The 56506-nt window shown below is 70.4% G+C and carries 48 protein-coding genes, 1 tRNA gene and 1 pseudogene (1 of these 50 cut by a window edge); 20 read left to right on the plus strand and 30 right to left on the minus strand.

The features are described 5' to 3' along the window. Positions 1-144: 144 nt before the first annotated feature. The 6 genes and pseudogenes from prcA to arc all read right to left on the minus strand — a co-directional run bounded on the left by prcA (position 145) and on the right by arc (position 5955). Entirely contained in the window at positions 145-957 is an 813-nt protein-coding gene (prcA, locus tag ACFVX4_RS11245) for a proteasome subunit alpha (protein ID WP_072484405.1), read from the minus strand. A gap of 58 nt (positions 958-1015) precedes the next feature. Beyond that, entirely contained in the window at positions 1016-1861 is an 846-nt protein-coding gene (gene prcB / locus ACFVX4_RS11250; RefSeq protein WP_266421634.1) for a proteasome subunit beta, read from the minus strand. Then, positions 1813-2000, minus strand: a pseudogene (locus tag ACFVX4_RS11255) (endonuclease domain-containing protein); the annotation flags it as partial. The gene prcB and the pseudogene ACFVX4_RS11255, both read right to left, overlap by 49 nt. A 103-nt stretch (positions 2001-2103) precedes the next feature. Next, complete coding sequence (locus ACFVX4_RS11260; RefSeq protein ID WP_266421631.1) at positions 2104-2322, minus strand: ubiquitin-like protein Pup; 219 nt, start codon at positions 2320-2322, stop codon at positions 2104-2106. A 120-nt stretch (positions 2323-2442) separates the two neighbouring features. Next, the gene (gene dop / locus ACFVX4_RS11265; RefSeq protein ID WP_389974517.1) at positions 2443-3954 is read right to left on the minus strand and encodes a depupylase/deamidase Dop; all 1512 of its coding nucleotides are present in this window, start codon (positions 3952-3954) and stop codon (positions 2443-2445) included. 234 nt (positions 3955-4188) lie between these two features. Beyond that, positions 4189-5955: a proteasome ATPase gene (gene arc, locus ACFVX4_RS11270; RefSeq protein WP_114243629.1), complete on the minus strand. Its 1767-nt coding sequence runs from the start codon at positions 5953-5955 to the stop codon at positions 4189-4191. 241 nt (positions 5956-6196) lie between these two features. Here arc and ACFVX4_RS11275 point away from each other — a divergent pair, with 241 nt between their 5' ends. After that, a complete protein-coding gene (locus ACFVX4_RS11275; protein WP_266421625.1) occupies positions 6197-6508 on the plus strand; it encodes a ferredoxin in 312 nt (103 codons plus the stop codon). A gap of 39 nt (positions 6509-6547) precedes the next feature. On the opposite strand, the gene ACFVX4_RS11280 is transcribed toward ACFVX4_RS11275, so the two are convergent. The 3 genes from ACFVX4_RS11280 to ACFVX4_RS11290 all read right to left on the minus strand — a co-directional run bounded on the left by ACFVX4_RS11280 (position 6548) and on the right by ACFVX4_RS11290 (position 9412). Continuing rightward, positions 6548-7126 carry a hypothetical protein gene (locus ACFVX4_RS11280; protein ID WP_389974520.1) on the minus strand — a complete coding sequence of 193 codons (579 nt, stop codon included), beginning with the start codon at positions 7124-7126 and terminating at the stop codon, positions 6548-6550. Positions 7127-7194: 68 nt separating this feature from the next. Then, complete coding sequence (locus tag ACFVX4_RS11285) at positions 7195-8100, minus strand: tRNA (adenine-N1)-methyltransferase (RefSeq protein ID WP_124718703.1); 906 nt, start codon at positions 8098-8100, stop codon at positions 7195-7197. A 61-nt stretch (positions 8101-8161) separates the two neighbouring features. Further along, a complete protein-coding gene (locus tag ACFVX4_RS11290) occupies positions 8162-9412 on the minus strand; it encodes a site-2 protease family protein (protein WP_389974523.1) in 1251 nt (416 codons plus the stop codon). A 171-nt stretch (positions 9413-9583) separates the two neighbouring features. Between ACFVX4_RS11290 and ACFVX4_RS11295 the strand changes: the two genes are divergently transcribed. Together ACFVX4_RS11295 and ACFVX4_RS11300 are read left to right on the plus strand one after the other, a co-directional pair. Next, positions 9584-10429, plus strand: coding sequence for a RecB family exonuclease (locus ACFVX4_RS11295; protein ID WP_389974858.1), 846 nt, complete (start codon positions 9584-9586; stop codon positions 10427-10429). Between the two features lie 10 nt (positions 10430-10439). Continuing rightward, entirely contained in the window at positions 10440-11111 is a 672-nt protein-coding gene (locus ACFVX4_RS11300; RefSeq protein ID WP_148833656.1) for a response regulator transcription factor, read from the plus strand. A gap of 56 nt (positions 11112-11167) precedes the next feature. Here ACFVX4_RS11300 and ACFVX4_RS11305 read toward each other — a convergent pair whose 3' ends face one another. The 3 genes from ACFVX4_RS11305 to metH all read right to left on the minus strand — a co-directional run bounded on the left by ACFVX4_RS11305 (position 11168) and on the right by metH (position 17469). Then, on the minus strand, positions 11168-12769 hold the full coding sequence (locus ACFVX4_RS11305; RefSeq protein ID WP_389974526.1) for an ABC transporter substrate-binding protein: 1602 nt from the start codon (positions 12767-12769) through the stop codon (positions 11168-11170). Positions 12770-13134: 365 nt separating this feature from the next. After that, positions 13135-13836 (minus strand): HAD family hydrolase, encoded by a 702-nt coding sequence (locus tag ACFVX4_RS11310; protein WP_389974529.1) that lies wholly within the window; start codon positions 13834-13836, stop codon positions 13135-13137. 120 nt (positions 13837-13956) lie between these two features. Continuing rightward, positions 13957-17469 (minus strand): methionine synthase, encoded by a 3513-nt coding sequence (gene metH / locus ACFVX4_RS11315; RefSeq protein WP_389974532.1) that lies wholly within the window; start codon positions 17467-17469, stop codon positions 13957-13959. Between the two features lie 239 nt (positions 17470-17708). Between metH and ACFVX4_RS11320 the strand changes: the two genes are divergently transcribed. The 6 genes from ACFVX4_RS11320 to ACFVX4_RS11345 all read left to right on the plus strand — a co-directional run bounded on the left by ACFVX4_RS11320 (position 17709) and on the right by ACFVX4_RS11345 (position 24696). After that, complete coding sequence (locus ACFVX4_RS11320; protein WP_266421604.1) at positions 17709-18473, plus strand: IclR family transcriptional regulator; 765 nt, start codon at positions 17709-17711, stop codon at positions 18471-18473. Positions 18474-18708: 235 nt separating this feature from the next. Beyond that, complete coding sequence (locus ACFVX4_RS11325; protein WP_389974535.1) at positions 18709-19500, plus strand: MIP/aquaporin family protein; 792 nt, start codon at positions 18709-18711, stop codon at positions 19498-19500. A gap of 56 nt (positions 19501-19556) precedes the next feature. Then, positions 19557-21083, plus strand: coding sequence for a glycerol kinase GlpK (glpK, locus tag ACFVX4_RS11330; protein WP_266421599.1), 1527 nt, complete (start codon positions 19557-19559; stop codon positions 21081-21083). A 5-nt stretch (positions 21084-21088) separates the two neighbouring features. Next, complete coding sequence (locus ACFVX4_RS11335; protein WP_389974538.1) at positions 21089-22699, plus strand: FAD-dependent oxidoreductase; 1611 nt, start codon at positions 21089-21091, stop codon at positions 22697-22699. A 136-nt stretch (positions 22700-22835) separates the two neighbouring features. Beyond that, the gene (locus ACFVX4_RS11340; RefSeq protein WP_389974541.1) at positions 22836-23894 is read left to right on the plus strand and encodes an LLM class flavin-dependent oxidoreductase; all 1059 of its coding nucleotides are present in this window, start codon (positions 22836-22838) and stop codon (positions 23892-23894) included. Positions 23895-24024: 130 nt separating this feature from the next. Next, positions 24025-24696 carry a FadR/GntR family transcriptional regulator gene (locus ACFVX4_RS11345; RefSeq protein WP_037700470.1) on the plus strand — a complete coding sequence of 224 codons (672 nt, stop codon included), beginning with the start codon at positions 24025-24027 and terminating at the stop codon, positions 24694-24696. 96 nt (positions 24697-24792) lie between these two features. Here ACFVX4_RS11345 and ACFVX4_RS11350 read toward each other — a convergent pair whose 3' ends face one another. From ACFVX4_RS11350 to ACFVX4_RS11370, 5 genes are all read right to left on the minus strand, one after another. Next, positions 24793-25845 (minus strand): ABC transporter permease, encoded by a 1053-nt coding sequence (locus ACFVX4_RS11350; protein WP_389974544.1) that lies wholly within the window; start codon positions 25843-25845, stop codon positions 24793-24795. After that, complete coding sequence (locus ACFVX4_RS11355) at positions 25842-27362, minus strand: sugar ABC transporter ATP-binding protein (RefSeq protein ID WP_389974547.1); 1521 nt, start codon at positions 27360-27362, stop codon at positions 25842-25844. The genes ACFVX4_RS11350 and ACFVX4_RS11355 overlap by 4 nt, the downstream gene beginning before the upstream one ends. 2 nt (positions 27363-27364) lie before the next feature. Further along, entirely contained in the window at positions 27365-28405 is a 1041-nt protein-coding gene (locus ACFVX4_RS11360) for a sugar ABC transporter substrate-binding protein (protein WP_385326478.1), read from the minus strand. A 109-nt stretch (positions 28406-28514) separates the two neighbouring features. Continuing rightward, positions 28515-29294 (minus strand): SDR family NAD(P)-dependent oxidoreductase, encoded by a 780-nt coding sequence (locus ACFVX4_RS11365; protein WP_389974549.1) that lies wholly within the window; start codon positions 29292-29294, stop codon positions 28515-28517. Beyond that, positions 29291-30643: an L-fuconate dehydratase gene (locus ACFVX4_RS11370; protein WP_389974552.1), complete on the minus strand. Its 1353-nt coding sequence runs from the start codon at positions 30641-30643 to the stop codon at positions 29291-29293. Before ACFVX4_RS11370 ends, ACFVX4_RS11365 begins: the two co-directional genes overlap by 4 nt. 256 nt (positions 30644-30899) lie before the next feature. On the opposite strand from ACFVX4_RS11370, the gene ACFVX4_RS11375 reads away from it, so the two are divergent. Continuing rightward, positions 30900-31970: a PAC2 family protein gene (locus ACFVX4_RS11375; RefSeq protein ID WP_389974555.1), complete on the plus strand. Its 1071-nt coding sequence runs from the start codon at positions 30900-30902 to the stop codon at positions 31968-31970. Positions 31971-32033: 63 nt separating this feature from the next. Here the strand turns inward: ACFVX4_RS11375 and ACFVX4_RS11380 are convergent, their stop codons facing one another. From ACFVX4_RS11380 to ACFVX4_RS11400, 5 genes are all read right to left on the minus strand, one after another. After that, positions 32034-35078 carry an NPCBM/NEW2 domain-containing protein gene (locus ACFVX4_RS11380; RefSeq protein ID WP_389974558.1) on the minus strand — a complete coding sequence of 1015 codons (3045 nt, stop codon included), beginning with the start codon at positions 35076-35078 and terminating at the stop codon, positions 32034-32036. A 134-nt stretch (positions 35079-35212) separates the two neighbouring features. Then, positions 35213-36442: a cysteine--1-D-myo-inosityl 2-amino-2-deoxy-alpha-D-glucopyranoside ligase gene (mshC, locus tag ACFVX4_RS11385; RefSeq protein WP_389974561.1), complete on the minus strand. Its 1230-nt coding sequence runs from the start codon at positions 36440-36442 to the stop codon at positions 35213-35215. 174 nt (positions 36443-36616) lie between these two features. After that, the gene (locus ACFVX4_RS11390; RefSeq protein WP_389974564.1) at positions 36617-37471 is read right to left on the minus strand and encodes an SCO1664 family protein; all 855 of its coding nucleotides are present in this window, start codon (positions 37469-37471) and stop codon (positions 36617-36619) included. Beyond that, positions 37435-38025, minus strand: a complete 591-nt coding sequence (locus tag ACFVX4_RS11395) for a DUF3090 domain-containing protein (protein ID WP_072484378.1) — start codon at positions 38023-38025, stop codon at positions 37435-37437. Before ACFVX4_RS11395 ends, ACFVX4_RS11390 begins: the two co-directional genes overlap by 37 nt. 106 nt (positions 38026-38131) lie before the next feature. Next, entirely contained in the window at positions 38132-38848 is a 717-nt protein-coding gene (locus ACFVX4_RS11400; protein ID WP_389974567.1) for a histidine phosphatase family protein, read from the minus strand. A gap of 59 nt (positions 38849-38907) precedes the next feature. Between ACFVX4_RS11400 and corA the strand changes: the two genes are divergently transcribed. Continuing rightward, on the plus strand, positions 38908-39903 hold the full coding sequence (gene corA / locus ACFVX4_RS11405; protein WP_389974570.1) for a magnesium/cobalt transporter CorA: 996 nt from the start codon (positions 38908-38910) through the stop codon (positions 39901-39903). Between the two features lie 72 nt (positions 39904-39975). On the opposite strand, the gene ACFVX4_RS11410 is transcribed toward corA, so the two are convergent. Then, positions 39976-40764: a ferritin-like domain-containing protein gene (locus ACFVX4_RS11410; protein WP_389974572.1), complete on the minus strand. Its 789-nt coding sequence runs from the start codon at positions 40762-40764 to the stop codon at positions 39976-39978. 207 nt (positions 40765-40971) lie between these two features. Next, the gene (locus tag ACFVX4_RS11415) at positions 40972-42021 is read right to left on the minus strand and encodes an LLM class F420-dependent oxidoreductase (RefSeq protein WP_389974575.1); all 1050 of its coding nucleotides are present in this window, start codon (positions 42019-42021) and stop codon (positions 40972-40974) included. A gap of 140 nt (positions 42022-42161) precedes the next feature. Here ACFVX4_RS11415 and ACFVX4_RS11420 point away from each other — a divergent pair, with 140 nt between their 5' ends. Together ACFVX4_RS11420 and ACFVX4_RS11425 are read left to right on the plus strand one after the other, a co-directional pair. Beyond that, a complete protein-coding gene (locus tag ACFVX4_RS11420; protein ID WP_389974578.1) occupies positions 42162-43145 on the plus strand; it encodes an aldo/keto reductase in 984 nt (327 codons plus the stop codon). Continuing rightward, positions 43142-45457, plus strand: a complete 2316-nt coding sequence (locus ACFVX4_RS11425; RefSeq protein WP_389974580.1) for an ATP-dependent RecD-like DNA helicase — start codon at positions 43142-43144, stop codon at positions 45455-45457. The genes ACFVX4_RS11420 and ACFVX4_RS11425 overlap by 4 nt, the downstream gene beginning before the upstream one ends. 94 nt (positions 45458-45551) lie before the next feature. On the opposite strand, the gene ACFVX4_RS11430 is transcribed toward ACFVX4_RS11425, so the two are convergent. Next, positions 45552-46202, minus strand: a complete 651-nt coding sequence (locus tag ACFVX4_RS11430; RefSeq protein ID WP_266421553.1) for a hypothetical protein — start codon at positions 46200-46202, stop codon at positions 45552-45554. Positions 46203-46249: 47 nt separating this feature from the next. Between ACFVX4_RS11430 and ACFVX4_RS11435 the strand changes: the two genes are divergently transcribed. After that, positions 46250-46438 (plus strand): DUF5703 family protein, encoded by a 189-nt coding sequence (locus tag ACFVX4_RS11435; protein WP_030918345.1) that lies wholly within the window; start codon positions 46250-46252, stop codon positions 46436-46438. Between the two features lie 67 nt (positions 46439-46505). Here the strand turns inward: ACFVX4_RS11435 and ACFVX4_RS11440 are convergent, their stop codons facing one another. From ACFVX4_RS11440 to ACFVX4_RS11450, 3 genes are all read right to left on the minus strand, one after another. Further along, positions 46506-47237 (minus strand): chaplin, encoded by a 732-nt coding sequence (locus ACFVX4_RS11440; protein ID WP_389974583.1) that lies wholly within the window; start codon positions 47235-47237, stop codon positions 46506-46508. Positions 47238-47375: 138 nt separating this feature from the next. Continuing rightward, complete coding sequence (locus tag ACFVX4_RS11445) at positions 47376-47609, minus strand: chaplin (RefSeq protein WP_389974586.1); 234 nt, start codon at positions 47607-47609, stop codon at positions 47376-47378. Positions 47610-47773: 164 nt separating this feature from the next. Beyond that, positions 47774-49099: a M20/M25/M40 family metallo-hydrolase gene (locus ACFVX4_RS11450; protein WP_389974589.1), complete on the minus strand. Its 1326-nt coding sequence runs from the start codon at positions 49097-49099 to the stop codon at positions 47774-47776. 184 nt (positions 49100-49283) lie between these two features. On the opposite strand from ACFVX4_RS11450, the gene ACFVX4_RS11455 reads away from it, so the two are divergent. From ACFVX4_RS11455 to ACFVX4_RS11475, 5 genes are all read left to right on the plus strand, one after another. Further along, positions 49284-49368, plus strand: a tRNA-Leu gene (locus ACFVX4_RS11455). A 157-nt stretch (positions 49369-49525) separates the two neighbouring features. Then, positions 49526-50725: a sugar-binding domain-containing protein gene (locus ACFVX4_RS11460; RefSeq protein WP_389974592.1), complete on the plus strand. Its 1200-nt coding sequence runs from the start codon at positions 49526-49528 to the stop codon at positions 50723-50725. Between the two features lie 88 nt (positions 50726-50813). Beyond that, positions 50814-51881: a hypothetical protein gene (locus ACFVX4_RS11465; RefSeq protein ID WP_389974595.1), complete on the plus strand. Its 1068-nt coding sequence runs from the start codon at positions 50814-50816 to the stop codon at positions 51879-51881. After that, entirely contained in the window at positions 51878-53155 is a 1278-nt protein-coding gene (locus ACFVX4_RS11470) for a hypothetical protein (protein WP_389974598.1), read from the plus strand. The genes ACFVX4_RS11465 and ACFVX4_RS11470 overlap by 4 nt, the downstream gene beginning before the upstream one ends. A 100-nt stretch (positions 53156-53255) precedes the next feature. Then, positions 53256-54191 (plus strand): pseudouridine synthase, encoded by a 936-nt coding sequence (locus tag ACFVX4_RS11475; RefSeq protein WP_389974601.1) that lies wholly within the window; start codon positions 53256-53258, stop codon positions 54189-54191. Positions 54192-54204: 13 nt separating this feature from the next. Here ACFVX4_RS11475 and ACFVX4_RS11480 read toward each other — a convergent pair whose 3' ends face one another. Both ACFVX4_RS11480 and ACFVX4_RS11485 read right to left on the minus strand, forming a co-directional pair. Further along, positions 54205-54834: an MBL fold metallo-hydrolase gene (locus ACFVX4_RS11480; RefSeq protein WP_389974604.1), complete on the minus strand. Its 630-nt coding sequence runs from the start codon at positions 54832-54834 to the stop codon at positions 54205-54207. Beyond that, positions 54834-55919 (minus strand): S-(hydroxymethyl)mycothiol dehydrogenase, encoded by a 1086-nt coding sequence (locus tag ACFVX4_RS11485; protein WP_389974607.1) that lies wholly within the window; start codon positions 55917-55919, stop codon positions 54834-54836. Before ACFVX4_RS11485 ends, ACFVX4_RS11480 begins: the two co-directional genes overlap by 1 nt. Before the next feature lie 281 nt (positions 55920-56200). On the opposite strand from ACFVX4_RS11485, the gene phsA reads away from it, so the two are divergent. Continuing rightward, positions 56201-56506, plus strand: partial view of an O-aminophenol oxidase PhsA gene (phsA, locus tag ACFVX4_RS11490; protein WP_389974861.1) — the 5' end (the start) only. The gene runs 1590 nt beyond the window's last position; the window shows 306 of its 1896 coding nt (coding positions 1-306); it begins with the start codon at positions 56201-56203; its stop codon lies beyond the right edge, outside the window.

Genomic DNA, 56506 nt, shown 5'->3' on the forward strand with positions numbered 1-56506 from the left:
GAGCCTGGCGGCCAAATCCGGGTAGCCTCCGTGGGCCCTGGGTGCCTTACGCCTCCTTGACGCACTCCCCTGAGTGACTGTGCCCAGTCCGCCTGGGAGGGGGGGAACGGTGCACGGTCATGCGGTGGACCGCCCCACGAAGGGCTACTCCACGTCCCCGCCGGAGTCGGTGGACTTGGGAGCGTCCGTCGCGGCGGCGGACTCGCCGCCCTCGCCCTCTTCGGTGTCGGAGGGGGCATCCGTCGGCGCGGAGCCGCCGTCCGCCTCCAGCAGCCGCGCCAGCTGCCTGCCGACGATCCGCTTGAACTTCCGCTGCTGCGGCCGCGTGCGGTCCAGGACCGCGACCTCCAGCCGCTCCGCGGGGATCTCCCGCTCGCTGCCGTTGGGATCGCGCGACAGCGCCTGCACCGCCAGCTTCAGCGCCTCGGCGAGCGTCATCCCGTCGCGGTGCCGCTGGTCCAGGAAGGTGCTGATCTGCTCGGCATTGCCGCCGACCGCGACCGAGCCGTGCTCGTCGACGATCGAGCCGTCGTGCGGCAGCCGGTAGATCTGGTCGCCCTCGGGCTCGGCGCCCACCTCCGCGACCACCAGCTCCACCTCGTACGGCTTCTCGGCCGCACTGGAGAAGATGGTGCCCAGCGTCTGCGCGTAGACGTTGGCCAGCCCACGGGCCGTCACATCGTCACGGTCGTAGGTGTATCCGCGCAGATCGGCATAGCGCACGCCGCCGATGCGGAGATTCTCGTATTCGTTGTACTTGCCGGCGGCGGCGAAACCGATCCGGTCGTAGATCTCGCTGAACTTGTGCAGCGCACGGGACGGGTTCTCGCCGACGAACACAATGCCGTCGGCATACTGCAGCACAACCAGGCTGCGACCACGGGCAATGCCCTTCCGGGCGTATTCCGCCCGGTCGGCCATGGCCTGCTGAGGTGAGACATAGAACGGCGTCGACACCGGTTATCCGTCCCTTTCTGTCAGTGACAAGAGCATCGAAGAAGCAGCGGAACGGAGGTCAGAGCAGCGCGGCGCGCGGGCCGTCGGGCTGCTCCAGCCGGTGTTCCAGGATGGAGCGGGCGATCTCGGAGGATTCCGCCTCGTCCAGCTTCCGGAAGCCCTCGTCGGTGATGACGGTGACGATCGGATAGATCCGCCGGGCCACATCCGGACCGCCGGTCGCCGAATCGTCGTCCGCGGCGTCGTACAGCGCCTGGACGACCAGGGTGAGAGCCTCCTGCTCCGTCAGGTCCTGGCGGTAGAGCTTCTTCATCGAGCTGCGGGCGAAGACCGACCCGGAGCCCGTGGCCGCGTAGCCGTGCTCCTCGGAACGGCCACCGGTGACGTCGTACGAGAAGATGCGGCCCTTCTCGCGGTCGACGTCGAAGCCGGCGAAGAGCGGCACGACGGCGAGGCCCTGCATGGCCATGGCCAGATTGCTGCGGATCATCGTGGAGAGCCGGTTGGCCTTGCCCTCCAGGGAGAGCTGCGCGCCCTCGACCTTCTCGAAGTGCTCCAGCTCCAGCTGGAAGAGCTTCACCATCTCCACGGCCAGTCCGGCCGTGCCGGCGATGCCCACCGCCGAGTACTCGTCGGCCGGGAAGACCTTCTCGATGTCGCGCTGAGCGATCACATTGCCCATGGTCGCGCGCCGGTCACCGGCCAGGACCACACCGCCGGGGAACGTCGCCGCGACGATGGTCGTCCCGTGCGGCGCCTCGATGGCCCCTTGCAGGGGCGGCAGGCTCCGGTTGCCCGGGAGCATCCCGGGTGACTGGTCGGACAGGAAATCCATGAACGAAGAGGATCCCGGCGTCAGGAAGGCAGCTGGTAGACGCCCGGTGCTACGAGTGTTGGCTTCCACGCGTTTCCCTCCAGGTAAGCGACGGCCCTGAGCAAGGCGTCAGGATCGTCTCCCAACTTGCCGATGGCCGAATTGCAGTTGATGCGGTTACGCCACGGACCCTACCCGTCCCGTGGCGGTGATCCACATGAACCGCGGGGCAGCTGCACGGCTCGCGGTGCCGCTTGCGCCCGCGCGGTACGGGCCGACCCGGCCCGTACCGCGCGCACCGCTCTCTACTCCCCCGCGTTCACATCCGTGAACTACTGTCCACCCTTTTGAACGAAGGAGCGCACGAAGTCCTCTGCGTTCTCCTCGAGCACGTCATCGATCTCGTCCAGAACCGAGTCGACGTCGTCGCTCAACTTCTCCTGGCGGTCCTTGAGGTCCTCGGAGGCCTGCGCGTCCTGCGCCTGCTCCTCGACCTCCTCGGTGGAACGCGTCGCCTTCTGCTGTCCGCCGCCGGTGTCCTTGGTCGCCATCTAGCTCACCCCGCTCGGTTCGAAGCACTTGATCAGACCCTACCCACGGGCTCCGACATCGGCCCGGTACTTCCCTCAACGTCCGGGGGACATCCCGATGATTCCCCGATCCCGGCCCTTTCAGCCGCCCGACAGGACCTGGACCAGCTCCTCCGCCGTACGGCAGCGGTCCAGGAGCTCCTTGACGTGGTTACGGGTGCCGCGCAGCGGTTCCAGGGTCGGTACCCGTTGCAGCGAGTCATGACCCGGCAGATCGAAGATGACCGAGTCCCAGGAGGCCGCCGCCACGTCGTCGGCGTACTGCTCCAGGCAGCGGCCGCGGAAATAGGCCCTGGTGTCCTCCGGAGGCTTCGTACGGGCCTGCTCGACCTCGCTCTCGTCCAGCAGCCGCTTCATCTTCCCGCGGGCCGCCAGACGGTTGTACAGGCCCTTCTCGGCCCGCACGTCGGCGTACTGGAGATCCACCAGATGCAGGCGTGCTGCGTCCCAGTCCAGGCTGTCGCGGCGGCGGTAGCCCTCCATGAGCTCCCGCTTGGCGATCCAGTCGAGCTCGCCGGACAGGCTCATCGGATCGTTCTCCAGCCGGTTGAGGGTGTCCTCCCAGCGGATCAGGACGTCCTTGGTCTGCTCGTCGGCGTCGGCCCCGTACCGCTCCTCGACGTACTTGCGGCCCAGCTCGAAGTACTCCATCTGCAGCTGTACCGCGGTGAGGGTGCGGCCGCCGCGCAGCGTGATGAGGTGCTTCAGCGTCGGGTCGTGGGAGACGTGGTGCAGGGTGCGCACCGGCTGGTCGACCGCGAGATCGACGTTGATGAAGCCGTCCTCGATCATGGAGAGGACCAGGGCGGTGGTGCCGAGCTTGAGATAGGTGGAGATCTCCGAGAGGTTCGCGTCCCCGATGATCACATGGAGCCGGCGGTACTTCTCGGCGTCGGAGTGGGGTTCGTCCCGGGTGTTGATGATGGGGCGCTTGAGCGTGGTCTCCAGCCCGACCTCGACCTCGAAGTAGTCGGCGCGCTGGCTGATCTGGAAGCCGTGCTCGTGGCCGTCCTGGCCGATTCCCACGCGTCCCGCGCCGGTGACCACCTGGCGGGAGACGAAGAACGGGGTCAGATGGCGCACGATGTCCGAGAAGGGGGTTTCCCGCTTCATCAGGTAGTTCTCGTGCGTGCCGTACGAGGCGCCCTTGTTGTCGGTGTTGTTCTTGTAGAGGTGGATCGGCTGGGCACCGGGAAGCTGGGCCGCGCGCTCGGCGGCTTCGGCCATGATGCGTTCGCCGGCCTTGTCCCAGAGGACCGCGTCCCGCGGATTGGTGACTTCCGGGGAGCTGTATTCCGGGTGCGCGTGGTCGACGTAGAGGCGGGCCCCATTGGTGAGGATGACATTGGCGAGGCCGATGTCCTCGTCGGTGAGCTGACTGGAGTCCGCAGTCTCGCGGGCGAGGTCGAAACCTCGCGCGTCCCGCAGCGGGTTCTCCTCCTCGAAGTCCCAGCGGGCGCGGCGCGCCCGGTGCATCGCCGCTGCGTAGGCGTTGACGATCTGGGACGAGGTGAGCATGGCATTGGCGTTGGGGTGGCCGGGGACGGAGATCCCGTACTCCGTCTCGATGCCCATTACTCGCCGTACGGTCATGCGGCCCTCCTTGCCCGGCGGCGCTCCCTTGAGGGGCGGCGCTCCAGTACCGCTGCTTGTCGGTGCGCGTGCACTGCCCGTCCACGCACTGCGCGACCGGGCGGTACGCAAGAGCCTAGAGCGCCTCTGTGCTGGTGGGGAGATCAATTGCGTCATTGCTGCGGTGTCGCGCGAGCCGTACCGAAAGCAACCGGCTGCGGATGCCCGGCCGGGCATCCGCAGCCTGTCCGCGTTCTACAGGTACTGCCCGGTGTTCGCCACCGTGTCGATGGAGCGACCGGTGTCCGCGCCCTGCTTTCCGGTGACGAGCGTGCGGATGAAGACGATCCGCTCGCCCTTCTTGCCGGAGATCCTGGCCCAGTCGTCCGGGTTGGTGGTGTTCGGCAGGTCCTCGTTCTCCTTGAACTCGTCCACGCATGCCTGGAGGAGATGGGAGACGCGAAGGCCCTTCTGGCCCTGGTCGAGGAAGGCCTTGATGGCCATCTTCTTGGCCCGGTCGACGATGTTCTGGATCATCGCGCCGGAGTTGAAGTCCTTGAAGTACAGGACTTCCTTGTCGCCGTTGGCGTACGTGACCTCGAGGAAGCGGTTCTCCTCGGACTCGGTGTACATCCGCTCGACGACGGACTGGATCATGGCGTGTGCGGCGGCTTCCTTGGAGCCGGTGTGCTCCGCGAGGTCGTCCGCGTGCAGGGGCAGCGAAGGCGTGAGGTACTTCGCGAAGATGTCCTTCGCGGCCTCCGCGTCCGGGCGCTCGATCTTGATCTTCACATCGAGGCGGCCGGGTCGCAGGATCGCGGGGTCGATCATGTCCTCGCGGTTGGAGGCGCCGATGACGATGACGTTCTCCAGGCCCTCGACGCCGTCGATCTCGGCGAGCAGCTGGGGGACGATGGTGTTCTCCACGTCCGAGCTGACGCCGGATCCCCGGGTCCGGAAGAGGGACTCCATCTCGTCGAAGAAGACGATGACGGGGGTGCCCTCGCTCGCCTTCTCACGGGCACGCTGGAAGACCAGGCGGATGTGCCGCTCGGTCTCGCCGACGTACTTGTTGAGAAGCTCCGGACCCTTGATGTTGAGGAAGTAGCTCTTGCCCGCCGGCTGGCCGGTGACCTCGGCGACCTTCTTGGCAAGGGAGTTGGCGACGGCCTTGGCGATGAGCGTCTTGCCGCAGCCGGGCGGACCGTAGAGCAGGATGCCCTTCGGCGGACGCAGTTCGTGTTCCTTGAAGAGGTCGGGGTGGAGGTAGGGGAGCTCGACCGCGTCCCGGATCAGTTCGATCTGGTCGCCCAGGCCGCCGATCTTGTCGTAGTCGATGTCCGGTACCTCTTCGAGGACGAGCTCTTCGACCTCGCTCTTGGGGACCACTTCGTAGACGTAGCCGGACCTGGGTTCGAGCAGGAGGGCGTCGCCGGGGCGGATGGTGATGTCCAGCAGCGGCTCGGCGAGCCTCACCACCCGTTCCTCGTCGGTGTGCCCGATGACCAGGGCCCGCTCGCCGTCCTCGAGGATTTCCTTGAGGGTGACGATGTCCCCGGCCCGCTCGAATTCCATGGCGTCGACCACATTGAGCGCTTCGTTGAGCATGACTTCCTGGCCGCGCCGGAGGTCGTCGAGCTCGACACTGGGGCTGACATTCACCCGGAGCTTTCGGCCCCCGGTGAAGATGTCGCAGGTGCCGTCCTCATTGCCCTGCAGAAACACACCGAAACCGGCCGGCGGCTGTGCGAGCCGGTCGACTTCTTCCTTGAGGGCCACGATCTGGTCGCGGGCCTCGCGCAATGTGTTGGCGAGCCGTTCATTCTGTGCGGACACGCCTGCCAGGTTGGTCTGCAACTCGACGATCCGCTCTTCGAGAATCCTCGTATGGCGCGGAGAGTCGGCGAGCTTACGTCGCAGGACGGCGATTTCCTGCTCGAGATAGGCGACCTGGCCGGCTGGGTCTTCGGACCCCCGCCCGGGCCGGATGCCGCGGTTGATGTCGTCGTCGTGGGCTGCCACGGTCCTCACCTCCTCCAAGGGGAGCTGGACGCTTCCTGACCCTACCTGGGTGGGTGATGATTGAAACCCCTAGATCACAAAGACTGCGGGGTGTGTCCGATCTTCACCCTTGCGTTCCCCCTCGTGTCAGGGGAATACCCACCCTTCAACATCGGAAAGCGGCCGGTTGTATCGTCGAACCGTTCAACACCCGTCAGGGCTGGCTTCTTTTGGTTCGGATACGCAGGGAACGGCAGGAGAAATGACCGTGCAGCAGGACGCTCCCAACGGCGGCGACGCGCAGGACCTGGAGGTCTGGATCGACCAGGACCTCTGCACGGGAGACGGCATCTGTGTCCAGTACGCGCCCGAGGTGTTCGAGCTGGACATCGACGGTCTGGCCTATGTGAAGAGCGCGGACGACGAGTTGCTGCAGGACGCGGGCGCGACGACGCCCGTTCCGCTGCCGCTCCTCCAGGACGTCGTCGATTCGGCCAAGGAGTGTCCGGGCGACTGCATCCACGTACGTCGCGTTTCGGACAGCGTCGAGGTGTACGGCCCCGAGGCCGCCTGATCGGGCCGCCTCGGGCCTCCGGTCACCCTCGGTGTCCGGTCAGACGCTGCTCGGAGCGGCCTGGGTGGCGCGGACGAACGCGCCGCCCTTCCACTGCCAGGTGACCCGCTCCTGCTGGTCGGGGCAGCAGCGCGCCACCGCGTCCGAGGAGTAGCCGAGCAGAGTGGCCGAAATGACTCCGTCACGCACCGCGAAATCGCCGACGCTCATCTCCTGGGCGGGGTCCACCAGGGTCGCCACGACCCGCGGTGCGGCCCCACTTCCGCGTGTGAGGACGTAGACGCCGCTGGGCGGGGTCCCTGAGCCGGCCGCGCAGCGGACCACCGCGACGGTCTCGGGGCGGCCGTCGCCGTCGAGGTCGCCGGTGGCCTGCTTGGCCACGGCGCTCTCCAGTCCGCCGCATTCCAGGGGGAAGTCCGCCCGTGCCGGATCGGGGGCGGTGACGTTCGCGGTGCCGTGCTGCGCCGTGGTGCGGTGAGGGGTGGAGGCAGAGGCCGCGGGGTCCGGCTGGAGCAGGCCTGCGGCCGCGACGACGGCGGCCATGGCTGCCGCGGTGGCGAGCCAGTGCAGCGGCTTGGTGTCGGTGTGCGCGAGGTCCGGGAGCTCGGAGGTCTGCACGCGGGATGTCTCCTGTGGTTCCTGTGGTTCGAGGATGCCGGGGTGGACGGCGCCGGTGCGTTGCGCGGTCAGCCGCGGGAGGAGCCGCTCTGGCTGCCGGGACCGTCGTAGTCCTCGCCGTAGGCACCCTTGGCGGGGCGGCGGCGGCGCAGCGGGGCCTCCACACCGTCGGCCAGGCGGCGGGCGGTGACGAGGAAGCCGGTGTGGCCGATCATGCGGTGGTCCGGGCGGACGGCCAGGCCCTCGACGTGCCAGTTGCGGATCATCGATTCCCAGGGCTGCGGTTCCGCGAAGCAGCCGATCTCGCGGATGGACTCGACGGTCCGCGCGAGCTGGGTGGTGGTGGCGACGTACGCGCAGAGGATGCCGCCGGGCACCAGCGCCTTGGAGACGGCTTCCAGGCACTCCCAGGGGGCGAGCATGTCGAGGACGACGCGGTCGACGTCGGTGTCCGAGAGGTTGTCCTGGAGGTCGCCGACGGTGAGCTGCCAGGCCGGGTGCGGTTCGCCGAAGTAGCGTTCCACGTTCTGCTGGGCGATCTCGGCGAAGTCCTCGCGGCGCTCGTAGGAGTGCAGCATGCCCTGGTCGCCGATGGCGCGCAGCAGGAAGGTGGAGAGCGAGCCGGAGCCGACGCCGGCCTCCACGACGCGGGCGCCGGGGAAGATGTCGGCGAAGGCCAGGATCTGCCCCGCGTCCTTGGGGTAGACCACGGCGGCGCCGCGGGGCATGGACAGGACGTAGTCGGGGAGCAGGGGGCGCAGCGCGAGATAGGCGACGTTTCCCGTGGTTCGGACAACACTGCCCTCGGGGGCACCGATCAGCTCGTCGTGCGGGAAAGAACCCTTGTGGGTGTGGAAGTTCTTTCCGGCTTCGAGCGTGAAGGTGTAGTGGCGTCCCTTGGGATCGGTGAGCTGGACCTGGTCCCCGACCTTGAAGGGCCCGCGTCGGCGGGCGGCACCGGTCGGTTCAGACATGTGACCAGCGTACCGGTGATTCCCGGGGCGCCTACCGCGAGCCCCGGGCGGACTCCGGCGGTCAGGCGGCCGGTCTGGCCAGGGCGGCGACGAACGCACGTTCGACGTCGGCGGTGGAGAGGACGCCGTAGATCTCACCGGTCTCCTCCAGCACGAGGTACTCGGTGGCCGGGCTGGCCTTGAGCCTGTCCAGGAGTGCCTCGCCGGACAGCTCGGCGGAGACCTTCATGCCTTCGGTGAGGTCCTGGGCGAGACCGCTGACGGCCACCCAGGGGCGGCGGTGTTCCGGCACACCGACGATGGCCGTCTCCCGGACGATGCCCTTGGGCTCGCCGTGTCCGTCGACGACGACGAGGGCGCGGGCGCCCGCCTCGTTGGCCCGGCGCAGGGCCTCGGAGAGCGGGGTGGCGGATTCCACCGGGACGGCGCGCCGGGTGAGGGTGCGGGCGCGCAGCTCGGGGAGGTGTTCGCGCAGGCGGGCCATGCGCAGGCTGTTGCCCGCTCCGGTCCAGATGATCGCGGCGAGGATGGCGGCGAGCAGGGCGTCGGTGATGGTGTCCATGCCGCTGAGGTCGCCGGGGTCGTTGCCGAAGGTCCCGGTGTGGGTGAGCAGCGGCAGGCCGATCAGGGTGATGACGGCGAGGGCGCGGCCGACCCAGGCGGCGGCGACGGTGCCGCTCATCGGCCGCCCGGTGATCTTCCAGACGACGGCGCGGAGCATCCGCCCGCCGTCCAGCGGGAGGCCGGGGAGGAGGTTGAAGGCGGCCACCAGCAGGTTGGAGATCATCAGTCCGGCGAGCAGGACACCGGGCACGGTGCCGGGGGCGACGAACTTCATCCCGCCGTAGAACACGCCCGCGAGCACCAGGGAGAGCAGCGGTCCGACGAAGGCGAGCAGGAATTCGCGGCCCGGGGTCTCGGACTCCTTCTCGATCTCGGAGACGCCGCCGAAGAACTGGAGCTGGATGCGGCGCACCGGCAGCTTGTAGCGCAGCGCCACGACGGTGTGGGCGAGTTCGTGGACGAGCACGGAGGCGTAGAAGGCGATCGCAAAGAAGAGCGCGACCAGATAACGCGCCGCACCGAGCTCGGGCAGCACCCGGTCGAGCTGACCGCCGAAGACCCAGGTGATCAGTGCGGCCACGAGGAACCAGCTGGGCGCGACGTACACGGGCACGCCGAAGGGGCGGCCCATGAGAATGCCGCCTCCGGGCTCTTCGGGGCGCTGCGGTTCACCCTTGTCGGGGCCGGCGCCAGGGGGCGTTCCCCCTGCACCGGGCTGCGGCCGCCCGCTGTCGCCGCTCTCGTCCACGGGGTCCCTTCGGTCGGTGCCCTACGGCACGATCATGCAGTGTTCGAGGCTGTGTGGTCGATGGTATGCCGCCCGCTGTCAGTGGCGGGCCGTAGGGTCTTCGACATGACCTCCCTGCCGCGGCCCGCTCAGCCGCCTTCGTCCCTGTCGCCGTCGCGGGCGAGCGATTTCATGCAGTGTCCGCTGCTGTACCGCTTCCGGGTCATCGACAAACTGCCGGAGAAGCCCAGCGAGGCGGCTACCCGGGGCACGCTGGTGCATGCGGTGCTGGAGCGGCTCTTCGACAATCCGGCGGTGGAGCGCACCGCCGGCCGGGCCACGGCGCTGGTCCCCGCCCAGTGGGACCGGCTGCTGGAGTCGAAGCCGGAGCTGTCGGAGCTGTTCGCCGAGGACGCCGGGGGCGAGCGGCTCTCGCGCTGGCTCTCGGAGGCGGAGGGCCTGGTGGAGCGGTGGTTCTCGCTGGAGGATCCGACGCGTCTGGAGCCTGCCGAGCGGGAGCTCTTCGTCGAGACGGAGCTGGAGTCGGGACTGCGGCTGCGCGGGGTGATCGACCGGATCGACGTGGCGCCGACGGGCGAGGTCCGGATCGTCGACTACAAGACGGGGAAGGCACCGCGCCCGGAGTACGCGGAGGGCGCGCTCTTCCAGATGAAGTTCTACGCCCTGGTGATCTGGCGGCTGAAGGGTGTGGTGCCGCGCCGGCTCCAGCTGGTCTACCTCGGCAGCGGGGACATCCTGACGTACGACCCGGTGGTGGCGGATCTGGAGCGGGTGGAGCGCAAGCTGCTGGCGCTGTGGGACGCGATCCGGCTGGCCACGGAGACGGGCGAGTGGCGGCCCCGGCCGACGAAGCTCTGCGGCTGGTGCGACCACCGGTCGGTCTGTCCCGAATTCGGCGGTACTCCCCCGGTCTATCCATTGACGGTCCGCCCGGCGGAGCCGGAGCAGGATGTGCAGGGCAGAATGGATCCGGTCCGCGCTGAGGCCGGCCGGCCTGTGGCCCTCGAAGGACCGTGAAGGAGACCCTGTGGCTATCCGCGTCCTACTGGTCGACGACCAGCCCCTGCTGCGCACCGGCTTCCGGATGATTCTGGAGGCGGAAGGTGATCTCGCGGTGGTGGGTGAGGCCGGTGACGGTCTCCAGGCTCTCGACCAGGTGCGGGCGCTGCAGCCCGATGTGGTGCTGATGGACATCCGCATGCCGCGGATGGACGGCGTCGAGGCGACGCGCCAGATCACCGGGCCGGGCCGCGACGGTCCGGCGAAGGTGCTGGTGCTGACGACGTTCGATCTCGACGAGTACGTGGTGGAGGCGCTGCGCGCCGGCGCCAGCGGCTTCCTGCTGAAGGACGCTCCGGCCAATGAGCTGGTGCAGGCCATCCGGGTGGTCGCGGCGGGCGAGGCGATGCTCGCACCGAGCATCACCCGCAGGCTCCTCGACAAGTACGCGGACCATCTGCCGTCCGGCGAGGATCCGGTGCCCGACACGCTGCACACGCTGACCGACCGCGAGGTCGAGGTGCTGAAGCTGGTGGCACGCGGTCTGTCCAATGCAGAGATCGCCGCGGATCTGTTCGTCAGCGAGACGACGGTCAAGACCCATGTCGGCCATGTGCTGACCAAGCTCGGACTGCGCGACCGGGTGCAGGCCGCCGTGTACGCGTACGAGAGCGGTCTGGTGCGCCCCGGCGCCCAGTGAGCGGGGCGGGGAGAGCGGCTCCTCCGGCCAGGTGCGGCCGGGGGCGCCGTCCGTGCTCAGACGCGGCCGTCGCCCAGCGCCCAGAGCTGGAGTTCCGCGGAGGAGCTGACCGCCCACTCGACACCGGTGAGGTCCTCGCGGGAGGCGACGTACTGCTTGCCCTGCCAGATCGGCAGTACCGGGACGTCGTTGGCGACGATGTCCTGGAGCTGCTGGAAGGTCTTGGTCGAGGCACTGCGGTCGGTCTCGCGGCGGGACTGCGGAATGAGCGTCTTCTGGGCCAGGGCCGACTTGTAGGGCGAGTTGAGGAAGTTGTTCCTGTCGAGGAACGGCGCCGTGAAGTTGTCGGGGTCCGGGAAGTCGGGGAACCAGCCCATGCCGTAGACGGCGTAGTCGCCGCGCAGCTGTGCCGGGCGGTACTTCGCCCAGGGGGCTCCCTGGACGGTGACGTCGAACAGTCCGGTGTCGTTGAACTGCTTCTTCAGTCTTCCGAACTCGGCGGCGTTGCCGGCACCGACACGGTCGGTCGGGTAGTGGAGCGTGAGCTTCACCGGGGTGTCGACGCCTGCGGCGTTCAGGATCGCCGCAGCCTTCGTGGGGCTGGGTTCGCTGTACTTGTTGTAGAACGAGTTGGCGTGCGCGGTGATGCCGGGCGGGATCAGCGAGTACAGCGGCTCGGCCGTGGTGCCGTACACCTTGCTCGCGATTTCACCGCGGTCGACGACCTGGGCCATGGCCTGGCGGACGGCCTTGTTCTTCACGGCCGGGTCGTTGGTGTTGAAGCCCAGGAAATGGATGGCGAGGCCGGGCATCTCGGTGAGCTTGATGCCGTCCCTGGGCTTTTCGAGCATCTGCTGGGACTGCTCGGGCGACATGGTGCGGGTCATCATGTCGATCTTCTGGTTGTCGAGGGCCTTGCCCATGGCCGCCGGGTCGGGAAAGACGTCCAGCTCGACCTTCTCGTTCCGTACCTTCAGGTCCCCCTTGTAGTGAGGGTTCCTGGTGAAGCGCACCTTGACGATCCGATTGTGCTCGACTTCCGGCTTCATGGTGTACGGGCCGGAGCCGTCCACCTGGAATCCGGTACGCGCGGACTTCGCCGCGTACCGGCTCCGCGGCACGATCCCGGCGACCGGGGTGGCGAGCTTGTACGGAAACGTGGCGTCCGGCGCGCGCAGGTGGAAGATGACCTCCCGCTCGCCCTGTGTCTCGACCGTGTCGATGTTGTCGAGCAGGGCGACGGGCCCGTTGGCGGCATCGATGCGGATGACGCGGTCGATGGAGTACTTCACGTCGTCGGCGGTCATGGCCTTGCCGTCGGCGAACTTCAGACCGCTGCGCAGCTTGCAGCGGTAGCTCTCGTTCTGCGTGTCCGTGAAGGTGCAGCTCTCCGCGGCTTCGGGCACCGGCTCGCCGCCGCCGCGCGGCACATGCACCAGGGTCTGCACGGTCTGCCGGAGCACGTTCCACACACCGGCTTCGTAGCCGATGGCGGGATCGAGCGGCGCGGGACTGTCCTTCGAGGCGACGAACTGGTCCGTGGTGCCGACAACGATGGCGGCCTTGCCATCGCTCCCGTCACCCGACGCGCCGCAGGCGGCGAGTGCGGGTGCGAGCAGGCCGACGACGGCCGGCAGCACCAGAGTCTTGCGGTTCATCTTGGACGCTCTCCCTCATCCGGGCATGGAGAAAGCGACATTAGTAGGCGTCGTCGGCAATGCCGGACCGGAGAAGTCCCCGCGCGTAATCAGATGGTGATGGGAATGAACGGCGAGCCGCTTTCACGCGTCGGAAGGGTTTCGTAGATATCAGAATGAACCGGGACATTTCAATTCCTCAAAACGGACACGTCGGGTGATCTCGAAAACCCTCCGAAGCGCATTCGGGTGAGAAAGCTCACGCCTCGGCCGTTCGAATCCCTTATCGTACGCCCGGCATTCCCACACTTAGGCGCGACAGAAAATGCACCATTCGCCGCCAAGGGCTTTTCCGTTCATTCACAGAAACACTCTCGGTACGCGGATCAACGCGTTCCCGTGACCAGTCCCCGGAGGAAGGCGAGATCGACTTCTTCGAGCGAACGCACGACCACCCGGCCGGACGCGGGGGCGATGGGAGCGACGGACGGTACGGCGACCACCCGGCAGCCCGCCGCCTCCGCGGCCGCGACACCGGTCGCGGTGTCCTCGATGACCGCACAGCGCTCGGGCTCCGCACCGAAGCCGGAAGCGGCAGTGAGATAGGGCTCCGGGTGCGGCTTCGTACGGGAGACCTCGTCGCCCGCGACGGTGAGCGCGAAGTGGTGACGGCCCACCGATTCCAGCACCCGGTCGATGATCCGCCGGTGCGAGGCGGAGACCAGGGCCGTCGGGATGTCGTGCTTGACCAGTTCGGCCAGCAGCCGGGCCGCGCCCGGCATCAGCGGCACCCCGCGGCCGATGCGCTTCTCGAAGCGGTCGTTGAGCAGCACGGTGAGTTCGTCGAGGGTGATGTCCGCGCCGGTGACGTCCATGAGGTAGCCGGCGCTGCGGGTCATCGGTCCGCCGACCACCACGTCCCGCCAGGCCTCGTCGAGCCGGTGACCGAGCTCGGCGAAGACCTCCACCTCCGCGTCCCACCAGAACCCCTCGGTGTCGACGAGGGTGCCGTCCATGTCGAGGAGGACGGCCTGGAGCGCGGCGCCTTCGGCCGTGCGGGTCAAGGACGCGGGGACCGTGCTGGTCATCCGGCACACCTTCCGTAAGGGACGAGAAGGCCGGCCGCCATTTCCCGTGGGAAGGGCGACCGGCCTGCACTGGGCCGACAAGTGTACGACTTGTCCTGCTACCGCGCGTTGAACATCGTCTTACCGCGCGTTGAAGTACTTCGCCTCCGGGTGATGGATGACGATCGCGTCGGTGGACTGCTCCGGATGCAGCTGGAATTCCTCCGAGAGATGCACCCCGATCCGCTCCGGCTGGAGCAGCTCGGCGATCTTCGCCCGGTCCTCCAGGTCGGGGCAGGCACCGTAGCCGAGGGAGAAGCGCGCCCCCCGGTACTTCAGCGCGAACATGTCCTCGACATCGGACGGGTCCTCGCCGCCGAAGCCCAGCTCCGAGCGGACCCGGGCGTGCCAGTACTCGGCCAGGGCCTCGGCCAGCTGTACGGACAGGCCGTGCAGCTCCAGGTAGTCGCGGTAGGAGTTGGCCTCGAAGAGCTTCGCGGTCTCGCCGCCGATCTTCGAGCCGACGGTGACGACCTGGAGACCGATCACATCCCTCTCGCCGGACTCCTCGGGACGGAAGAAGTCCGCGAGGCAGAGCCGCCGGCCGCGGCGCTGGCGCGGGAAGGTGAAGCGGGTCCGCTCGGAGCCGTCCTCGTGGAGCAGGATCAGGTCGTCGCCCTTGGACACGCAGGGGAAGTAGCCGTAGACGACGGCGGCTTCCAGGAGGTTCTCGGTGTGGAGCTTGTCGAGCCAGCCGCGCAGGTGCGGGCGGCCCTCGGTCTCCACCAGCTCCTCGTACGTCGGTCCGTCGCCGGCGCGGGCCTGCTTCAGTCCCCACTGGCCCTTGAAGAGGGCGCCCTCGTCGAGCCAGGACGCGTACTCCTTGAGCTGGATGCCCTTGACGACCCGGGTGCCCCAGAAGGGGGGCTCGGGGACCGGGTTGTCGATGGCGACGTCCGAGCGGACGCCCTCCTGCGGCTCGTCGACCTCCAGGACCGCGGTGTCGCGCTTGGGCACCCGGCGCTGCTTGAGCTCGGGCAGGACCGCACCCGGGACACCACGCTTGACCGCGATCAACGCGTCCATCAGGCGCAGCCCCTCGAACGCGTCGCGGGCGTAGCGGACCTCGCCCTCGTAGATCTCGTGGAGGTCCTGCTCGACGTAGGCCCGGGTGAGGGCCGCGCCGCCGAGGATGACGGGGAAGTCGGCGGCCAGCTTGCGCTGGTTCAGCTCCTCCAGGTTCTCCTTCATGATCACGGTGGACTTCACCAGGAGGCCGGACATGCCGATGACGTCGGCCCGGTGTTCCTCGGCGGCTTCCAGGATCGCGGAGACGGGCTGCTTGATGCCGAGGTTGACGACGTTGTAGCCGTTGTTGGACAGGATGATGTCGACGAGGTTCTTGCCGATGTCGTGGACGTCGCCGCGGACCGTGGCCAGGACGATGGTGCCCTTGCCCTCGGCGTCGGACTTCTCCATGTGCGGTTCGAGGTGTGCCACCGCGGTCTTCATGACCTCGGCGGACTGGAGGACGAAGGGCAGCTGCATCTGGCCGGAGCCGAAGAGCTCGCCGACGACCTTCATGCCCTCCAGGAGGGTGTCGTTGACGATGTCGAGGGCCGGGCGGGTCCGCAGCGCCTCGTCGAGGTCGTTCTCCAGGCCGTTCTTCTCACCGTCGATGATGCGGCGCTGGAGCCGCTCGTCGAGCGGCAGGGCCAGGAGCTCCTCGGCCTTGCCCGCCTTCATCGACTTCGTGCTGACGCCCTCGAACAGCTCCATGAGCCGCTGCAGCGGGTCGTACCCCTCGGCGCGCCGGTCGTGGATCAGGTCGAGGGCGACCTTGACCTGCTCCTCCTCCAGGCGGGCGATCGGCAGGATCTTGGAGGCGTGCACGATCGCGGAGTCGAGTCCGGCCTTGACGCACTCGTCGAGGAAGACGGAGTTCAGCACGACGCGGGCGGCCGGATTGAGGCCGAAGGAGATGTTGGACAGGCCCAGCGTGGTCTGCACGTCGGGGTGGCGCTTCTTCAGCTCACGGATCGCCTCGATGGTGGCGATGCCGTCGCCGCGGGACTCCTCCTGACCGGTGCAGATGGTGAAGGTGAGGGCGTCGATCAGGATGTCCGACTCCTGGATGCCCCAGTTGCCGGTCAGGTCCGCGATCAGCCGCTCGGCGACGGCGACCTTGTGCTCGACGGTGCGGGCCTGGCCCTCCTCGTCGATGGTCAGCGCGATCAGCGCGGCACCGTGCTCCACGGCCAGCGCGGTGACCTTGGCGAACCGGGACTCGGGACCGTCGCCGTCCTCGTAGTTGACCGAGTTCAGGACGGCACGCCCGCCCAGCTTCTCCAGGCCGGCCCGCAGCACGGGCAGCTCCGTCGAGTCCAGCACGATCGGGAGCGTGGACGCGGTGGCGAACCGGCCGGCCAGCTCCTCCATGTCCGCCACACCGTCACGGCCCACGTAGTCGACGCAGAGGTCGAGCATGTGCGCGCCCTCGCGGATCTGGTCACGTGCCATCTCCACGCAGTCGTCCCAGCGGGCTTCGAGCATGGCCTCGCGGAACTTCTTCGACCCGTTGGCGTTCGTACGCTCGCCGATCGCGAGGTACGAGGTGTCCTGGCGGAACGGGACGGTCTGGTAGAGGGAGGCGGCACCCGGCTCGGGGCGCGGGGTGCGGGAGGTGACGGCCACACCGCGGACCCGCTCGACGACCTGGCGCAGGTGCTCCGGAGTCGTACCGCAGCAGCCGCCGACCAGCGATAGGCCGTACTCCTGGACGAAGGTCTCCTGCGCGTCGGCGAGCTCGGCCGGGGACAGCGGGTAGTGCGCACCGTCCTTGCCGAGCACCGGGAGGCCGGCGTTGGGCATGCAGGAGAGCGGGATGCGGGAGTGACGGGCGAGGTAGCGCAGGTGCTCGCTCATCTCGGCGGGGCCGGTGGCGCAGTTCAGGCCGATGAGGTCGATGCCGAGCGGCTCCAGGGCGGTGAGCGCCGCGCCGATCTCGGAGCCGAGCAGCATGGTGCCGGTCGTCTCGACGGTGACGGAGCAGATCACCGGGAGGTTGGCCCCGGTGGCCTCCAGGGCGCGGCGCGCGCCGATGACGGAGGCCTTCGTCTGGAGCAGGTCCTGGGTGGTCTCGACCAGGAGGGCGTCGGCGCCACCGGCGATCATGCCTTCGGCGTTCTGCTGGTAGGCGTCGCGGAGCTTGGTGTACGGGGCGTGGCCCAGCGTCGGCAGCTTCGTACCCGGGCCCATCGAGCCGAGCACCCAGCGCTGCTGCCCGGTGGAGACGGTGAACTCGTCGGCGACCTCGCGGGCGATGCGCGCGCCGGACTCGGAGAGCTCGAAGACCCGCTCGGGAATGTCGTACTCGCCCAGGGCCGCCAGGTTGGCGCCGAAGGTGTTCGTCTCCACGCAGTCCACGCCGACGGCGAAGTACTCCTCGTGCACCGAACGCACGATGTCGGGGCGGGTGACGTTCAGGATCTCGTTGCAGCCCTCGAGGTTCTGGAAGTCGTCGAGGGTCGGGTCCTGTGCCTGGAGCATGGTGCCCATGGCGCCGTCGGCCACCACTACACGGGTGGCGAGCGCCTCGCGGAGGGCTTCGGCTCGGTTCCGGCTGTCGGCGGAAGGGGTCGGCGACGAGGCCATGGATGTACTCCCTGGGATGCGACGGCTGTCGGCTTTGCGTCTTCGGTGGAAGGCGCACCAGGCCAGCCTAGCCGGGCGGCGCCCGGGGCCGTCACTCCGTCCCACGGAACGGACTGCATGCTGTGCGGGGGGATGTCCGGTTCGGAGCGGTGTCGCGGTTTTGCAGCGCGATCGAGCGAGGGTCGGCATCGACCGATAGTGTTCAGCATTGTCGAACCGAGGTGGAGGAGTACGGCGCGATGGCCAAGAACATCCAGTCGCTGGAGCGGGCGGCGGCGATGCTGCGTCTGCTGGCAGGCGGCGAGCGGCGGCTGGGGCTGTCCGACATCGCCTCTTCACTGGGCCTGGCCAAGGGCACCGCGCACGGCATCCTGCGCACGCTCCAGCACGAGGGCTTCGTCGAGCAGGACGCCGCGTCCGGCCGCTATCAGCTGGGCGCCGAGCTGCTGCGCCTGGGCAACAGCTATCTCGATGTCCACGAGCTGCGGGCCCGCGCGCTGGTCTGGACGGACGACCTGGCCCGCTCCAGCGGCGAGAGCACGCATCTGGGCGTGCTGCACCAGCAGGGCGTCCTCATCGTCCACCACGTGTTCCGTCCCGACGACAGCCGGCAGGTCCTGGAGGTCGGGGCCATGCAGCCGCTGCACTCCACGGCCCTGGGCAAGGTGCTCTCGGCATACGACCCGGTGGCGCACACCGAGGCCCTGGAGGCCGAGCGGCAGGCCTTCACGCCGCGCACGGTCACCGATCCGGAGGACTTCGAGGCGATGCTCGACCTGATCCGGGCGCGCGGCTGGGCGGCCGACGTGGAGGAGACCTGGGAGGGCGTGGCCGCGGTGGCCGCCCCGATCCACGACCGGCGGCGGATGCCGGTCGGCGCGGTGGCCGTGACCGGTGCCGTGGAGCGGGTCTGCGCGGACGGGGAACTGCGCCCGGAGCTGATCGCCGCGGTGCGCGACTGCGCCCGCGCGGTCTCCAGGGACCTGGGCGCCGGACGGTTCTGACCGCCGCGGCGGGCCGGAGCCGGTAACGATCGAGTTATAGGCCACACAACCCTTGACGCCTGATTCACCTGGGGGAAGCATTGCCGTTCATCGGTCGGCATTGTCGAACACGTAACGGAAAAGAGCGTTAGGGTGTGACAGCGCCAAGGGCCGGAAAACGCCCTCACATGAGGGCGCGGACCACCGGAGGGACCCGGGGTTCGGCTTCCCTGGACGAAGGACAAAGGAGTCGCGGGTGTCCAGCTCCGACATCTTCATCGGCGAGACCATAGGTACCGCCGTACTCATCCTGCTCGGCGGCGGTGTCTGTGCCGCTGTCACTCTCAAGCGCTCCAAGGCGCAGAACGCCGGCTGGCTGGCCATCACCTTCGGGTGGGGTTTCGCCGTGCTGACCGGCGCGTATCTGGCCGGTGGTGTTTCGGGCGCGCATCTCAATCCGGCGGTCACGATCGGCCTCGCGATCGAGGGCGGCACCAAGTGGAGCGACGTACCGCTGTACCTCGGCTCCCAGCTGTTCGGCGCGATGATCGGCGCGGTGCTGGTCTGGCTGACGTACTACGGGCAGTTCCGGGCGCATCTCACGGATCCGGAGATCCTGGCCGCCCACTCGGGTGAAGAGGGCATGGTCGACAAGGCTTCCGCCCCGAAGGCGGGCCCGGTCCTGGGCATCTTCTCCACCGGCCCCGAGATCCGGCACGCCGTGCAGAACATGGTCACGGAGATCATCGCCACCGTCGTGCTCGTCCTGGCGATCCTCACCCAGGGCCTCAACAACGACGGCGACGGTCTGGGAACGCTCGGCGCGCTGATCACCGCTCTGGTGGTCGTCGGTATCGGTCTCTCGCTCGGCGGCCCGACGGGCTACGCGATCAACCCGGTTCGCGACCTCGGCCCGCGTATCGTGCACGCGCTGCTGCCGTTGCCGAACAAGGGCGGTTCCGACTGGGGCTACGCGTGGATCCCGGTCGCGGGACCGCTCATCGGCGGCGCGATCGCGGGCGGGCTCTACAACGTCGCCTTCGCCTGAGCCGTGGCGCCCAGAGCCGCAACCCTCACGACCACACAGACTTCCGGGAGCACACCGTGACCGACGCACACACCACCGGCCCGTTCATCGCGGCCATCGACCAGGGCACCACCTCCAGCCGCTGCATCGTCTTCGACAAGGACGGCCGGATCGTCTCCGTCGACCAGAAGGAGCACGAACAGATCTTCCCGAAGCCGGGCTGGGTCGAGCACAACGCGACCGAGATCTGGGAGAACGTCCAGGAGGTCGTGGCCGGCGCCATCGTCAAGGCGGGCATCACCGCCGCCGACGTGAAGGCGATCGGCATCACCAACCAGCGCGAGACCACGCTCCTCTGGGACAAGAACACCGGTGAGCCGGTCCACAACGCCCTCGTCTGGCAGGACACCCGGACGGACGCGCTCTGCAAGGAGCTCGGCCGCAACGTCGGCCAGGACCGCTTCCGCCGCGAGACCGGTCTGCCGCTCGCCTCGTACTTCGCCGGCCCCAAGGTCCGCTGGCTGCTCGACAACGTCGAGGGGCTGCGCGAGCGCGCCGAGCGCGGCGACATCCTCTTCGGCACCATGGACTCCTGGGTCATCTGGAACCTGACCGGCGGCACCGACGGCGGCGTCCACGTCACCGACGTCACCAACGCCTCGCGCACGCTCCTGATGAACCTGCACGAGATGCAGTGGGACGAGCGGATCCTCCAGTCGATGGAGATCCCGGCCGCGGTGCTCCCCGAGATCCGCTCCTCCGCCGAGGTGTACGGGAACGCCAAGGGCGGCGTGCTCGACGGGGTCCCCGTGGCGTCCGCGCTCGGTGACCAGCAGGCGGCCCTCTTCGGCCAGACCTGCTTCTCCGAGGGCGAGGCCAAGTCCACGTACGGCACCGGCACCTTCATGCTGATGAACACCGGTGAGACGCCCGTCAACTCGTACAACGGACTGCTGACGACCGTGGGGTACCGGATCGGCGACCAGAAGCCGGTCTACGCCCTGGAGGGCTCCATCGCCGTCACCGGTTCGCTGGTGCAGTGGATGCGCGACCAGATGGGCCTGATCAAGTCCGCGGCCGAGATCGAGACCCTGGCCTCGTCGGTCGAGGACAACGGCGGAGCGTACTTCGTGCCCGCGTTCTCGGGCCTGTTCGCCCCGTACTGGCGCTCCGACGCCCGCGGCGTCATCGCCGGCCTGACCAGGTACGTCACCAAGGCGCACATCGCCCGTGCCGTCCTGGAGGCCACCGCCTGGCAGACCCGCGAGATCACCGACGCCATGACCAAGGACTCGGGGGTCGAGCTGACCGCCCTCAAGGTCGACGGCGGCATGACCTCCAACAACCTGCTGATGCAGACGCTCGCCGACTTCCTGGACGCACCCGTGGTGCGGCCGATGGTCGCCGAGACGACCTGCCTCGGCGCCGCCTACGCCGCCGGTCTCGCCGTCGGCTTCTGGCCGGACACCGACGCGCTGCGCGCCAACTGGCGCCGGGCCGCCGAGTGGACCCCCCGCATGGACGCGGACACCCGCGACCGCGAGTACAAGAGCTGGCTCAAGGCCGTGGAACGGACCATGGGCTGGATCGAAGACGAGGAGTAATCGACATGACCACCCTGCAGAGCGTCCCGGCCCTCGGGACCCACCCGGCCTCCGGCTCCCTCCCGAGCCGTGCCGAGACCAGGGAGCAGCTGTCCAAGGCGGCGTACGACCTCCTGGTGATCGGTGGCGGCATCCTGGGCATCTCCACCGCCTGGCACGCCGCGCAGTCCGGGCTGCGGGTGGCCCTGGTGGACGCCGGCGACTTCGCCGGCGCCACTTCCTCCGCCTCGTCCAAGCTGCTCCACGGCGGTCTGCGCTACCTGCAGACCGGCGCGGTGAAGCTGGTGGCGGAGAACCACTTCGAGCGGCGCGCGGTGTCCCGGCAGGTCGCCCCGCACCTCGCCAATCCGCTCACCTTCTACCTGCCGGTCTACAAGGGCGGGCCGCACGGCGCGGCCAAGCTCGGCGCGGGTGTGTTCGCGTACTCGGCGCTCTCCGCGTTCGGTGACGGGGTCGGGCATGTCATCAGCCCGGCGAAGGCGCAGCGCGACGTGCCCGAGCTGCGCACGGACAACCTGAAGGCCGTCGCGGTCTACGGCGACGACCAGATGAACGATGCCCGGATGGCGCTGATGACCGTCCGCGCGGCCGTCGAGGCGGGTGCGGTCGTCCTCAACCACGCGGCGGTGACCGGGCTGAGGTTCACCAAGGGACGGGTGACAGGCGCCGACCTGGAGGACCGCACGGACGGCACGGAGTTCGGCGTCAACGCGAGGCTCGTGCTGAACGCCACCGGACCGTGGGTCGACCACCTGCGCAGGATGGAGAACCCGGACGCGGCGCCCTCCATACGCCTGTCCAAGGGCGCACACCTCGTGCTGAAGCGCACCCGCCCGTGGAAGGCCGCGCTGGCCACCCCGATCGACAAGTACCGCATCACCTTCGCCCTGCCGTGGGAGGACATGCTGCTCCTCGGCACGACGGACGAGGAGTACGAGGGCGATCCCGCGGACGTCGCGGTCAACGAGAAGGACACCGCGCAGATCCTCGACGAGGCGGCGTTCTCCATCCGGGACCAGCAGCTGTCGCGCGATCTGATCACCTACTCCTTCGCCGGTCTGCGGGTGCTGCCCGGCGGCCCCGGTGACACGTCCAAGGCCAAGCGCGAGACGGTCGTGACGGAGGGCCGCGGCGGGATGCTGTCGGTCGCGGGCGGCAAGTGGACGACGTTCCGCCACATCGGCCGTACGGTGATGAACAAGCTGGCCGCACTCCCCGGGCACCCGCTCGCCGAGGACATGGAGCCGATCGCGCACCTGCCGAAGAAGCTCCCGCTGCCCGGCATCGCCAACCCGAACGCGGTGGCGCACCGGCTGATGGTCGACGGCGGCACGCCCGGCCCGCGGATGGCGGCCGACACCGCCCGGCACCTCGCCACGCACTACGGCTCGCTCTCCTTCGACATCGCGCGGATGGCGAACGAGAACCCGGCGCTGGCCGAGCGCATCCACCCGGACGCGCCGGAGATCTGGGCGCAGGTCGCCTACGCCCGTGACCACGAGTGGGCCGAGACGGCGGACGATGTGCTGCGCCGCCGGACGACGCTGACGATCCGGGGCCTGGCGACGGACGAGATCCGGGCCGGCGTCGAGTCCATGCTCGGCGACCGGGGCTGACCCGTCCCGAGGCACGGCGAGGGGCGGCTCCCGCGGGGGAGCCGCCCCTCGGCGCATGCCGGGGACACCGCAGGGACCGGCGAACGCGCCATACGGCCGCCATACGGGTGCAATACGGCGCGGGGACAGTTGAGCCATGAAGTTCTCCGTGCTCTCCCTCATCGGCCACGCCCCGCACCCGCTCGACCACCGACTCCCCTCCCCCGCCGAGCGGTTCGAGGAAGTGATCGGGACCGGCGTCGTCGCGGAACGGCTGGGTTTCGACGCGTACGCGATCGGCGAACGGCATGCCGGTCCCTTCCTCTCGTCCAGCCCGAGCGTGGTGCTCGGCGCGCTGGCGGCCCGTACCTCCACCATCCGGCTGCTGACCGGTGTCACGGTCGTCGCGATTCTCGATCCCGTGCGGGTGGCCGAGGACTTCGCGACGCTCGACCAGATCTCCCGGGGCCGGATCGAGCTCGTCGTCGGCAAGGGCGCGGAGGCCGGTCACTTCGACCTCTTCGGGCTCGACGAGGAGCGGCAGTGGGACCTCCAGCGGGAGAAGTACGAGCTGCTGCGGCGGCTCTGGCGCGAGGAGGGCGTCGACTGGGAGGGCGAGTTCCGGCCCGCGCTGAAGAACACCACGACCCTGCCGCGCCCGTACGCGGGGCCGCCGCGCGTCTGGCACGGCTCGGCGACCGGTCTCGACTCCCCCGAACTGGCGGCGCGCCACGGCGATCCGCTGTTCACCGCCAACGCCATCCAGCCCCGTGCGGCGTACGCCCGGCTGATCGACCACTACCGGGAGCGCTTCGAGGCGTACGGCCACGATCCGTCCCGCGCGCATGTGGCCGCGGGGTCGGGCGGGCTGCTGGTCGCCGACAGTTCGCAGCAGGCCGTGGAGCGCTACAAGGAGCTGTACGAGGCGAAGGTGGCCCAGTCCTTCCGGCCGCATCTGGAGGGAAGGGCCGGCTACAACACACCGTTCCGGACGATCGAGGAGGCCATCGCGGACGGGCCCCAGCTGATCGGCAGCCCGCAGCAGATCATCGACAAGATCCTCGGGTGGCACGAGGTGTACGGGCACGACCTCCAGTCGGTCGGCGTGGACGGTTTCGGGCTGGGCCGGGACGAGCAGGCCGAGACCCTCCAGCGGTTCGCGGAGGAGATCGCTCCGGTGGTGCGGCGCGAGGCACCGTCCGCGCTCTGGGACTGACCCCGACGGGCGTCCGGCAGCCCGCACCCGGGGCGACCTGCGGCAGACCTGGTTCATCCGACTCCTCCGACCCGCATAATGAAGGGATACATCGGATGTCTGATTCCAGTCCGGATCCAGGAGGACCGTCATGGCTGTCACCGACGAGGCGATCGAGAAGATCAAGGGAATGATCGTCTCGGGTGCTCTGCGCCCCGGCGACCGGCTCCCCAAGGAGAGCGAACTCGCGGCGGAGCTCGGGCTCTCCCGCAACTCGCTCCGCGAGGCGGTGCGGGCCCTTTCGCTGATCCGCATCCTCGATGTCCGCCAGGGCGACGGCACGTATGTGACCAGCCTCGATCCGCAGCTGCTCCTGGAGGCGCTCAGCTTCGTGGTGGACTTCCACCGCGACGACACGGTGCTGGAGTTCCTCGCGGTCCGCAGGATCCTGGAGCCCGCCGCGACGGCGATGGCCGCCACCCGGATCAGCGAGGCCCAACTGGACGTGCTCAGCTCGCAGTTGGACGCGCTGGGGGCGCAGCCCTCGGTGGAGGAACTGGTCGCCTGCGATCTGGAGTTCCACCGCGGCATCGTGCAGTCGTCCGGGAACTCGGTGCTCTGTTCGCTGCTCGACGGGCTGTCGGGGCCGACGACCCGGGCGCGGGTCTGGCGCGGGCTGACGCAGGAGGACGCGGTCAGCCGCACGCTCCATGAGCACCGGGCCATCGTGTCGGCGCTGCGGGACCGGGACGCGGAGGCCGCGCGGGCCTGGGCGACGGTGCATGTGGCGAGCGTGGAGCAGTGGTTGCGGTCGACGCTGTAGCACGGCCCGGGCGGACCCGGGGCTCCGCCCCGGACCCCCGGTCCTCGAACGCCGGACGGGCTGGATCCGCCCCGTCCGGCGTCCGGGAAGCGGGCCTCAGTCCTGCTTCTCGCCGCTCGCGAAGCGGGAGATGACCAGGGCGACGATGATGATCGCGCCGTTGAGGAACTGGTTCCACAGCGCCGGGACACCGCCGAGGGTCATCACATTGACCACCAGCTGGAGCGTCAGCACACCGGTCAACGCGCCGAACAGGGTGCCCCGGCCGCCCTTGAGGCTGATGCCTCCGATGACCGCGGCGGCGAACACCTGGAAGATCCAGCCGTTGCCCTGGGTCGCCGCGACCGATCCGTAGTGGCCGGTGTAGAGGATGCCCGCGAAGGCCGCCAGCAGCCCGCCGATGGCCAGCACGATCCAGGTGACCCGGTCCACCCGGATGCCCGCGGCGCGCGCCGCTTCCGGGTTGCCGCCGATGGCGTACAGCGAACGTCCGTGGCGCAGCCAGGCCAGCGCGGCGCCGCCGACGGCGAACAGGGCCAGGCAGATCCAGACGGCGGCCGGTGCGCCGAGCCACTCGCTCTTGCCGAGGTAGCGGAAGGACTCCGGGACGTCGGTGATGGACTTGCCCTCGGTGATCCCGATGTGGAGGCCGCGCAGCATGGTGAGCATGCCGAGCGTGGCGATGAAGCCGTTGACCCTCAGTTTCAGCATCAGGAAGCCGTTGACCGCGCCGATCGCCAGGCCCACCAGCAGACAGAGCGGGATCGCCGACCAGGTGGGCAGCAGACCCAGGCCCGCGAAGCGGCCGCCCTCGGCGGGCAGGACCAGCCACATCGCGACGACCGGCGCGATGCCGATCGTCGACTCCAGGGACAGGTCCATCCGTCCGCAGATCAGGATCAGTGCCTGGCCCAGCACCAGCAGACTGAGCTCGGAGGACTGCTGGACGACGCTGATCAGGTTCTCGGAGGTCAGGAACACCGGCGAGACGATGAACCCGATCACCATCAGCACCAGGATCACCGGTACCAGGGAGAAGTCGCTCCATCTGATCAGCTTCAGCCGGTCCAGCGGCCGTTCGCCGGTCGAGGAGCCCTTCGGCCCGCCGTCGATGCCGTCGGCCGCCAGGGGCCGTACCGTGCCGGTCATTCCCTCTCCCCCACACCTTCCATGGCGGCGACGAGCTCCCCGTCGTTCCACCCGCTTGCGAATGTCGCGACCACGCGGCCGTGGAACAGGGCGAGCACCCGGTCGCAGACCCGCAGATCGTCCAGCTCGTCCGAGATGATCACTGCGGCGTTCCCCTCGTCGGCGACCCGTCGCACGACTCCGAGCAGCGAGTCCTTGGACTTGACGTCCACGCCCGCGGTGGGCCGGACCGCCACCAGCACGCTCGGCTCGCGGGCCAGTGCGCGGGCGACCACCACCTTCTGCTGGTTGCCGCCGGAGAGTCCGGAGACGGGCTGCTCGGGCCCCTGCGTCTTGATGTCCAGCGAGGCGATCATCGAGCGCGCGAACTCCCGGGTACGGGAGGGCAGTACGGTCCCCCACGGGCCGAGCTGGTCGGTGACCGTGAGCGTGGCGTTCTCGGCGACGCTGCGTTCCAGGACGAGGCCCTGGTCGTGCCGGTCCTCGGGGATGTAGCCGATCCCTGCGTCCAGCGCGTGCGGCACACTGCCGGAGCGCACGGCCCTGCCGTGCACGCGGACCGTGCCGCCGCCCGCCTTCCGCATGCCGGCCAGGGTCTCGCCCAGGGCCGTGTTGCCGCTGGCCGCGGAGCCGGCGAGGCCGAGCACCTCACCGGGGCGGACCTCCAGGTCCAGTGGTTCGAACTGGCCCTGGACGGTGAGTCCTTCGGTACGCAGCACGGGGGCGGCCGACTCGTCCCGTGCCGCGGCACCGTCGCCGCCCGCGTGCCAGGCGGTGGCACCGGCGGACTGCTCGCCGGTCATCGCCGCCACCAGCTCCGCCTTGGCGATGTCGGCGACCGGGGCGGTCAGCACATGGCGGGCGTCGCGGTAGACGGTGACCGCCGTGCACAGCTCGTACACCTCCTGCAGATGGTGGGAGATGAAGAGGAACGCCACTCCCTGGCTCTGCAGTTCCCGCAGCTTGTCGAAGAGCCGCCCGATGCCCCGGGCGTCGAGCTGGGCGGTCGGTTCGTCCAGGATGATCAGCCGGGCGCCGAAGGACAGCGCCCTGGCGATCTCGACGAACTGCCGCTGCTCGACGGCGAGATCGCGCGCCCGGGTGCTGGGGTCGACCTGGACGCCGTAGTCGGCCAGCAGCCGCTGCGCACGCCTGCGGAGCCTGCCCCAGCCGATCCAGCGGGAGTTGTCGTCGAAGCGGTTGAGGAAGAGGTTCTCCGCGACGGTGAGGTCCGGGACGACCATGGACTTCTGGTAGACGCAGGCGACCTTGGACTGCCAGGCCGTGGTGTCGCCGAAGGCGGGCGCGGGCTCCCCACCGAAGGTGACCGTGCCCGCGTCCGCCTTGTGGAGCCCGGTCAGGACGCTGACCAGCGTCGACTTGCCCGCGCCGTTGCGCCCGACCAGGGCGTGGGACTCCCCCGGCTGCACGGTGAGCCGGACCCCGTCGAGCGCCACGGTGGGCCCGAAGCGTTTGACAACGCCTTCCGCCTGTACGGCAGGTGGTGCCTGGTCCATGGCTAGCTCTTCTTCTCCAGCTGGTTGGCCCACAGCTTCGGGTCGTCGACGTTGTCCTTGGTCACCAGCGGCGCGGGCAGCTGGTCCTCGAAGCCGTTCGGGATCTTGATGATGTTCGAGTCGTGGTCGGTGGGGCCTTCCTTGAAGGTCTTGCCGTCCAGGGCTGCCTTGGCGTAGTACAGCGCGTACTTCGCGTACAGGTCGGCGGGCTGGGAGATCGTCGCGTCGATCTTCCCGGCCTTGATCGCGTCGAACTCCTCCGGGATGCCGTCGTTGGAGATGATCGTGATGTGCCCCGGCGTACCGGCCGGCTTCAGCAGCTTCTTCTGCTCCAGGAGGGCGAGGGTGGGCTGCAAGAAGACGCCGCCGGCCTGCATGTAGATGCCGTTGATGTCGGGGTTGGCGGCCAGGGTGGCCTGGAGCTTGGCGGAGGCGACGTCGCCCTTCCAGTCGGTGGCCAGCTCGAAGACCTTGATGCCGGGGAAGTCCTTGTCCATGCAGGCCTTGAACGCCTCGGACCGGTCACGGCCGTTGATCGAGGAGAGGTCGCCCTGGAACTCGACGACCTTGCCCTTGCCCTTGAGCTGCTCGCCGAGGTACTTGCAGGCGTTGGCCCCGTACGCCTTGTTGTCGGCGCGCACCACCATGTAGATGTTGCCCTTGTCGGGGCGGGTGTCGACGCTGACGACCGGGATCTTCTTCTCGTTCAGCGTGTTGAGCGACTCGGTGATCGCGCCGGTGTCCTGCGGTGCCATCACGACGGCCTTGGCGCCCTGGTCGGTGAAGGTCTGGACGTTGGCGACCAGCTTGCCGATGTCGTTCTGCGAGTTGGTCAGCGGCAGCGCCTCGACCTCGCCCGCCTTGACGCCCTTCTCCACGTAGTTCTGGTACGAGTTCCAGAAGTCGCTGTCGCTGCGCGGCAGGTCGATCCCGACCTTCCCGCCGCCCGCGCCGTCGGCGGTGGACTCGCGGTTGCAGCCCGCGAGGGCAGTGACGGCCAGCAGTACGGCGCAGGCCGCCGCACTCGTCGTACGCACTCTCATTGGTGTCCCGTCCTTTGTGAGTACCGGCTCGGAGCTCTGTCGGCAAAGCGGAGGTGCATGGTGCGCGGGGGTGCGGCCCGGTGACGCGGCTCGGACCCGGGGCCTCTCGTCAGCTCTCGGCGGGGCGCAGGCGCACCCCCTGCATGCCGCCGTCGACGGCCAGGGCCGTACCGGTGACCGAGGCGGCGGCGGGGCTCGCGAGGTAGACGATCGCGGCGGCCACCTCGTCGGCCGACACCAGGCGTCCCAGCGGCTGGCGGGCGTTGAGCGCGGCCCGCTCGGCGGCCGGGTCGTCGGCCTGGCCGAGGAGCCGGCCGATCCACGGGGTGTCCGCGGTGCCGGGGTTGACGCAGTTGACCCGGATGCCCTCACGGACGTGGTCGGCGGCCATCGCCAGGGTCAGCGAGAGGACCGCTCCCTTGCTCGCGCTGTACAGGGCGCGCTGCGGCAGCCCGGCGGTCGCCGCGATGGAGCAGGTCTGGGTGATCGACACGGCGCCGGGGCGGGCGGCTGCGGCACGCCGCAGATGGGGCAGGGCGTGCCGGGCGGTGCGGACCATGCCGAGGACGTTGATGTCCAGGACCCGGGTCCACTCGTCGTCGGCGTTGTCCTCGACCGTGCCGATGGAGCCGATGCCCGCGTTGGACACGACGGTGTGCAGCCTGCCCAGTTCGGCGGCGGCGCGGTCGACCGCCTCGCGCACGGCGTCGTCGTCGGTGACGTCCGCCTTGACGGCGAGGGCGCCCGCGGGGGCGCCGGCGGTCTCCCGGTCCAGTACGGCCACCCGCGCGCCGCGTGCCAGCAGCATGGTCGCGACGGCTGCCCCGATGCCTGAGGCGCCGCCCGTGACCAGGGCGCCCATTCCCTCGAAGTCGCTCGTCGTGGTCATCGGTGGGCCTCCTCGGTGCGGCGGGCCTGCCATACGGCGCCCTGCGGGTAGCGGTGTGCGGCGATCGACTCGGGGAGCATCCGGGCGGAGAAGCCCGGGGAGCTCGGCGCGGTGTAGCGGCCGGACTCGATCACGGTGGGATCGGCGAAGTGCTCGTGGAGATGGTCGACGTACTCGATCACGCGGTTGTCCCAACTGCCGGAGACCGCCACGTAGTCGAACATGGAGAGGTGCTGCACCAGCTCGCAGAGTCCTACCCCGCCCGCGTGCGGGCAGACCGGCACGCCGTACTTCGCGGCAAGCAGCAGGATCGCCAGGTTCTCGTTGACGCCCGCGACACGTGCCGCGTCGATCTGGACGAAGTCGACGGCTCCGGCCTGGAGCAGCTGCTTGAACACGACACGGTTGGCGACGTGTTCACCGGTGGCGACCTTGACCGGCTGGCCGGCCCGGACGGCGGCGTGGCCGAGGATGTCGTCGGGGCTGGTCGGCTCCTCGATCCAGTGCGGGTCGTACGGCGCGAGCGCGGTCATCCACTCGACCGCGTCCGAGACGTCCCAGCGCTGGTTGGCGTCGACGGCGATCCGGATGTCGGGCCCGACCGCGTCGCGGGCCAGGGCGAGCCTGCGGACGTCGTCGCGGAGGCTGCCGCCGACCTTCAGCTTGATCTGGGTGAAGCCGTCGGCGACGGCCTCCTTCGCCAGCCTGACCAGCTTGTCGTCGCTGTAGCCCAGCCAGCCGGGCGAGGTGGTGTACGCCGGGTACCCCTCGGCGCGCAGCCGTTCGGCGCGCTCGGCCCGGCCCGGTTCGGCGGCCCGCAGGATCGCCAGGGCCTCGTCGGGGGTGAGGGCGTCGCTGAGGTAGCGGAAGTCGACGAGGGAGACGAGTTCCTCGGGCGTCATCCCGGCGAGGAACTCCCAGACGGGTCTGCCCGCCAGCTTGGCCGCCAGGTCCCAGGCGGCGTTGACGACCGCGCCGGCCGCCATGTGCATCACGCCCTTCTCCGGGCCGAGCCAGCGCAGTTGCGAGTCATGGGTGAGCTCACGGTGCAGTGCGGCGAGGTCGGCCGCGGTGCGGGGCGCCGGACGCCCCACCAGGTAGGGGCGCAGCGCGTCGATGGCGGCGGCCATCACCTCGTTGCCGCGCCCGATGGTGAAACAGAAGCCATGTCCCTCGACGCCGCCGCTGCCGCTGTCCGGGCCGTCCGTGCGGTCGGGGACATCGGTACGCAGTACGACGTAGGCAGCCGAGTAGTCGGGATCGGGGTTCATGGCGTCCGAGCCGTCCAGTTGTTCCGAGGTCGGGAAACGGATGTCGTGGACCTCGAAATCCGTGACGGTCTGACTCATGTGCGCCCCCAGGGGAATAACATCGGACCTCTGTTCCGGTCATCCGATGTATAGCGCCACCAGGGCGCCAACGTCCAGGGATTGATCGAAATTGACCGGACACAGCTCGGATGTATCCGGAGTTCGATGCCTTGATTCGACCGGTGGTGCACCCTCGTGGCCCAGGTTCACCCGGCTGTGTACGGAGGCTGCGGCACGAGTGGCTGGAAGCCGTAAGGTTGATGGGTACACAAGGGAACTTCGGAAGGAGGCCTGGGTGATCGAGCTCGAGGGGGTTCCCGAGCTGATCGACCCGGTCATGGTGGCCGCGTTCGAGGGATGGAACGACGCAGGGGACGCCGCCTCCACGGCGGTCGCGCACCTGGACCGGGAGTGGAAGGGCGAGGTGTTCGCGGCGCTGGACGCCGAGGACTACTACGACTTCCAGGTCAACCGGCCGACGGTGTGGCTGGACGGTGGGGTGCGCAAGATCACCTGGCCGACCACCAGACTCTCCGTGGTCCGCGTCGGCGGGGACAAGCCCCGCGATCTCGTCCTGGTCCGCGGTATCGAACCATCCATGCGCTGGCGCTCGTTCTGCAACGAGATCCTGGGCTTCGCCCATGAGCTGGGTGTGGAGATGGTGGTGGTCCTGGGCGCCCTGCTCGGCGACACCCCGCACACCCGCCCGGTGCCGGTCAGCGGAGTCACCTCCGATCCGGATCTGGCACGGACCATGGACCTGGAGGAGACCAGGTACGAGGGGCCGACGGGCATCGTCGGCATCCTCCAGGAGGCCTGCACGCACGCGGGCGTGCCCGCGGTGAGTCTGTGGGCGGCGGTGCCGCACTATGTGTCGCAGCCGCCCAACCCGAAGGCCACGCTCGCGCTGCTGAACCGCCTGGAGGACCTGATCGGTCTGCGCATCCCGCTGGGCGAACTGCCCGAGGACGCGCGCGCCTGGCAGCTCGGCGTCGACCAACTGGCCGCCGAGGACAGCGAGGTGGCCGAGTACGTGCAGACGCTGGAGGAGGCCCGGGACACCGCCGAGCTTCCCGAGGCGAGCGGCGAGGCCATCGCCCGGGAGTTCGAGCGCTATCTGCGCCGCAGGGACGTCGGTCCGGGCCAGGCGCCGGGCGGGCACGCGACGGAGAGCGGCGATGCCTCGTATCTGCGCGACACCTCCAGCGGCCGGACCCGTCCGCCCAGGCCGGCCCGTCCCGAGACCGGCGGCGACACCGGGCCCGGCGCGCCGCCCACGGGCGGACCCGGCCGGCAGCCACCGGCCGACCGGGAGGGCGGCGACAGCGGTGACGGCGACGGCCCGCAGGATTCGCCGGAGGACTGACGGGACCGGTGGAGCGCCGGGCGGGTACGTCACCGCCCGGCTCTCCCGTGCTGTCCGGGACATTCAGGAACAGCTGAACCGGGCCGCGGCCCAGTCCCCGTGGTCACCGGTCCTGGAACCGTTGGTGTCCATGACCTTCAGGTGCACATGACGCGCACCGTCGAGCTTCACGTCGACCGGCACGGTCGCCGAAGCCCCGGTCACCTTCGGGGAGGTCCACAGCACCTTGCCGTCCGCCTCGACGGAGAAGGCCACCTCGCCGTAGCCGTTGATCTCGTCGTCGATCCCCGCGTCGGCGGTGAACGCGGTGCAGCGCCCGCCGAGATAGACCTCGATGTCGGAGTCGGCATGGGTGCCGATCCCCTTCTCGTACGTCTTCCCGGCGAGGGTCAGCGGGTGCCCGTCGGTCGCGCCCGACTCGCCGTTGCTGCGGTCCCGTTCGGCCGGTCCGTAGCCGTTGGCGGACTTCAGCCACACCAGATCGCTCGCCCAGGCCTCGCCGGTGGGCGGCGGTGGCATGACTCCGGCCGCGAACCGCTGCGTGGTGGTCCGGGACTCACCGGCCGACCGGTAGCGGACGAGTGCGGTGATCCGTGCCTCGCCCGCCGCGGCGTCCTTCGCGGGGGTGACGGACACCTCGACCCGACGGGTGGTGCCCGCCGGGATCCGGTCCACCTTCGCGGTCCGTGCGACCTGCCAGCCCTCGGGGACGTCCAGGCCGACCTCGGCGCCGGTCACATCGGCCCTGCCCGCGGTGACATCGACGGCGACGGTGCCCGCGGCCCCGGCGCCGACCTCCTGCCCGGACGGCACGGAGACCACGGCGCCCGCCGCGGCGTGCCGGCCGCCGACCGCACTGGTGTCCTTCAGCTTCACGGAGAACTTCTTGCCGGTGGACAGCGGCGCGGTCTTGATCTTCACGACACCGCCGCGGTCGTCCCGGTCGTACCACCAGCCCTGCTTCGCGGCCTTGAACGCGGCGGCGGAGCCCAGCCGGGGCAGCTTCCCGCCGAGCTCGACCGCGCTCGGGGCGGAGCCGGTGTGCACGGTGAACTCGTACGGGCGCTCGCTCTGCTTGCCCGTGAACTTCCCCACGCTCGCGCCGATCCGCACGGTCACGTCGCCCGCGCCCCGGACCGGTGCGTCCACGTCGGCCCGCTGGGTGGCGTACTTGCCGTCGCGGTGCTGCCGGGTGACGCCGTCGTCCTCGTACAGCGTGAAGGACGACCTGCCCTGCGGGTAGACGTCCCAGGCGAGCGGGGAGCCGGCGGTGCGGTCCTTGTACGAGCGGATGCCGGGCCACATCGGCACACTGGCACCGCCCTTGACGAACAGGGGCAGGGTGTCGAGCGGGGCGCTGTAGTCGTCGAGGGTGACCGGACCCTCGTACGTCCGCCCGCTCCAGTAGTCGGTCCAGGTGCCCTTCGGCAGATAGATGCCGTCGCGCTCGGTGCTGTCCTGGTAGACCGGTGCGACGAGGAAGTCCTCGCCGGACATGAACTCGTACTTCGCGGCGTCCGTCGCCGCCTTCGGGTCGTCCGGGTATTCGAGGGCGAGCGGGCGGACCATGCCGACGCCGGTCTTGGTCGCCTCGTGCGCGTAGGAGTACTGGTAGGGCAGCAGCGACTCCTTGAGCTTGAGGTAGTCGCGGTTGATGGTGGTGTACGGCTCTCCGTACCGGTAGGGCTGCTTGTCGCTGGCCGCCCAGCCGTCCATCGTCATCGTGGTCCCCAGGAACATCTTCCACTGGAGGTCACGGGTGTAGGTCTTGGCGCTGCCGCCGAAGATGCCGTCGACGTCGCCCGTGGTGTAGGCGAGGCCGGACATCGTGGCGCCCGCGTAGGTCGGGATCTGCCAGCGGATGTAGTCCCAGGTGCCGTACTGGTCGCCGGACCACTGCACGCCGCAGCGCTGCGCGCCCGACCAGCTCTCGGGGGCGTAGGTGAAGCCGCGGGCGTCGCTGTTGTCCTCGATGCCCTTGTACGCGTCCTTGCAGCCGTCCAGGGCGAACTTGTAGCCGGCGCCGATCCAGGCGACGTCCAGCTTGGCGACCCGCTGACCGGCCTTGACCTGGTCGGCGATCTTGTCGATGCCGTCCTGGGTCCACAGACCGAGCTGCATGTCGCGGTCCTGGAGGCCCTTGGCCGTCTCGGCGAGGTCCTCGTGGCCGCAGCCGTAGCCGTCGTTGACGAGCATCCAGCCGTTCGGCATGTCGTGCTCCAGGTAGCCGTCGGCGACCTTCAGCGAGTCCAGGGTGTGGCGTTCACCGCGGTTGGCGTTGTGGAGGTAGCAGTCGGCGTCGCCGATCTCCATTCCGTACACGGGCGGCAGGAAGGGCTTGCCGGTGAGCTTCGTGTACTGCCCGATGACGTCCTTGGCGCTGTCGCCCGCGAAGTAGTAGGCGTCGAAGCGCCCCTCCTCGGCGCTGGTGGTCACCGGGTCGGTGAAGGCATAGGTGTTCGGCGCGTAGGTGTTGCGGAAGACGCCGTAGCCGGCCGAGGAGAGGTAGAACGGCACCGAGTTGGGGTGGCCGCCGTCGTCCCAGTTGTAGTCGACGCCGACCTCGACGGTCTTGTCGCGGTGCGAGGTGTTGCCCCGGCCGTTCTGCATGCCGGCGCCGTAGAACTGCTCGCCCGCGCCGCGGGCCAGGGTCTGGGTGGTCTTCTCGCCGTTCCAGCTCAGCCCCTTGGCCTCGGACCAGACCTGGCTTCCGTCGGCCCGGTACAGGGCGAAACGCAGGGGCGATTTGTAGGCGCGCAGGGTGACGTCGGCGGTGGAGAGTTCGTAGCGGTCGCTCCGCTCCTTCCACCGGGTGTGCGGCGGGGTGCCCTGCGGCAGGACGATGTCGTCGCCGGCCGGATCCGAGAACGTGCCGTCCGGGGCGAGTTCGATACGGAAGGTCTCGGCGGAGACGAAACTGACCCGCGCCTCGGCGGTGCCGGCCTTCAGGTGGTAGACGGATCCGTCGGCGGAGAATCCGGTGAGGTCGCCGACCGTGGTGTCCGGTTCGGCAGCGCCGGCCTGGGCCGCGCCGGGGCCCGTGAGGACGGCGAGCAGCCCGAACAAGGCTGCAACTGCCGCCGCTCTGATGCGCGTTGATGATTGCATAGAGCGCTTTTAGCGCAACACCGAGCACTTGACCATGGACAAAACGGAACCGGCCCTGAACTTCGTCGAGAAGTCCAAGGCCGGTTCGTTCCGAACGTCCGGTGGAAATCGGCGGGTTGTCACCCTGCGCAGTGTTACAGGGCGACACCCAGCAGCGCGTCGACGGTGCGCGAGACGAGGCCGGGTGCGCCCTCGTCCGTGCCGCCGTCCGCGTTCTGGCGCTCGGCCCAGCGGTCCACGGCGGCCAGCGCGGCTGGCGCGTCCAGATCGTCGGCGAGGGCCTCGCGGACCTCCTCGACCAGGGCCTCGGCGGGCAGTCCGTCGGGCCGGGAGACGGCGGACCGCCACCGCGCGAGCCGCTCCACCGCATCGGCGAGCACCTGGTCCGTCCACTCCCAGTCGGACCGGTAGTGGTGCGACAGCAGCGCCAGGCGGATCGCCGCCGGGTCCACGCCGTCACGGCGCAGCTTCGAGACGAAGACCAGATTGCCCCGGGACTTGGACATCTTCTCGCCGTCCAGGGCGACCATTCCGGCGTGCACATAGGCCTGGGCGAAGGGGTATTCGCCGGTCAGCACCTGGGCGTGCGAGGCGCCCATCTCGTGGTGCGGGAAGGCGAGGTCGGACCCGCCTCCCTGGACGTCGAAGCCCATGCCGAGGTGGTCCAGGGCGATGGCGACGCACTCGATGTGCCAGCCGGGCCGGCCGGGGCCGAGCGAGGCGCCGTCCCAGCTCGGCTCGCCCTCACGGGCGGCCATCCAGAGCATCGGGTCGAGGGGGTTCTTCTTGCCGGGGCGCTCCGGGTCGCCGCCGCGCTCGGCGGAGAGCAGCCGCATCGCCTCGGCGTCGAGGTGGGAGACCCCGCCGAAGTGCGGGTCGGTCTCGACGGAGAAGTACACATCGCCGTCGAGCTCGTAGGCGGCACCGGCGTCGCGGAGCCGTTCCACCAGCGGAACGATGCCGGGTATGGCCTCCACGGCACCGATGTAGTGCTTCGGCGGAAGCATGCGCAGGGCAGTCATGTCCTCGCGGAACAGGGCCGTCTCGCGCTCGGCGAGCTCGGTCCAGTCCTGACCGTCGCGCACGGCCCGCTCCAGGAGCGGGTCGTCCACGTCGGTCACGTTCTGGACGTAGTGAACCTGCCGCTTGGTGTCGAGCCACACGCGCTGAACGAGGTCGAACGCGTTGTAGGTCGCCGCATGACCCATGTGGGTCGCGTCGTACGGCGTGATGCCGCAGACATAGATGCGGGCGACGGGACCGGGGTCAAGGGTGATCCGTCCGCCGGTCGCGGTGTCGTGGATCCGAAGGTCGCGGCCCTTGCCAGGCAGGGCGGGGACCTCAGAAGCGGGCCAGGCATGCATGCCACGAGCGTAACCGGATGCATGTTCCGGATACGAACCGGATGCCGGATCTTGGCCGAAGAGGCGGTCTTGCGCCGCGTGGCCGCATCTGCTTCGGGGCGCAAGCCCTGCACCCCGGTCCGCGCCCCGGGGCCGGTCCGGCAGGCCCCGGGCACCGCGTATCCCCTGCTCGGCTCAGACCGGCGGCCAGGGGATCGACGGCCATTCCCCGCTCGGCTCCGGGTGCCGTCCCGTCTCCCTCAGCCCCGCCACACGGCCCCGCAACGCCTCGATCTCGACCTCGGTGATCAGCTCGCCCAGCCGGGTGACGAGCGGGGTGCCCGGCGCGAGTTCCGCCCCCAGCCGCTCGACGACCTCGACGGCCTCCGCCGTCAGCGGCTCCCCCGCCCACCCCCAGAGCAGCGTGCGCAGCTTGTCGTCCGCGTTGAAGGTCACACCGTGGTCGATGCCGTAGAGCCGGCCGCCGGGTGCGGGCAGCAGATGGCCGCCCTTGCGGTCCCCGTTGTTGATCACGGCGTCGAGGACGGCCAGCCGCCGCAGCCGCGCGTCGTCCGCGTGGACCAGCAGGGCCGTCCTTCCCTCCCCGACCTCGGCACGGGCGACGGCCTTCCAGCCCTCCCCGGGCTCCTCGTCCTCGACGAGCGCGAGCAGCGGGGGCTCGACCGCCTCACCGGCCTCGCCGTCCTCGGGCGCCGCGTCGATCCACAGCTGGCACATGCCCTCGCCGTACGGACCGTCCCGCAGCACGGTGGGCGGCACGAGGCCCCATCCGGTCGCCTCGGATATCTCGTACGCGGCCACCTCGCGCCCGGCGAGCGTGCCGTCCGGGAAGTCCCACAGGGGCTGTTCGCCGGCCACCGGCTTGTAGACGCAGGTCGCCTCCTCGCCGTCGCGCGCGACCGTGCAGTACAGCACCGCGTTGGACGCCCCGCGGATCTGTCCGAGGACGGTGAGCTCCCCCTCGGCGAGCAGGGCGACCGGGTCGGTGCCGGTCAGGCTCCGCGACGGTATCCGTTCTGGCGCGGGCATACGTGTCCTTCCGGATCGAGCGGCAGGCTGCACAGCGGGCACGGCGGACGTCCGGCGTTCACCACGTCCAGGGCTCGCTTGGCGAAGGCCCGTGCCTGCGCGCCGCTGAGCCGGACCCGGAGCATCGGCGGACCGTTCTCCTCGTCCTGGAGCAACCGCTCCTCGGCCTCGGCGAGGTCCTCGTCGGAGTCCACGTCCAGCTCGACCAGCGCCTGCGCCTCGACGATCATGCGCTGTTCCTCGCCGTCCCAGGCGAGCGCCATCGTGCCGACCCGGAACTCCTCCTCGACGGGGACGTCCAGGGGCGCGGTGTCGGTGACGTCCATCGGTGCGACGGCGGGCACGGGGGAGTTTCCGCCGGTCCGCCGCACCACTTCGTCGAGCAGTTCGTCGATCCGCTCGGCGAGCGCGGCCACCTGGGTCTTCTCCAGGGCCACGCTGGTGACACGTCCGCCTGAGGATGCCTGCAGGAAGAACGTACGGCGTCCAGGCAATCCGACCGTACCGGCCACGAAACGGTCCGGGGGGTCGTAGAGGAACACCTGACGGGACACGTCCTGTCTCCCTTGAGATCGACGGTGGATGAGGGGCGGCCGGGGCCGCGGGAGGTTCCCCCGGGGCAAGGCGCCTACGGAGCGTCCACCCTACTGCGCGAAGCGATCACGGCGCCCCAGCGCCGCCCCCGACAGCCGCGTCCGCGTCCGCCGCCGGGCGCGCGCCCGGGTCGGCCCCGCCGGGGTGCTCGCGCGGTGCCAGCGACGCGAGGTCCCCGGTGTCGCCGAGCCGCAGCAGGAAGGGCCGCAGCCGGGTGTAGCGGATCGCGGTGACCGAACAGGGGTCGGCGTGGATCCGCTGGAAGAGGTCGAGATGCATGCCGAGCGCGTCGGCGACGAGGGCCTTGATGATGTCGCCGTGCGAGCACATCACGTAGACGGCGTCGTCGCCGTGCCCGGCCTCGACGCGGTCGTTCCAGTCCCGTACCGCGTCGACGGCGCGCGCCTGCATGCCGCGCATCGACTCGCCGCCGGGGAACGCCGCGGCGGACGGATGCTGCTGCACGACGCCCATCAGCGGTTCGTCGGCGAGCTCCGCGAGTTTGCGCCCCGACCAGTCACCGTAGTCGCACTCGCTGATCCGCTCCTCGGTGTGCAGTTCCAGCTCCGGCCGGGCGGCGAGGAGCGGCCGCAGGGTCTCCCGGCAGCGCTGGAGCGGGCTGCTGACGGCTGCGGCCAGGGGCAGCCCGGCGAGCCGTCCGGGCAGTGCCGCGGCCTGTTCGGCACCGCGCTCGTCGAGCGCGACACCGGGGGTGCGGCCCGCGAGCACCCCGGCCGTGTTGGCGGTGGAGCGTCCATGGCGTACGAGGATCAGGGTGGGCATACGGGCCAGCGTAGGCCGCCGACGAGGGTGAGGTGCGCCGGGGAGCGCGGCAGGGAAGAATGCGCGCCGTGATCGTGGACTGTGCCATCTACCGGGACGGGCGCCGCACCGACGGCCCCGCCGACTTCTCCGACGCCCTCGACGAGGCACGGGCCACCGGGGACGCGTTCCTCTGGATCGGGCTGCACGAGCCGACGGAGAAGGAGTTCGCGCTCGTCAGGAGCGAGTTCGGGCTGCATCCGCTGGCGGTGGAGGACGCCCTGAGCGCGCACCAGCGGCCCAAGCTGGAGGTGTACGACGACTCGCTCTTCGCCGTCATCAAACCGGTGGTGTACGAGCCCACCAGCGACACGGTCACCACCGATGAGCTGATGGCCTTCATAGGCGATTCGTTCGTCGTGACGGTCCGGCACGGGGAGGGCGCGCCGCTCGCCGCGGTACGCCGCCGGCTGGAGGCCGAGCCGGAGGTGCTCAAGCACGGGCCGACGGCGGTGCTGTACGCGATCAGCGACGCCGTCGTCGACCACTACATCGAGGTGGCGGGCGAGCTCCAGGTCGACCTGGAGGAGCTGGAGACCGAGGTGTTCGCGCCGACCGGCGTCGGCGACACCAAGAGCACCGCGGCCCGCATCTACACCTTCAAGCGGCAGATCCTGGAGTTCCGCCGGGCCACCGGTCCGCTGAGCGCCCCCATGGCCCGGCTGGCGGGCGCGGACGTACCGTTCGTCCACGAACACTCGCAGCCGTTCTTCCGCGACGTCAGCGACCATCTGACGCGCGCCAACGAGTACGTGGAGGGGCTGGACCGGCTGCTCTCCGACATCCTCTCGGCCCATCTGGCCCAGGTGGGCGTGCGGCAGAACGACGACATGCGCAAGATCTCGGCCTGGGCGGCGATGGCCGCCGTGCCGACCATGGTGGCGGGGATCTACGGCATGAACTTCGATCACATGCCGGAGCTCCGCTGGTTGTGGTCCTATCCGGTGGTGATCGCGCTGATGGCCGTCGTGGTCTTCGCGCTGTACCGGCAGTTCAAGCGCCGCGGCTGGCTCTGACGGACGGGCCGGCGCCCCGCCCGGTTCAGAGCCTGTCGGGTGACCTCTGATCGAAGGTCACCCGACAGGCTCTCAGGCGGACCCGGGCTCCGGCACCGCGGGACCGCCCAGCGCGTCGCGCCGCTCGGGCTGCGCCAGGCTCACCATGCGCCGCCATCCCACCAGCCGTTCGTACGCGTAGACGCCGTGGATCCCGGCGGCCAGCACCGCCGATCTGGCCCGGGGCCAGCCCAGGATGCGGCCCATGTGGTCCATCACAGCGAGGCTGACGTCGCGGTAGACCCGGATCTCGGCGAGCGCGCACTCGCGCAGGGTGCGCTGGATGGTGCGGCCGTGTCCGGCGCGGGCGAAGCGGAGCAGTTCCTCGTGGCAGTACGCCAGGTGGTTGTCCTCGTCGTTCGAGATCATTTTCACGGCGCGGCCGAGGTCGGGGTGGTCGGCGAAGTGCTTGCGCAGCAGGGCCATCTGCTCGGAGGCGCGCTGCTCGGTGACCCGGCTGTGGGCGAGGTAGGTGATGATGTCGCGCTCGGAGAGCCGTTCCTCGCCCCGCAGCTGCTCATGGGCGAGGCCGATGCCGTGCTTCTCCAGCAGCATCGTGTAGTCGGTCTCGTGCGGGATCTCCGCCGGCCGGAGCCCGCGCTTGCGCAGCAGCGCGTCGAAGATCCTGCCGTGCTTGTCCTCGTCGGCGCCGTGCCGTGCGATCTTGGGCGCCAGTGCGCGCTGGCTCTCGGGCACCAGGGCCGCGATGCGGCCGTTCTCCCAGCCGCCCTGGGCCTCCCCGCCGGCCGCGATGGAACAGAACAGCCGGAACGACTCGTCGTCGTCGAGGATCTCCAGGAACAGGTTCCTTGCCGAGAGCATCACTGCCACCTCCGTGCGCGTCCGCCGAGCGACAGTCAAGTGCGGCACACCCATCCGGGCAACAGGAACGGGCCCCGGCTACGCCGGATGGGGCGCGTGCCGCCGTAACCGCCCGGCCGTGCGCGCGTTGATATGCATAACGGCCGTGGCGGGGAGGCCCCGAGCCCCCACCACGGCCGTAGTGCTGCTCCCGGAGCAGCGAACCTGCTACGCGAGCCCGGAGCGCTCCAGCGCGTCCGTGCCGGCCCGCAGGGCCGTGAGCCGCTCTTCGAGCGTGAACCCGGCCGGGGCCAGGGTCAGCGTCGTGACACCCGCGGCGGCGTAGGCCTGCATCCGCTCGGCGATCCGCTCGACCGGGCCGAGCAGCGCGGTCTGATCGATCAGCTGGTGCGGCACCGCGGCGGCGGCGCCGCTCTTGTCGCCGGACAGGTACTTGTCCTGGATCTCGGCGGCTTCCTTCTCGTAGCCCATGCGCTGCGCGAGCTGGTTGTAGAAGTTCTGCTTGCGGCTGCCCATGCCGCCCACGTACAGGGCGGTGTACGGACGGAACACGTCCGCGAGGCCGTTGACGTCGTCGCCGACGGCGAGCGGCAGGGTCGGACAGACGTCGAAGCCCTCCATCGTCAGGCCGGCCTTCTCACGGCCCGCCCGCAGGTACGTCATCGCGGTGTCCTCCAGGTGCTCGGCGGAGGGGAAGATCAGCAGCGCGCCGTCCGCGATCTCGCCGGTCTGCTCCAGGTTCTTCGGGCCGATCGCGGCGATGTAGAGCGGGATGTGCTCGCGCTGCGGGTGGACGGTCAGCTTGATGGGCTTGCCCGGACCGTCCGGCAGCGGCAGCGTCCAGTGCTGCCCCTCGTACGAGAGCCGCTCGCGGGACATCGCCTTGCGGACGATCTCGACGTACTCCCGGGTGCGGGCCAGCGGCTTGTCGAACTTGACGCCGTACCAGCCCTCGGAGACCTGCGGTCCCGACACGCCGAGGCCGAGCCGGAACCGGCCACCGGAGAGCGAGTCGAGGGTGGCGGCGGTCATCGCCGTCATGGCGGGCTGGCGGGCCGGGATCTGCATGATCGCGGAGCCGACGTCGATGGACTCGGTCCGGGCGGCGACCCAGGAGAGCACGGTCGGCGCGTCGGAGCCGTACGCCTCGGCCACCCAGCAGACGTCGTATCCGAGCCGGTCGGCCTCCTGGGCGACGGCGAGATTGTCGCCGTCCATTCCCGCGCCCCAGTAACCGAGATTGATGCCGAGCCGCATAACCGCTCCCCTTACCGATCAGTAACGTCCCTGAGCTTCGGACTCTAGCGCGCGCCGACGGGATCTGGCAGGGGCGACTTGACGCCGGGTTGTCCACAGGCTTCCGCCGAGTGGGGTTCTGGCCAGTAATCTCAGCCCCCATGGAGCAGAGGCATCTCGGCCGCACCGGCCTTCAAGTGTCCCGGATCGGGCTCGGCACCCTCACCTGGGGCCGGGACACCGATGATCACGACGCTGCCGAACAGCTGAAAGCCTTCTGGGAAGCGGGCGGCACGCTGGTCGACACGGCCGATGTGTACGGCGGCGGGGAGGCCGAATATCTGCTCGGGCAGCTCGTCGACGGCCTGGTGCCACGGCGCGATCTGGTCATCGCGACGAAGGCCGGCAGCGTGGCCGATCCGTACCGCCGGTTCGACGGCTCGCGCGGGCATCTGCTGGCCGCGCTGGACGCCTCCCTGGAACGGCTCGGCACGGACCACGTGGATCTGTGGCAGATCCACGCCTTCGACTCGGTGACCCCGCTGGACGAGACCCTTCAGGCGCTGGACATGGCGGTGTCCAGCGGGCGCGCCCGCTACGCGGGGGTGTCGAACTTCTGCGGCTGGCAGCTGGCCAAGGCGGCGACCTGGCAGCTCGCCTCGCCCGGGGTGCGCACCCGGCTGGCGAGCACGCAGATGGAGTACTCGCTGTTGCAGCGGGGCGTGGAACGCGAGGTGCTGCCCGCCGCCCTCGATCTCGGCGTCGGGCTGCTGCCCTCCTCCCCGCTGGGCCGTGGGGTCCTCACCGGGAAGTACCGGTCGGGCACTCCGGCGGACTCTCGTGGCGCCTCGGAGCTGCTGGCTCCGTTCGTCGAGCCGTATCTCGACGAGCCGGCCAGCCGCGTGGTGGACGCGGTGGCGACGGCGGCGGACGGCCTGGCCACGACGCCGCTCCAGGTGGCTCTCGCCTGGGTCCGGGACCGGCCCGGAGTGGTGGCCCCGATCGTCGGCGCGCGCAACGCGCAGCAGCTCACGGAGGCATTGTCAGTGGAGGCGCTTAGTCTTCCTGACGAGATCTGCCAGGCGCTCGACGATGTGTCGGCGCCCGTGCACCGCTATCCCGACCAGGACTGGAGCACGCTGTGACTGCGCTTCCCCGGGGGGAAACCCCCGGCTCCCCGGCCGACGACGACGGCGTCGTCGCGACCCCCTCCGCCGCCGTGCCCGCCCCGTCCGCCAGGGACGAGGGGCACGCCGCGGACGAGGGATCACCGACGGCCGACGACGCCGGGGACGGAGCGGAGACGGACGACCGGGACAACACGACGGACGGCGGAACGGACACCGCCGACGACACCGGGGACGGGGACGACACCGGGGACGGGGCCGAGGCCGGGGACGGGGACGGGGCGGACGCCGGGGACGGGGCGGACGCCGCCCCCGCACCGCTCTCCGAGGCCGAGGCCGAGCTCGCCGCCCAGCGTGAGCTCCAGGAGCGGATCGAGAAGCGCAAGGCCGAGAAGGAAGGCCCCATCGCCGCCGGGGCGAAGCTGAGCGGCAAGGCGGCCGACCTGCTGGCGGCCGTGCGCGCGGTGGAGAGCGGCAAGCAGCCCGCCACCTCGTTCTTCGACTCGCCCGCACCCGCCGCCCCCCGCCGGACCGCACCCGCGCCCGCCCCGGCCCGCCCGCGCGTCCCCGAACCGGCACGGGCGCCGCGGGGCGCCCCGCCGGAGGCCGTGGCCGCGACCGCCGCCGTACTGGCCGAGGGCGGGGCTCCGGCGGCGCTGGCGGGACCGGCGGCCGAGACCCTCGGGGCGCAGGCGGCCGACGCCCTGCGCGCCGACCCCTGGCAGCTGCTGACCGTGCCGGGGGTCGGGCCCGAGCAGGCGGACGGATTCGCACGGGCCCTGCTCGGCGCCGAGTGCGGCCCGGACGACGAGCGGCGGACCGCCGCCCTGGTGGGCTGGCTGCTGGAACGGGCCGCGCTCCGCGGCCACACGGCGCTGGACGCCTCGGAGGTACGGGCCGCGCTCGCCGAGCGTTCGGTGGCCGACCCCGACGCGGCCGTGCAGCACGCCGTCGCCGAGGGAGTCGTCCTGGTCTTCCAGGACGGCCCGGGGGACCAGGACGACCAGGAGTCCGAAGCTCCCGCGGAACCCGGCGAGGAGGCCGGCCCGGACGCCGGGCAGGAACCGGTGCAGGTGCTGCTCGGCCTCGACCGCTACGCACTCGCCGAGGAGAGCCTCGCCGACGGCCTGGCCCGGCTGGTCAACGCCTGCGAGAAGGACGCCGACTGGGCGGAGGCGGCCTCGGCCGCGGGCTCCCCGTCGGCAGCCGAGCTGATCCGCGCGGTCGCGGCCCACGGCCTCGTGGCGCACACCGGGGGCGAGGCCGCCAGGGCCGAGCCCGCCGCCGTGATCACCGCGGCCCGCGGCCTCGGGCTGCGCGCCCTGGGCACCACGCACAGCGCCGACGGCAGGCGACGGCTGGCCGAGGCGACCGGCGATCCGGAGACGGCCGTCACCCTCGCCGGTCTGCTCTCGGGCGAGCAGGGCCCGGGGCGGGACGAGGAGGGGGCGATCGCCGTCGACCTGCTCGTCGTGCTGGACGCCCCGCAACTGGACGTCGAGACCGCCGCGATCCTGGTCGAGTCCCTGGCCGACGGCACCCGCCTGGTGCTCAGCGGTGATCCGGGTGTGCTGGGTTCGGCCGGTGCGGGAAGGGTGTTCGTGGATGTGCTCGCGGCCCGCGCCTGCCCGCAGATCGTCTCCCGCACACCGGATCCGGGACCGATCGGCGAGCTGGTCTCCGGCATCGGCATCGGCGAGCTCAACCAGGTCGAGGCGCCCGGCAAGGAAGTGGTGATCGTCCCCGTACGCGATGCGGGCGAGGCGGTGCACCGCACCGTGCAACTGGTGGTCGACTCGGTGCCGCGCGCCATCGGCGTACCGTCGTCCGACACCCAGGTGATCACCGTCGGCCACGGCGGCTCGGCGGGCACCCGGGCACTGAACGCGGCGCTGAAGCAGCGGCTCAACCCCGGACCGGGGCGGTTCGGCGGCTTCGACCCGGGCGACCGCGTCGTCCACGTCCCGGCGCCCGGCAGGGTCGTGCCCGCGGTGGTCGTCTCGGCCGACGCCGAGGGCCTGCGTCTGGACTGCGCGGGCACGGAGGTCGTCGTGGCCCAGGAGCGGGTGGAATCCTCCGTGCGCCATGGCTGGGCCCTCAGCGCCCACCAGGCGGCCGGGATGCAGTGGCCCGCAGTGGTCGTCGTGCTGCCGGGCGACGCAGTCCAGGGGCTGAGCCGCTCCTGGGTGTACACCGCCTTCAGCCGCGGGGAGCGGCATCTGTCCGTGGTGCACGGGGTGGACCAGGCGCTCCCGCGCGCGGTCGCCCAGTCCCCGGCCCAGGACCGCACGACGCGGCTGCGCACCCTGCTGGAGACCCCGGCCCGCTGACCGGGTCCCACCGGGGACGCCCGCACCGGACGGGCTCGGTGTCGAGCCCGTCCGGCCGGCGGATCAGGAGTCGTCCGCCGCCGGGCGGCACGGGTCAGACGGGGTCGAGGCGGGCCGGTTCCTCGTCCGGTTCGTCCTCGTCGAAGACGGCGCTGACGTCGAAGCGGCAGACCACCAGCTGCGGATCGGCGTCGTCGAAGGGCGCGCCGAGCCACTCCCCCGCCTCGGGGAGCTCCTCGGCGGCCGTGACCCAGAGCGTGGAGTCGCCCTCCTCCAGGCCGAACTCCGTGTGCCGGGAAGCGATCTCGTCGGGTTCGTACTCCCCGAAGAGCACTCCGAGCGCCGCGTGGACGCTGGAGCCGACGACCGCGGCGCTTCCGCCGCGTTCGCCCTGATCGAGGTCGGCGATCCGCTGGGCCTGTGCGAGCAGCCTCGGCGGCTCCACCACCGCGTAGTCGCGCCGGATCAGCAGACTGAGTGCGTTCGGCTCCTCGGGGCCGGTGTACGGCGGCAGCGAATCCTCCGCACCCGGGATCTCGAAAGGGGTGACTTCGTCGTACCGGTCGTAGAGCAGTTCGTCGTAGAACTCGGCGGCAGCGGCCAGTGCGTTGAACGCGTCATAGACGGCCACGTCGTCGTCCCCGGTCCGGCGTTCGACCGCCTCGAGGTGGTGGTCGAGCGCGGCTTTGACCGCCTCGGCGGCGGCGCGTACCTCGGCAGCGGTGGGCTGCGCAGCATCAGACATAGTGCAGACGCTATCCGTACACGGGCTCTGCCCGCACAATAGATGCGATGCCGGAATACGAATTTGTCGATGTGTACGTACCGCGCGGGGTGTCCCGGAAGGAGACGGCCCGCCTGCTGACCGACCATGCCGAGTACGGTCACTGGGAGTTGGACCGGCTGACGCTGCGCCGCGACGGCAGCCGCAGGGTGCGCCTGCGCCGACGGATCATCCGCCAGCTCCGAGCCACCTGGTGAGACGGGGCGGACCCCGCAGTCGCGGGACCCGCCCCCTTCGTCGTGCTTGCGTCGCCGACCCGGTCCGCTAGGCGGACATCCGGGCGCGGCGGTAGAACACCGTGCCCGCACCCGCCAGCAGCAGGCCCGCGCTCGCCGGGATCAGCAGGTCGAGCCCGCCCGCTCCGGTGTGGGCGAGCTGCGGGACGTTCTGCTCCTCGGACACGTTGGGCACGGCCGGCTTCTCCGGCGCCGGGGGCTTGTGCTCGGTGACCGGGGTGACCGGGGTGACCGGTGGCGGCGTGACGACGTCCGTGCTGTTCCCGCAGTCGTTGCCGAAGGTGGGGTTGAGCAGACCGCCGATGGTGACGCTGTTCCCGCAGACGTTCACGGGGATGTCGATGGGCGCCTGGATGCTGTTGCCGGACAGCAACCCCGGCGAGCCCGTCGCGACGCCCTGGGCCGTCGCCCCACCGCCGATCGGGGCCCGGTGCTTGCCCGCACCGGGCCGACTCGCCTGGGTCAGGTCGCCGGAGACGTGACTGCCGGAGGCGTGTTTGCCCTGGGAGTCGTCCTGCGAACCGTTTCCGCAGGTGTTTCCGAATGCCGGGTTGAGCAGCGCCACGACGTCCACGGAGTTGCCGCACACGTTGACCGGTACGTGGACCGGGATCTGTACCGAATTCCCTGACAGCACCCCCGGGGAATTCGTCGCCTCGCCGGACGCTCCCACGTCCGCGTGCGCGTTGCCGCCACTCAGCGCGAGCACGCCGCCCGCTGCCGCCATGGTGATCAGGCCTTTACGCGTGACCTGTCGCATAGGTTGTTTCCTGCCTTCTACCTTCCGGAAAACCCCCGGACTTGACCGTGCGGGGGCGGATTACCCAGCAGCCCCGGAGTGCATGGCGTGCACTCCGGGGCCGACCGGGTTCAAACCCTTACGGGTTGACGCAAAACGTCAGGCGTTGCCGCAGGTGTTGCCGAAGGTGGGGTTCAGCAGCCCGATCGCGGAGATCGCGTTACCGCACACGTTCACCGGAACGTGCACGGGCGCCTGAATGGTGTTGCCCGAGATCACGCCGGGGCTGCCGACAGCGGCGCCCTGGGCACCGGAGTCCGCGACGGCCATGCCCGCACCCGCGAGCACCAGACCACCAGTGACAGCCGCAGCAGCGACGACCTTCTTGATCATTATTCCTCCTAGTTGGCAATGCGGTCCCAGCCGCGGACCGCATCACTTGTAACGAGGAAGAAGTAATCGAGCTACGAGCGTATGACTCCTTTCACTCGTTCCGGTCAAATACGAACACGCTGGCGATTGTTGGTGCGGAAAGTCGACGGAAATCCGGCAATGAGTCAGGAGTTGTCAATGAAACGGTCGAGCACCCGCACGCCGAACTTCAGACCGTCCACCGGTACACGCTCGTCCACGCCGTGGAACATGCCCGCGAAGTCGAGCTCCGGCGGCAGCTTCAGCGGGGCGAATCCGAAGCAGCGGATGCCCAGGTCGTCGAAGGACTTGGCGTCGGTGCCGCCGGAGAGCATGTAGGGCACGGCACGGGCGATCGGGTCCTCCGCCTTCAGGGCGATCTGCATGGCGTCGACGAGCGAGCCGTCGAAGCTGGTCTCCAGCGCCTTGTCGCCGTGCACGTCCTCGCGCTTCACGCGCGGGCCGAGGATCCGGTCCAGATCGGCCAGGAACTCGTCCTCGAAGCCGGGCAGGAAACGGCCGTCGACATGGGCGATGGCCTGGCCGGGAATGACGTTCACCTTGTAACCGGCGCCGAGCATGGTGGGCGCGGCGGAGTTGCGGAGCGTGGCGCCGACCATCTTGGCGATGCCGCCCAGCTTGGCGAGCGTGGCATCCATGTCCTCCGGGTCGAGCGGGGTGCCCAGCGCGTCCGACAGCTCGTCCAGGAAGGACCGTACGGTCTTGGTCACCCGGACCGGCCACTTGTGCCGCCCGAGCCGGCCGACCGCCTCGCAGAGCTCGGTGATCGCGTTGTCGTCGTTGGTCATCGAGCCGTGGCCGGCGGTGCCGTCCACGGTGAGCCGCATCCAGTGCATGCCCTTCTGGGCCGTCTCGACGAGGTAGAGCCGCAGCTTCTCGTTCACCGTGAAGGAGAAGCCGCCGACCTCGCCGATCGCCTCGGTGACCCCCTCGAAGAGGCCGGGGTGCTTGTCCACGAGGTACCGCGCGCCGTATGTACCGCCCGCCTCCTCGTCCGCGAGGAAGGCCAGCACGATGTCGCGCGGGGGCTTGCGGCCGCTGCGCATCCGGTCGCGGACGACCGCGAGGGTCATCGCGTCCATGTCCTTCATGTCGACCGCGCCGCGGCCCCACACGCAGCCGTCCGCGACCTCGCCCGAGAACGGGTGGTGCGTCCAGTCGTGGGCATTGGCCGGAACCACGTCGGTGTGGCCGTGGATCAGCAGCGCGGGCCTGGACGGGTCCTCGCCCTCGATCCGCGCCACGGTCGAGGCACGACCCTTGTGGGACTCGAAGATCTGCGGCTCCAGCCCGACCTCGGCGAGCTTCTCCGCGACGTACTCGGCCGCGCCCCGCTCCCCCGGTCCCGAATGGTCCCCGTAGTTGCTGGTGTCGATCCGGATCAGCTCACGACAGAGGTCCACGACCTCGTCCTCGCCGGAGCCGGTCCAAGCCGTGTTGGTCTCGCTCACGCTGCTTCCTTCCACTGTCGCTGTGGTGCTCCCCCTCATCCTCCCGCGCCGGGCCCGCACACCCAAGGGCACCCACCCCTCGTCATGCGCCCTTCACACAGTCCTGGGCGTGATCGAGCACCCCCGAATGTTTGCTATTGTTTTCCACGTCGGAACGGGCCGGAGCCCGCGAGACAGACACCTAGTCCGGGTGGCGGAATGGCAGACGCGCTAGCTTGAGGTGCTAGTGCCCTTTATCGGGCGTGGGGGTTCAAGTCCCCCCTCGGACACAGAGCAAGTGCCGATCAGGAGAAATCCTGATCGGCACTTTGCGTTGCGGCCCGTGCGGAGCGGCCGTGCGGCCGGGCACCCTTGTTGAATCGGTTCATCCCTCGCTAGCGTCCGAGGCTCCAGCAGCACGGAGGGCTTTGCCGAGCGAGGAGTCCCATGAACCGCACCCGCACGCCCGCCCTGACCTGGTACGAGGACATGGGTCCCGGATCGGGCGGGCTGGAGCCGCGAGCCTGGTACGCGGGGTCGGACGCCGGGCGGATGCCGCTGAACGGGAAGTGGCTCTTCCGGCTCTCACCGGGCGCCGCCACCAGGGACGAGTCGTTCGCGCGCCCCGGGTTCGACGCCTCGGGGTGGGCGACGGTCGAGGTTCCCGGGCACTGGGTGCTCCAGGGCGCCGGCGGGGCTCCCGCCTACACGAACGTGGTGTACCCCTTCCCCGTCGATCCGCCGAGGGTGCCGGCCGCGAATCCGACCGGGAACCATCTGCGGACCTTCGACCTGCCCGCCGGATGGGCCGGGGACGGGGACGTGGTGCTGCGGTTCGACGGGGTGGAGTCCTGTGCCCGGGTCTGGCTCAACGGCCGGGAGCTGGGCGCCTTCAAGGGGTCACGGCTGCCGCACGAGTTCGCCGTCGGCGGGCTGCTGCGGGCCGAGGGCAATGTGCTGGCCGTGCGGGTGCACCAGTGGTCCTCGGGGAGTTATCTGGAGGACCAGGACCAGTGGTGGCTGCCCGGGATCTTCCGGGACGTGACCCTGCTGGAGCGGCCGCGGGGTGCGCCCCGGGACTTCTTCGTGCACGCCGGGTACGACCATCGCGGCGGGTCCGGGACCCTGCGGGTGGAGTGCGAGGGGGCCGAGGGGCGGGTCCTGGTGCCCGAGCTGGGTGTCGATGTCGCGACGGGCGAGGCGGTGACCGTCGCGGTCGAGCCGTGGACGGCCGAGACGCCCCGGCTCTACGACGGGGAGCTGGTGACGTCCGGGGAACGGATCGGGCTGCGGGTGGGATTCCGCAGCGTCGTGGTCGAGGACGCGATGCAGACGCCGTACGTGCGGCCCCAGGAGAACGGTGCGCGGGCCGACCTCCGGTGGGCGAAGCTGACGGACGGCAGCGGTGCGGGGGTGCGGGCCGAGGGGGGTGCGCCGATCTGGTTCACCGCGCGGCGGTGGACGAGCGAGCAGTTGGACGCGGCGGAGCACCGGCCGGGGCTGCGGGCCGGCGAGACCGTCTGGGTCAATCTGGATCACGCGGTGCAGGGCCTCGGTTCGCAGTCGTGCGGGCCGGGCGTGCTGCCGGAGTACCGGCTCGACGCACGGGCCGCGGAGCTCTCCTTCGTCTTCACGCCGCTGGGCTGACCGGCGCAGGGGGCCCGATCCGCGCTCCGGGAACGACGACGTACCATCGGGGCTTTGCGCGATCTTGGTTCTTCGCGGGGGGCATGTGATGGGCGGCAGGCGCGGACGGCGCGGGGCGATACTGGCCGGGGCGGTCGCCGGGGCGGCGCTCGTCTCCGGCATCGGACTGTGGGCGACGGACAGTCGGCCGTTCCGGGACAGCTACTGCTGGGGGGCGTGGGAGCAGAACAGCGGTGCGGCCTTCCTGGGTGACGACGGGCTCGCCAAGTCCGGCTCCGAGCGGAGCGCGACCGAGTCCGCGCCGCCCTCGGCCGGCCGTCACCACGCCAGTTGCACGGTCACGGTGACCTCGACGGTCCCGGACGACGACTCGGCCGAGCCGCTCTCCTTCAAGGAGCAGGTCACCGTCGAGTACGGTCCGGTCCCCGCCAGGGCCGAGGACCACCGCGCCTGGATCGCCCGGTACTTCGACGGCTCGGGGGCACGGCTGCCCGACGGTCTCGACGGACTGGTCGCCGGGGACCGGGCCATGCTGGTCCTGCCCGAGGCCTGCGATGTGGACGGCAGGCCGTCCGCGGTGACGATCCGGAGCGGGAGCACCGGTGACGGCCATCTGGGCAAGGTCACCATGCCGTTCACGATCGGAACCCGGTCCGCGGTCACCCGGATGCTGCTGGACGCGGCGAACACCGGTATGCGAAAGGCCGGTTGCGCTCCGGAGAAGCCACTGCGTACGACCTCGCCCTTCGTTACGGTCCCCGGGGACGCGGAGAGTGCCCGGAGTCCGCTGTGCCGGATACCCGGTGTGACGCTCGACCTCGGCCGGGGCTACGGCTACCGGCAGCAGGTGGGTGTGGTCGACGAACGGCTCCAGACGTGTTCGGTGGTGTGGCGCGCGCGGGGGCTGCCCGACGAGCCGGCGGCGCAGTACGTGATGGCGGCCGAACCGCGCCTGGTCACGCTGTTCGAGGGCCTTCCCGAGGGCGTCGGCAACGGGCTTGTGCGCACCGAGTGCGACGGGCGGCGGACGGTGTTCTACGCGAACCTCGGATCCGGGCTGAAGGGTGCGGGCCGGCCGGACGACCGAAAGGTGTTCACGCACTTCACCGAGTCCGTGAGCAGGCGCATCGGTTGCGGGACCGGTGAGGGCGCATGAGCGACGAGGACGCCGGAGAGAACGGGGCAGCGGCAGTGGACGGCGAGAACACGACGGATCCCGAGGACGGGACACAGAAGCACGAGCCCGGGAAGCGAACGCAGGAGCACGGGCCCGAGGACCGGACGCAGGAGCACGGACCCGAGCAGGACCCGTCCGCGCAGCCGGAGCCCGCCCCCGCGCGCGTTCCGGTGCTGCGCCGCCTGCTGCGCAGCCGAACCGCCCGTGCCGTCACCGCCGCCGGGCTGGTCGGTGCGCTGCTCGGCGCCGGTGCGGTGGCCTGGCGCACGGACACGCTGCCGCTGGTGGGCCCCGCCCCCTGCTGGGACTCGCTCGGCGACTCGACCATGTCGGACCTCTTCGGTGACCGCAGGACCGAGGTCGAGGAGCAGACCCTCCAGGCGGATCCGGTCGGCCAGGGCGACTCGTACGGGCAGTGCCGCATCACCAGTTACAAGGACGACAGGGCCCGCCGCCAGGTGACCCTGCGGGTGCACCAGCTGGACGGTCTGCGGGGCACGGACGGGCGCGACTGGCCCGCGGAGTTCCTCGCGGCCGACATGATCTCGCTCGGCGACGGGCTGCCGGGGCTGACCTCGTCGTCGCGCGCCTGGCTGGCGCTGCCGCAGAGCTGCACCGGGCGGGACGAGTTCACCGGCCCCACCGTGGTGGACATCGCCATGGGGCCGACCGGACTCGACCTCGCGTCGGACTACGAGCGGGAGGACCGCGCGGCGCTGACCCGTGCGGTGGTGGAGGCCACCAACGGGGTCATCCGCGACTTCGGCTGCTCCGGTACGTACCGGACACCGCGCACCCTGCCCGCCCCGATGGAGCGGAAGGAGACGGAGGCCGATGCCTTCTGCGGCACCAAGGGCTTCACGCTTCCCGAGGCGCACCGCAAGGATCTGACCCGCACGCGCGTCGGTGGCGACGGCGGGCCCGCCCGGGTCTGCGAGGCCGGCGGCTCCTACAACCCCGCCGTGCGGCTGACGACGGTCACCGACGCGGCGCTGTCCGAGATCTTCTCCTCGGGCACGCTCAGGACCGGTCTGTCCGTCAAGGGTTCCAAGGGCTCCGGCTCCATCGACGGGACCCGGGCCGTCTACCGGGCGAGCTGCCAGACCGGTCCGGTGGTCTTCGTGGTGGAGCAGCTGGACCACACGGAGCACTCGGTCGCCGGTCTCGCCCGTGAGCTGCTGCCCGGCTATGTCGCCGCCGAGGCCGAGCGCATCGGCTGCGGTCCGGAGAAGGTGACGCTGCCGGGCTCCTGACGGCGCCCGGCCGGCGACCGGCGATACTTTTGCGGACACCCCGGGCGACAGAGCGAGGAGCCGGCACCATGAGCACCGCCGCAGTGGTCGGCGTTCCCCGATGAGGGGGCGTGCGAAGCCCCCGTCGGCGCCGCTGCCGCAGCGGGACGGGATCGATCCGGTCCGGCTGCGGCTCCCCGAGGATCCGGACGGGGCGTGGCCGACGGTACGTGACCATCTGCTGGCGCGGTTCGCGGGCGCGATCGGGGCGCGGCGGGTGGACGCCATGTTCGCCGAGGGCCGGTTCGTCTCCGTACAGGGCCCGGTGTCCGCCGACGAGCCGTACGCCGCGGGCCGGTACCTCTGGTTCCACCGGGATTTCGCGCCGGAGGACCCGGTGCCGTTCCCGGTCGGTGTGGTCCACCGCGACGAGCATCTCGTCGTCGCCGACAAGCCGCACTTCCTGGCGACGACGCCGCGCGGCCGGCACATCACCGAGACCGCGGTGGCCCGGCTGCGCCGCGAGCTGGATCTGCCTCAGTTGCAGCCGGCGCACCGGCTGGACCGGCTCACCGCGGGCCTCGTCCTGTTCGTCGTACGGCCCGGGGAGCGGGGCGCGTACCAGACGATGTTCCGGGACCGCCTGGTGCGCAAGGAGTACGAGGCGGTGGCGCCGTACGATCCCGCGCTGGTCCTGCCGCGGACCGTGCGCAGCCGGATCGTGAAGGAACGCGGGGTCATCGCCGCCCGTGAGGAGCCGGGCGAGCCGAACAGCGAGAGCCGGATCGAGCTGCTGGAGCACCGGGAAGGGCTCGGCCGCTACCGGTTGCTGCCCGCCACCGGGCGGACCCATCAGCTGCGGGTCCATATGAACGGCCTGGGGCTGCCGCTCGTCCACGACCCGGTCTATCCGGTGGTCGAGGCGGAAGGAGCTCCGGACGACTTCTCCCACCCGCTCCAACTCCTCGCCCGGGTACTGGAGTTCACCGATCCGGTCACGGGCGGTCCGCGCCGCTTCAAGAGCGGGCTGCGGCTGTCCGCGTGGCCGGACCGGTGAACGTCGGCGGTCATCAGTGACCGCGGGCGATCCACTCGTCCAGGTGCGGGGCCTCCGCGCCGATGGTGGTGGAATCGCCGTGTCCGGTACGGACGGTGGTCTCCGGCGGGAGCGCGAGCAGCCGGTCCCTGATCGACGCGACGATGGTCGGGAAGTGGGAGAAGGACCGTCCGGTGGCGCCGGGCCCGCCCTGGAAGAGCGTGTCCCCGGTGAAGACGGTGGCCGACTCGGGGGCGTACAGGCAGACGGCGCCCGGGGCGTGGCCGGGGGTGTGCAGGACCTTGAGCGTCGTTCCGGCGATCTCCAGCTCCTGGCCGTCGGCCAGTTCGCCGTCCGGGAGGCGGTCCGGGTGGGTCTGCTTCCACAGCGGCAGGTCGTCGGGGTGCAGCAGGATCGGCGCACCGGTGGCGTCGGCGAGGGCCGGGGCCGCGTCGATGTGGTCGTTGTGCGCGTGCGTGCAGACGATGGCACGCAGCGTACGGCCGTTCAGCGCGTCCTCGATGGCGGCGGCGTCATGGGCGGCGTCGATGACGATCGCCTCGGTGTCGTCGCCGACGATCCAGACGTTGTTGTCGACGTCCCACTCGCCGCCGTCGAGGGCGAAGGTGCCGGAGGTGACGAGGTGGTCGATGCGGGCGGCCATCAGAGGACCACCACCGAGCGCAGCACGTCGCCGTCGTGCATCCGGGCGAAGGCCTGCTCGACGTCGCCGAGTCCGATGGTCTCGGTGACGAACGCGCCGAGGTCGATCCGCCCCTGCTGGTGCAGGTCGATCAGCATCGGGAAGTCGCGCGAGGGCAGGCAGTCGCCGTACCAGGAGGACTTGAGCGAACCGCCGCGGCCGAAGACGTCGATGAGCGGCAGCTCCAACTGCATCTCCGGGGTGGGGACGCCGACCAGGACGACGGTGCCGGCGAGGTCGCGGGCGTAGAAGGCCTGCTTGTACGTCTCCGGACGGCCGACCGCCTCGATGACCACGTCCGCGCCGTTGCCGCCGGTCAGGGAGCGGATCGCCTCGACCGGGTCGGTGGAACGGGAGTTGACGGTGTGCGTGGCGCCCATCGTCTTCGCCGTCTCCAGCTTGCGGTCGTCGATGTCCACGGCGATGATCTTCGCCGCGCCGGCCAGCCGGGCCCCGGCGATCGCCGCGTCACCGACACCGCCGCAGCCGATCACGGCGACCGAGTCGCCGCGGCCGACCTGTCCGGTGTTGATGGCGGCGCCGATGCCCGCCATCACGCCGCAGCCGAGCAGCCCGGCGACGGCCGGGGAGACCTCCGGGTCGACCTTGGTGCACTGACCGGCGGCGACCAGGGTCTTCTCGGCGAACGCGCCGATGCCGAGGGCCGGCGACAGCTCCGTGCCGTCGAGGAGCGTCATCTTCTGCTTCGCGTTGTGGGTGTCGAAGCAGTACCAGGGGCGGCCACGCAGACACGCGCGGCACTGCCCGCACACGGCACGCCAGTTGAGGATGACGAAGTCGCCGGGCGCGACGTCCGTGACGCCCTCGCCGACGGACTCCACCACGCCCGAGGCCTCGTGGCCGAGCAGGAAGGGGAAGTCGTCGTTGATGCCGCCCTGCTTGTAGTGGAGGTCGGTGTGGCAGACGCCGCACGCCTGGATCTTCACCACGGCCTCGCCGGGGCCCGGGTCCGGGATCACGATCGTCTCGATCCGTACCGGCTCGTTCTTCCCCGGTGCGATGACCCCTTGCACCTGCTGCGACATACCGTGGTCTCCCTGTTTCCGTCTATGTACGAAGATCGAACACGAACAACCGTACGCCCCGTGAGGGTGTCACGGCGGCGCGCCGCGTTGGCGGGAAACGACTGCCCTCCACCCGGTGGGATGTACTGCTTTCGGTCAGATGATGCACATCGCTGAACGTCGGCGGTTTCCAGGCGGTCCTTTGATACACAGGGGCCGCCGGACCAATACCTGCGGGGGCAGGGGTCGCGTGGTCCACCAGCAGTGGAATTACGGATCATGGGGGAAGAACCTTGACCGAGATCGCTGAGACCACGGAGAAGATCAGTCAGCGGACCGACGAGCCGGGTCCGGCTCCCGATACTGCCGCGCTCGGGGCACCGGTCGGCGGACTCGTGCCGTACACCGACGCGTTGCCCGTCCCGCCGGTGCTCCGCCCGCAGAGCGGTGACGTGCTCCGCGAGACCGAGATCGCCCTGTCACCCACCTGGGTGCGACTGCACGCGCAGCTGCCGCCGACCCTGATGTGGGGGTACGACGGCACGGTGCCGGGTCCGACCATCGAGGTGCGGCGCGGGGAGCGGATCAGGATCGCCTGGACCAACCGC

The organism is Streptomyces sp. NPDC058240, assembly GCF_042882135.1.
GTDB lineage: Bacteria > Actinomycetota > Actinomycetes > Streptomycetales > Streptomycetaceae > Streptomyces.

What these genes read in the sequence shown, in the direction of transcription:
- ACFVX4_RS11260 (WP_266421631.1), bottom strand. Translation starts at nt 2,322, where the DNA reads ATGGCGACCAAGGACACCGGCGGCGGACAGCAGAAGGCGACGCGTTCC.
- dop (WP_389974517.1), bottom strand. Translation starts at nt 3,954, where the DNA reads ATGACCGTACGGCGAGTAATGGGCATCGAGACGGAGTACGGGATCTCC.
- ACFVX4_RS11275 (WP_266421625.1), top strand. Translation starts at nt 6,197, where the DNA reads ATGACCGTGCAGCAGGACGCTCCCAACGGCGGCGACGCGCAGGACCTG.
- ACFVX4_RS11285 (WP_124718703.1), bottom strand. Translation starts at nt 8,100, where the DNA reads ATGTCTGAACCGACCGGTGCCGCCCGCCGACGCGGGCCCTTCAAGGTC.
- ACFVX4_RS11295 (WP_389974858.1), top strand. Translation starts at nt 9,584, where the DNA reads ATGCAGTGTCCGCTGCTGTACCGCTTCCGGGTCATCGACAAACTGCCG.
- ACFVX4_RS11305 (WP_389974526.1), bottom strand. Translation starts at nt 12,769, where the DNA reads ATGAACCGCAAGACTCTGGTGCTGCCGGCCGTCGTCGGCCTGCTCGCA.
- ACFVX4_RS11310 (WP_389974529.1), bottom strand. Translation starts at nt 13,836, where the DNA reads ATGACCAGCACGGTCCCCGCGTCCTTGACCCGCACGGCCGAAGGCGCC.
- metH (WP_389974532.1), bottom strand. Translation starts at nt 17,469, where the DNA reads ATGGCCTCGTCGCCGACCCCTTCCGCCGACAGCCGGAACCGAGCCGAA.
- ACFVX4_RS11320 (WP_266421604.1), top strand. Translation starts at nt 17,709, where the DNA reads ATGGCCAAGAACATCCAGTCGCTGGAGCGGGCGGCGGCGATGCTGCGT.
- ACFVX4_RS11335 (WP_389974538.1), top strand. Translation starts at nt 21,089, where the DNA reads ATGACCACCCTGCAGAGCGTCCCGGCCCTCGGGACCCACCCGGCCTCC.
- ACFVX4_RS11340 (WP_389974541.1), top strand. Translation starts at nt 22,836, where the DNA reads ATGAAGTTCTCCGTGCTCTCCCTCATCGGCCACGCCCCGCACCCGCTC.
- ACFVX4_RS11345 (WP_037700470.1), top strand. Translation starts at nt 24,025, where the DNA reads ATGGCTGTCACCGACGAGGCGATCGAGAAGATCAAGGGAATGATCGTC.
- ACFVX4_RS11350 (WP_389974544.1), bottom strand. Translation starts at nt 25,845, where the DNA reads ATGACCGGCACGGTACGGCCCCTGGCGGCCGACGGCATCGACGGCGGG.
- ACFVX4_RS11355 (WP_389974547.1), bottom strand. Translation starts at nt 27,362, where the DNA reads ATGGACCAGGCACCACCTGCCGTACAGGCGGAAGGCGTTGTCAAACGC.
- ACFVX4_RS11360 (WP_385326478.1), bottom strand. Translation starts at nt 28,405, where the DNA reads ATGAGAGTGCGTACGACGAGTGCGGCGGCCTGCGCCGTACTGCTGGCC.
- ACFVX4_RS11365 (WP_389974549.1), bottom strand. Translation starts at nt 29,294, where the DNA reads ATGACCACGACGAGCGACTTCGAGGGAATGGGCGCCCTGGTCACGGGC.
- ACFVX4_RS11370 (WP_389974552.1), bottom strand. Translation starts at nt 30,643, where the DNA reads ATGAGTCAGACCGTCACGGATTTCGAGGTCCACGACATCCGTTTCCCG.
- ACFVX4_RS11380 (WP_389974558.1), bottom strand. Translation starts at nt 35,078, where the DNA reads ATGCAATCATCAACGCGCATCAGAGCGGCGGCAGTTGCAGCCTTGTTC.
- mshC (WP_389974561.1), bottom strand. Translation starts at nt 36,442, where the DNA reads ATGCATGCCTGGCCCGCTTCTGAGGTCCCCGCCCTGCCTGGCAAGGGC.
- ACFVX4_RS11390 (WP_389974564.1), bottom strand. Translation starts at nt 37,471, where the DNA reads ATGCCCGCGCCAGAACGGATACCGTCGCGGAGCCTGACCGGCACCGAC.
- ACFVX4_RS11400 (WP_389974567.1), bottom strand. Translation starts at nt 38,848, where the DNA reads ATGCCCACCCTGATCCTCGTACGCCATGGACGCTCCACCGCCAACACG.
- corA (WP_389974570.1), top strand. Translation starts at nt 38,908, where the DNA reads ATGCGCGCCGTGATCGTGGACTGTGCCATCTACCGGGACGGGCGCCGC.
- ACFVX4_RS11410 (WP_389974572.1), bottom strand. Translation starts at nt 40,764, where the DNA reads ATGCTCTCGGCAAGGAACCTGTTCCTGGAGATCCTCGACGACGACGAG.
- ACFVX4_RS11415 (WP_389974575.1), bottom strand. Translation starts at nt 42,021, where the DNA reads ATGCGGCTCGGCATCAATCTCGGTTACTGGGGCGCGGGAATGGACGGC.
- ACFVX4_RS11420 (WP_389974578.1), top strand. Translation starts at nt 42,162, where the DNA reads ATGGAGCAGAGGCATCTCGGCCGCACCGGCCTTCAAGTGTCCCGGATC.
- ACFVX4_RS11430 (WP_266421553.1), bottom strand. Translation starts at nt 46,202, where the DNA reads ATGTCTGATGCTGCGCAGCCCACCGCTGCCGAGGTACGCGCCGCCGCC.
- ACFVX4_RS11435 (WP_030918345.1), top strand. Translation starts at nt 46,250, where the DNA reads ATGCCGGAATACGAATTTGTCGATGTGTACGTACCGCGCGGGGTGTCC.
- ACFVX4_RS11440 (WP_389974583.1), bottom strand. Translation starts at nt 47,237, where the DNA reads ATGCGACAGGTCACGCGTAAAGGCCTGATCACCATGGCGGCAGCGGGC.
- ACFVX4_RS11445 (WP_389974586.1), bottom strand. Translation starts at nt 47,609, where the DNA reads ATGATCAAGAAGGTCGTCGCTGCTGCGGCTGTCACTGGTGGTCTGGTG.
- ACFVX4_RS11460 (WP_389974592.1), top strand. Translation starts at nt 49,526, where the DNA reads ATGAACCGCACCCGCACGCCCGCCCTGACCTGGTACGAGGACATGGGT.
- ACFVX4_RS11465 (WP_389974595.1), top strand. Translation starts at nt 50,814, where the DNA reads ATGGGCGGCAGGCGCGGACGGCGCGGGGCGATACTGGCCGGGGCGGTC.
- ACFVX4_RS11470 (WP_389974598.1), top strand. Translation starts at nt 51,878, where the DNA reads ATGAGCGACGAGGACGCCGGAGAGAACGGGGCAGCGGCAGTGGACGGC.
- ACFVX4_RS11475 (WP_389974601.1), top strand. Translation starts at nt 53,256, where the DNA reads ATGAGGGGGCGTGCGAAGCCCCCGTCGGCGCCGCTGCCGCAGCGGGAC.
- ACFVX4_RS11480 (WP_389974604.1), bottom strand. Translation starts at nt 54,834, where the DNA reads ATGGCCGCCCGCATCGACCACCTCGTCACCTCCGGCACCTTCGCCCTC.
- ACFVX4_RS11485 (WP_389974607.1), bottom strand. Translation starts at nt 55,919, where the DNA reads ATGTCGCAGCAGGTGCAAGGGGTCATCGCACCGGGGAAGAACGAGCCG.